Raw genomic sequence first — 56,624 nt, forward strand, 5'->3', positions numbered from 1 at the left:
GGGGACAACGCACATTTCCCCGATTACGCCATGCCCCTCATTCCTTGCTGCCATCCCGATTTCGCGTTTTTGACAACTTCGGTGGCATAACCCAAATGTGCGTTGCCCCTTTGGGGTAACGCACCCTACGTTTACTGCACGCCTTCGCGAGGAGGCAAACATGCGGACGTTTCGCCCGGTTGTTCTTGCATACCCCCGTGAGGGGCAAGCGTGCTGGCGTTCGGGGTTTTTGCGGGCCTTCGTGAGGAGGTAAACATGCGCGGGTTCGGCCCGGCCGTTCTTGTTTGCTACTTTGGGTGGTGGGTCTTGACCCACCCTATGGGACCGCAGCGTAAATCAGACGAAAGCGATAAGCACACACAAACCCCATTCACTGTCACGGCCCAGCATCCACGCCCGCCCGATGTTGCGCAGCAACGAGGCCAGCGCGGCTAGCAAACCAACGCCATCTCTTGAGCGCGCGAAGGGAGGCGACCCGGAGGGGCTCCGACTGAGCGTCGCGTCCGCGGAGCGGCAGCTATGCAACCCAAAGGATTTGCTTGAGGCTTTTGACCTACCCCCGCATTGCGGCAGCTAAGGGCGGCCTCTTTGGTTACTTTCTCGGCTGTAGGAGAAAGTGACGTGCTCCCGGGCACCCCCCGGGTATCAAAACATGCGCCGCAGGCTCAAGCGGTTAAGGCTTGCCCCGCAGCAGTCGAACCCAGACCCCAGACAGACAGGCTGACAGCCATACGGGGATTCTGGACATCCCCGACATCCCCGACATCAAGCATTCGCCCCAAAAATCAACGCCGCGGCCGATGCGCACCGTGTCGTTCCAGTACTGGCGATCATCCAGTTCCGGCCGTCGCTGGGTGAACAGGCTGTAGATGCGAAGCGTAAATCCCGCGTACGCAAACGTCCGCCATTCCAAAAGCAACCCGCCCGCCCAGCCAGCCGCCAAAACGAAAAAACGGCAGCCGAAGCTGCCGTTTGTGTCTTGCAATCGGCTAAGACGATTACACTGCGCGGCGACGTGCGCGGGCTGCGACCAGAGCCACCAGACCCAGACCCATCAGGGCGTAGGTTTCGGGTTCCGGAACCGGTGCAGTCGGTGCGCCGACAGCGAAGATGCCCAGCGAGAAGTTGCCGAGGCCGTTCACGCCAGTGCCCGTGCCGGTCAGGGTGTAGGTGTAGGTGCTGAACGTATCCAGCGAAACACCCAGCCAGTGGCCAGCGGTGGTGGTGCCAACCAGCGTGCTGCCTTTGTACAGCGACAGGATGGAGTCAGAGAACGTGATGGCGCCAGGAACATCAGCCACCGAGTAGAACGCGGTCAGCGCGCCGCCCAGGCTGGTGGTGTCCAGCGTCCACGAACCGCTGTAAGCGCCGTTGACAGGGCCGGTAGCGGTGTAGATGGACAGGCCTTCGCTCACGGTACCCAGGTTGGTAGCGAAAGCGCCGGTGGAAGCTGCGGCCAGCGCGAGGCTGGCAATAACGGTACGAAGTTTCATTTGTAAATCTCCTTGGCAAGTCGGATGGTTTTGTGCCGTTGGTATTACCCTTTTGGGGTCCCCGTGACATAAGCTGTGCGTGGCCTTAGGGGGCCTGCGCCAGCAGCTCCCATTCCGGTTCGTGGCCCGGCGGGACTGCTTGATGCTGCATAGGCATCGAGACTTCTTGTGCAGGCTGAAATCGCAAAATGCGTGGCCTTTCTCACCGCGCGGTTTGCACCTGATTTCAGTGATTGCATGCTATCAAGTAAGTTGAATTCTTTCAATAACTTTTTGATTCCTGGTGAAAATCGAAGGGAATTTGTAAGAAATACAGCAAATCCTGATAAAGGTAGCGCAAAAACGGTGCTTTTTGCGTGCTTTTGCCGCACCGTGCTGGCGCGTGTCAGAATTCGGCTTATGCCCGCAACGCCCCAGCTGCAAAGGATTGCAGGCTTTATTAAAGTAAAACGTCAGATTTTGTAAGTGGATTTTTTCGACTACAGTGCGCGCAATTAAAACGGTTGCGCCACTGTGGTGCGGGGTCAGCAATCAACAGGACAGGTGTCAGTGGCTGATAAACGGTGGGTAATCTGGTGTCGCGTGGTCGACAATTTTGGTGATATCGGCGTTTGTTGGCGTCTTGCGAGTCAACTACATCACAACTACAACGCCCAAGTGACGCTGTGGGTAGATGATCTGGCGACCTTTGCGCAGTTATTGCCAGCCGTCGCAAACGTGGCCGAGCAGGTACTGGAGGGCGTCACCATCAGACACTGGTCCGCCACGCCCGCGTTGGACGATGCGCCAGCCGATGTGGTGATTGAGGCCTTCGCCTGCGAACTGCCGCCCCTTGCGATCGCTGCGATGCGCGCGCAGCAACCGTTGCCGTTGTGGCTGAATCTGGAATATCTGTCGGCTGAGCCTTGGGTGGTGGACTGTCATGGTTTGCCGTCGCCACAGGGTGGAGGCCTGAACAAATATTTCTTCTTTCCGGGCTTTAGCGCGGGCACCGGCGGCGTATTGGGCGAGGCTGATTTGCCAGCGCGCCGCGCGGCATGGGGGCCGAGCCAGCGCGACGCCTGGTTGCATGCTCAGGGGGTGACGGCGCCGGCGCACTTTACCGTAAGCCTGTTTGCCTATGAGAACGCCGCGCTGCCTGCTTTATTAGAACAGTGGGCAGCGAGCCCCACGCCGATCAATATCCTGATGCCGCAAGGGCGCATCTGGACCTCGCTGCAAGCGGTGGTCGGGCCGCTGCAATTGGGACAACCGTTGCAACACGGCGCAGCCACAATCTATCCGCTGCCAATGCGGCCGCAAGCTGAATACGACGCCTTGTTGTGGAGTTGCGACCTGAACTTTGTGCGCGGCGAAGACAGCTTTGTGCGTGCGCAATGGGCGGGGCTGCCCTTGGTCTGGCACATCTATCCGCAGGAAGACGCAGTGCATCTGATCAAGCTGGATGCGTTTATTGAGCTTTATCTGAAAGACGCGCCCGCGGACGCTGCCGCCGCGTTACGCGCGCTGACCTATGGCTGGAACCACGGCGACCTGACCCACGGCGGCGTCACCCACGCGTGGCAAAGTGTGGTTGCGCATTGGCCCGCCTTGCGCATGCATGCACAGCGCTGGGCCGCCCATCTGGACGCCTTGGGTAATTTGGCAGCCAATCTGGCCAGATTCGCAAATGCCAGGCTAAAATAGCCGGTTTTTAAAATCCCGTTTAGCGACCGGCTGCAGCGATGCCGGTTATGAACAGCAACGTTTCAGCTTATTGCAACAGGAAGATTTTGAGATGAAGACCGCACAGGAAGTCCGTTCGGGTAACGTAATCATGGTCGACGGCGCGCCGCTGGTTGTGCAAAAGACCGAATACAACAAGTCGGGTCGTAACTCGGCGGTTGTAAAAATGAAGATGAAGAACCTGCTGACCGACGCACCGTCCGAAGCCATCTACAAGGCGGATGACAAGTTTGACGTCGTGGTTCTGGACAAGAAAGACTGCACCTACTCGTACTTTGCTGACCCGATGTACGTGTTTATGGACGCTGAATTCAACCAGTACGAAGTCGAAGCCGAAAACGTCGGCGACGCCGTTGGCTTTATCGTTGATGGCATGGAAGACCAGTGCGAAGTGACGTTCTACGACGGCAAGGCGATCTCGGTTGAACTGCCGACCACCATCGTGCGCGAAGTGGAATACACCGAACCGGCCGTCCGTGGCGACACGTCGGGCAAGGTGATGAAGCCGGCCCGTCTGAAAGGCACTACCACCGAGATCCAGGTGGCTGCGTTTATCGAAATCGGTGATCGCATCGAAATCGATACCCGCACCTTCGAATTCAAAAAGCGCGCCTGATTGATCGGCCTTGCTGTTTGAATCAAAAAAACCCGCTTACGAGCGGGTTTTTTTTACGCCTGTAGATCATCCGGGATAGCCCAACCGAGCCCGTGCACTACCTCGCCAAAGTCGGCCGCCAGCGGGCAGGTGAGGGCGAGGGTCTCGCCCGTCACCGGATGTGGAAAACGCATGGCGCTGCAGGCCAGCAACAAACGCGCATGGCCAAATACTTCGGCAAATTTGCGATTGTGCTGGCCCTTGCCGTAGGTGGCGTCGCCGATGATGGGATGGCTGATGTGTTTAAGGTGGCGGCGCAGCTGGTGGCGCCGCCCGGTGATCGGGTTCAGTTCGACCAGCGCGTAGCGGCTTTCAGGATATTTATCGATTTGCCACGGCTGGGTGGTGGTGGCCAGCGTCTTGTATTCGGTTACCGCATCCTGGATCGGGCCTTGCGGCGCGCCCGCGCGGATTTCTGATTCATCAAGCTGCTTGGCCAGCGCATGGTCGATGACGCCCGCGTCGCTGGGCCAGCCGCGCACAATCGCGTGATAGCGTTTGTGCACGTGCTGATGCTCAAACGCCAACGACAAGGCGCGGCCCGCTTCCGGGTTCAGACCAAACAGCAACAAGCCAGATGTGCCCTTATCCAGCCGATGCGCTGGATACACGCGGCGGCCCAACTGGTCGCGCAGCAATTGCACGGCAAAGCGCGTTTCGTGGCGATCCAGCATCGAGCGATGCACCAACAAGCCCGAAGGCTTGTGGATGGCGACGATTTGCTCGTCCATAAACACAATCGGTAATGCCAAGGCTGTTTATTCCGCGCCAAACGCACGCATGCGCAAGATTCTGAGTTGATCGCGCATTTGGGCGGCCTTCTCGAATTCCAGATTCTTGGCGGCGGCCAGCATTTCTTTTTCCAGCCGCTTGAGTTCGCGCGCCAGATCTTTCTGGTCCATTTCTTCCACCAGGCGCTGGCTCTTGGCCTCCAATCGATCGGCCGCGGCCTCTTCGGCGTTATACACGCCGTCGATAATGTCCTTGATGCGCTTGGTAATCGACTTGGGCACGATGCCGTTATCAAGGTTGAACTGCACTTGCTTGGCGCGCCGGCGCTGGGTTTCGTCGATGGCTTTGCGCATCGAGTCGGTAACCCGGTCGGCATACAGAATGGCGCGGCCGTTCAGGTTACGCGCGGCGCGGCCGATGGTCTGGATCAAGCTGCGCTCGCTGCGCAAGAAGCCTTCCTTGTCGGCATCGAGAATGGCCACCAAAGACACTTCGGGGATATCCAGACCCTCGCGCAACAAGTTGATGCCGATCAGCACATCGAACACGCCCAGCCGCAGATCGCGAATAATCTCAACCCGCTCCACCGTATCGATGTCCGAGTGCAGATAGCGCACTTTAACGCCGTGCTCGCCCAGGTATTCGGTCAGCTGTTCGGCCATGCGCTTGGTCAGCGTGGTTACCAGCACACGCTCGCCAATGGCGGCGCGTTTATTGATTTCGGACAGCACATCGTCCACCTGCGTGCCCACCGGGCGCACTTCGATTTCCGGGTCGACCAGACCGGTAGGGCGCACCAGTTGTTCCACCACCTGGCCCTGATGCTTTTCTTCGTAATCCGCCGGGGTGGCGGACACAAAGATGGTTTGCGGCATCATGCCTTCAAATTCTTCAAACTTGAGCGGACGGTTATCCATGGCGCTGGGCATACGGAAACCGTAATCAACCAGGTTTTCTTTACGCGCGCGGTCACCGCGATACATGCCGCCAATCTGGCCTATCATCACGTGCGACTCATCCAGAAACATCAACGAGTTGCGCGGCAGATAGTCGATCAGCGTGGGGGGCGGCTCGCCGGCCTTTTTGCCGGAAAAGTGGCGTGAGTAGTTTTCGATGCCTTTGCAAAAGCCCATTTCATTGAGCATTTCCAGATCAAACCGCGTGCGCTGTTCCAGCCGCTGCGCTTCCACCAGTTTGTTTTCTTTGTAATAGAAGTCGAGCCGGCTTTTGAGCTCGGTTTTGATAGTCTCCACCGCGCGCAGCACGGTATCGCGCGGCGTCACGTAATGGCTGGACGGAAAAACGGTAAACCGGCCCATGCGTTGTTTGATATGGCCGGTGAGCGGATCAAACAGGTTGATGGTTTCGATTTCGTCGTCAAACAGGCTGATGCGTACGGCCAGCTCGGCGTTCTCGGCGGGGAAGACGTCAATGACGTCGCCACGCACGCGGAAGGTGCCGCGCGAGAACGCCATTTCATTGCGCTCGTACTGCATCACCGTCAGGCGTTTGATGATGTCGCGCTGCGGATGGGTTTCGCCCTCTTTGAGGTGCAAAATCATCTTGTGATAATCGCTCGGGTCGCCAATACCGTAGATGGCCGAGACGGTGGCCACGATGATTACATCGGGGCGTTCCAGCATCGCTTTGGTGGCGGACAGCCGCATTTGCTCAATGTGCTCGTTGATCGAAGAGTCTTTCTCGATAAACAAATCCTTGGACGGCACATACGCTTCGGGCTGGTAGTAGTCGTAATACGAGACGAAGTATTCGACGGCATTTTCCGGAAAGAACTCACGGAATTCGGAATAAAGCTGCGCCGCCAGCGTCTTGTTGGGCGCCATCACAATCGCCGGGCGGCCCGTGCGCGCGATGACATTGGCCATCGTGTAGGTCTTGCCCGAGCCGGTTACGCCCAGCAGCGTCTGAAACTGCAAGCCATCCTCCAGACCTTCTACCAACTGGTCGATGGCCACTGGCTGGTCCCCCGACGGCGGAAAAGGCTGGAACAGCTTGTACGGCGAATTCGGGAATTCTACAAACACGGGGCTATCCTCAAGGCGTTTGCGCAATCGATGGATTCTACGCGCAAAAAACGGTTCATGAAACGAACGTTCTATGAGAAGTGGCGCTGGCCCGGAAAGATTTCAATATCGCCGCTGTCGCGACGAAACGGCAGCGCTTTCCTACGTGCCCCGCGCTAAGCCAGCTCCCCATCTTCGGCTTAGCCCTTGGTTTTAGCTTTAGCCCTGGCCCTGGCCCCGCGACAGCGAAGCGCCTCGCAGCATCAACAAAGCCGCGTCGGGGGCGGTGCAGTGCGGTCAGTTCGCATACCGCCGGAACGGAAGAACCGGAGTGGCCAGGTAGGCCATGAGGATTCTGAGTACCGCCGGGATGCGAAATGGCCGTGCTGCACCGCCCCCTCAATAAAAAAACCCCGCGGGTCTAACCGCGGGGTAATGCTGTGCTGCCATGGGGTTAGAGTGCACTAACCCGCAGTTGTTCCAGGATCGCCGGATTCTCCAGCGTCGAAACGTCCTGCGTAATCTCTTCACCCTTCGCAATCACGCGTAACAACCGGCGCATGATCTTGCCCGAGCGCGTCTTCGGCAGGTTCTCGCCAAAGCGGATTTCATCGGGTTGGGCGATCTTGCCGATCTCGTGCGCCACCCATTCGCGTAGCTCGCGCGCGATGCGCTTGGCGTCCTCGCCTTCGGGGCGGTTTTGCTTCAGCACCACAAACGCCACCACGGCTTCGCCTTTGATTTCGTGCGGCCGGCCCACCACGGCAGCCTCGGCCACCAGCGGGTTGGCGACCAGCGCCGATTCAATTTCCATCGTGCCCAAACGGTGGCCGGATACATTCAACACGTCATCAATGCGGCCCATGATCCAGATGTAGCCGTTTTCGTCGGTGTGCGCCGAATCGCCCGCCAAGTACAACTGGCCGTTGAATTCTTCGGGGAAATACGTCTTCTTGAAGCGATCCGGGTCGCCCCAGATGGTGCGCACCATCGACGGCCACGGCTTTTTGATGACCAGCGCGCCGCCTTTACCTGGTTCGACCGGCGCGCCGGATTCATCGACGATATCGGCCAGAATACCCGGCAGCGGCAGTGTGCAAGAACCCGGTTTGGTCGCAACGGCACCCGGCAGCGGGGCAATCATGTGGGCGCCGGTTTCGGTTTGCCACCACGTATCGACAATCGGGCAACGACCGCCGCCCACCACTTCGTGATACCAGATCCACGCTTCAGGGTTGATCGGCTCGCCCACCGTGCCCAGCAAACGCAGGCTGCTCAGATCATGCTGTCCGGGCAGATCGGCGCCCAGTTTGATCAGCGAGCGGATCGCGGTGGGCGCGGTGTAGAACGTGGTGACCTTATGCCTGGCGATCATCGACCAGAAGCGGTTGGCATCCGGATAGGTGGGGATGCCCTCAAACACCACTTGCGTGGCGCCGATGGCCAGCGGGCCATAACACACATACGAATGGCCGGTAATCCAGCCCACGTCGGCCGTGCACCAGAACACATCGTCCGGCTTGTAATCGAATACCCATTTCATCGTGACCAGCGTGCCGAGCAGATAACCGCCGCTGGAATGCTGGATGCCTTTGGGTTTGCCGGTGGAGCCGCTGGTATACAGAATAAATAGTGGATCTTCGGCGTTCATCCATTCCGGTTCGCACTCGGTTGGTTGCTGCGCCGTCAGTTCGTGCCACCACACATTGCGCGCGTCCCACTGGGCGGGCGCGGTTTGCGTGCGCTGGAACACCACAATGTGCTGGATTGATTCGCAACCGCCCAGCGCCAGCGCGTCGTCCACCACGGCTTGCAACGGCACCGATTTACCGCCGCGCAGGCCCTCGTTGGCGGTAATCACCAGCGACGCGCGCGCGTCGCCAATGCGTTCTTGCAGCGATTTGGCCGAGAAGCCGCCAAATACCACCGAGTGGATCGCGCCTATGCGGGCGCACGCTTGCATGGCCACCACGGCTTCGACGCCCATCGGCATATACACCACCACGCGGTCGCCTTTCTTGACGCCCAGGCTGCGCAGGCCATTGGCAAACTGGCACACGCGTTGATGCAGTTCGCGATAGGTAACCGGCGTGGAGGTACCATCATCGGCTTCGAAGATGATGGCGGGTTTGTCGCCGCTGCCCGCCAGATGACGGTCGAGGCAGTTGTACGACACGTTCAGCGTGCCGTCTTCAAACCATTTGTAGAATGGCGCCTCGGTGCTGTTCAGCACCTTGGTAAACGGTTGCTTCCATGACACCAGCTCGCGGCCCAGATCGGCCCAGAAGCCTTCGTAATCGTTGTTGGCTTGCTCGCACAGGGCGTTGTATCCCTCCATGCCCGATACATTCGCTTTAACGCGAAAGTCCTCTGAGGGCGGAAACAGGCGGTTTTCTTTTAATACCGAGTCGATCGTGCTCATGCGTGCTCCACTGCGGAGTAAGGAATAGTGTGTATGGACTCTAAAGCTGACGATGCCTGCAATCCAATCGTGTTTTTTGATGCGGCGAATCAGTAACGCTGATATTGCGCCGCAACATCGTGGCCACATTTCTGATCGCGTAATGCATGTTAGTTGCTGATTTATTGTGTTTTTTTGTGCAAGCCAAGCGCGACATTCACATAGTATTGGCCCGCCGCGCTTGCTAGATTGCCTGCCTTTTGCCTGGCAAGGGAACGCAACTATCATGTTCGCAAAACATTATCTGGCCGAGTTTTTCGGCACGTTGATTCTGGTGTTATTTGGCTGTGGCGCCGCGGTGTTCGCGGGGCCGGAGATTGGCCACACGGGTATCGCTTTCGCATTTGGGCTGGCCATCGTGACGGTCGCTTATGGTTTTGGGCATTGGTCGGGCGCACACGTTAACCCGGCCGTCACGCTGGGCGTGCTGATCGCGGGCCGCATGCGGCCGCAACGGGCGCTGGGTTATATCGTGGCCCAATGCCTGGGCGCGATGGCGGGTGCGGCGATCATTTATCTGATCGCGACCGGCCAGGGCGGCACGGCCACCCAGTTTGGCCAGAACCAGTACGCCGATGGCGCGCTGCAAGCGGCGCTGGTGTTTGAGTTCGTTGCCACACTGATTTTTGTGTCGATGATTCTGGGCGTCACGTCGCGCGCGGAAAACGCCTTGATCGCTGGCGTGGCCATCGGCCTGACGCTGACCGCGATCCACCTGGTGGGCATTCCGCTGACCGGCACTTCGGTGAATCCGGCGCGTAGCCTGGGCCCGGCCTTGTTTGCCGGTGGCATTGCGCTGTCGCAACTGTGGTTGTTCTTGCTGGCACCCGCTGCCGCCGGCGTGATTGCCGGCATGGGTCAACGCCTGCTGGAGCGCCCATAAGCCATAGCAAGGGTACGTACTAACGAAAACGCCCCGCAGCAAGCGGGGCGTTTTCACGAGGTGGTCCCCGTTTTTTTTGTGATGCAGTGTCATACCTTCTTTTTTTGCTTCGTCTCCGATCCTGCTATGCCTTAATGGCTGGCGGCCCCTTCGGCGCCCACGCCGGTCATCGAGCGCACAAACTGCGCATCGAAAGCGGCTTTTTCTTGAGCGGCAGCAGCGCTGGTATCCATTTTTGACACCGCCCAGATCACGATAAAGGCCAGCGGCATCGAGAAGATCGACGGGTTGTCATACGGGAAGATGGGCGCGGCATTGCCGAGAATCTTCACCCACACGGTGGGGCCAGTGACGATCATGGCCACCGCGCAGAGCAGGCCCAGCGAACCGCCCGCGACCGCGCCCCGCGTGGTCAGGCCACGCCAGAACATGGCCAGGAACAACACCGGAAAGTTAGCCGAAGCCGCCACCGAGAAGGCCAGGCCCACCATAAAGGCGACGTTGGTTTTCTGGAACGCGATACCCAGCAGGATGGCCACTACGCCCAAGCCCAGCGTGGCGTATTTCGATACGCGGATTTCGTGCGCTTCGTTAGTACGGCCACGAGCAAACACGTTGGCGTACAAGTCATGCGAGATCGCCGATGCGCCGCTGAGCGTCAGCCCCGACACCACGGCCAGGATGGTGGCAAATGCCACGGCCGAGATGAAGCCCTGGAACATATCGCCGCCCACCGCATAAGCCAGGTGAATGGCGGGCATGTTGGCGCCCCCAATCAACTGCGTGACCTGCTTGCCTTTTTCCATCACCGTGGTGGTGTACTCGGGCTTGCCCATCACCAGCATGATTGCGCCAAAGCCGATGATGAAGGTCAGGATGTAGAAGTAGCCGATAAAGCCGGTGGCATAAAACACCGATTTGCGTGCCTCTTTAGCGTCTTTAACCGTAAAGAAGCGCATCAGGATGTGCGGCAGGCCCGCGGTACCAAACATCAACCCGATGCCCAGCGAGATGGTTTCGATGGGCGAGGTATTGCCCGGCGCCATGATGGCCAGATGCTTGGGGTGCACTGACACGGCGGTCTGGAACAGCGTTTCAAAGCTGAAGCCCGCCGCCTGCATCACCATAAACGCCATAAACGTGGCGCCACACAACAACATCACCGCCTTGATGATCTGCACCCAGGTGGTGGCCAGCATGCCGCCAAAGGTGACATACAGCACCATCAGCACGCCGACGATAATGACGGCGGTGGCGTAGGGCAGGCCAAACAGCAACTGGATCAGCTGACCCGCGCCCACCATCTGCGCGATCAGATACAGCGTCACCACAATCAGCGTGCCGGTGGCGGCAAAGCTGCGGATCGGGGTTTGTTTAAGGCGATACGAGGCGACATCGGCAAAGGTAAATTTGCCCAGGTTACGCAGGCGTTCGGCCACCAGAAACGTGATGATCGGCCAGCCCACCAGAAAGCCCAGCGAGTAGATCAGCCCGTCATAGCCCTTGGTAAATACCAGCGCCGAGATACCGAGAAACGACGCGGCCGACATAAAGTCACCGGCAATGGCCAGGCCATTCTGCAAACCGGTAATGCCGCCGCCTGCCGCGTAAAAATCTTTGGCTGAGCGGGTGCGACGCGCTGCCCAGTAAGTGATGCCCAAGGTAAATGCGACAAAAATCAGAAAGATGATAATGGCGTGCCAGTTGGTCTCGCGTTGCTTGACCGGGCCTTCCAGCGCACCGGCCGCCCACGTCGGCAAACTGGACATCAAGGCGATACTGGCCAGCGTAAGGCGATCAGTTGCGCGCATTGCGAGCCTCCGCGATCACTTGTTGATTGAGCGTATCGAATTCGCCATTGGCGCGACGCACATAAATGCCAGTCAGCACAAACGCCAGCACAATCAACAACATGCCCAGTGGAATGCCGATGGTGGTGACACCGCCGGCAAACAGCGGGGTGCCCAGCACGGACGGGGCCAGCGCAATCATCAAAATCAGACCGACGTAGGCCACCAGGATGATGATGGCCAGGGTCCAGCTGAGGCTGCTTTTTTTGTGCACCAGTTCATGAAACCTGGGATTGTTCTGGATACGCTGGATTACGGGGTCATCCATGTTCTCTCTCCTGAAAATCAATGCGGTGAGACCGACGCACGCGCGCAGCTTCTTGTGGATGAAGCCTTTATCTGCAGAGTCGTACATGCCGTGTGTTCGGGTCGTGCCTCACTGTATGGAGCGCCAGGAGCGGAAGCTAATTGCAATTTTTGATGCGCGAAATCAAAAACGCTTATGCTGCATTGCAAGAAACTGACGCAGAGCGGCGTAGTCATTGGCTTGCAGACTACACATCAGGTACGCAACGCAACACGCTCAACACGTTTCGGGCAATAATCATTTCCTATGGAAATCTACCAATTACGCACTTTTGTTGCCGTCGCCCAACAGGGCCACCTGACCCAGGCCGCTGAATTGCTTCATTTATCCCAGCCCGCCGTCACCGCGCAGATCAAGGCGCTGGAGGAAGAACTGGGGATGGCGCTGTTTGAGCGCTTTCCGGGTGGTGTGCAATTAACTGAAGGCGGCAAAGCATTCCTACCGGATGCCGAGCATATTCTGGCGGTTTCACGCGATATGCTTTACCGCGCCAAGGCAATGGTGGCCGAGCCGAAAGGAAAGGTGCGCATTGGCACCGTGGGCGTGGCCGCGCGTTTGCGGATCGGGCCGTGGCTGGCGTTGCTGCGACAGAAATGCCCGCTGATTACGGTGCAGACCACGCAGGGGATTTCGGGGGCGGTCTTGAACGACGTACGCAAAAAGACGCTGGATGGTGGCTTTTATTTTGGCCGCAATCCGTTTCAGAACGTCAATTCCTTGCCCTTGTCGGAACTCGGTTTTTGCGTGGCGCTACCGCTGAACCTGGCGGAGCAACTGCAGCAAGCTGACTGGAAAACGCTGGGCAAAGCGCCGTGGCTGGGTTTGTCGCAGTTTATGAGTCTGAGCGGGATTACCGCCGAGCTTTGGCGCACGCACAATATCGCGCCCAAGCGGGTGGGGGAGTTTGATGACGAAGCCACGCTGGCTGAACTGGTCAAAGCGGGGCTGGGCGTGTCTTTGCTGGCGGAACGCACGGCACGCCGGTTTGAAGCGGAAGGCTCGATTGCCTTGTGGCGCGGTGGGGAGGTGGCGATTACTGCGCCGCTGCAGTTTATTTATTCGGCGGACCGGCAGAGTGATCCGATGTTGGCGTTATTGCTGGATTCGTTGCGCGAGATCTGGCCGCAGGCCGAAGCGTGAGGTTTGGCGTGCCTTAGCACCAGTTGGACCGGCCGGACACGGGTGTGATCGGATTTGCGGGCACGCAAAAACAAAAAACCCACGCATTGGTGGGTTTTTTGTTTTCCGTCCGGCACAGGACCAGGGAATCCGTTTGCCGTTGAACATGCCAACGACGCGCTGAATTACTTCAGCTTGGTTTCCTTGTACATCACGTGCTTGCGGGCAACCGGATCGAACTTTTTGATTTCCATCTTTTCCGGCATGGTGCGCTTGTTCTTGGTGGTCGTGTAGAAGTGACCGGTACCAGCGCTGGATTCGAGCTTGATCTTTTCACGCATGATCTTTACCTATTACAGTTCGCCGCGTGCGCGGAGGTCGGCCAGAACGGTTTCGATGCCGTTCTTGTCGATGGTGCGCAGGGCAGCGTTGGATACGCGCAGGCGCACCCAGCGGTTTTCGCTCTCAACCCAGAAACGACGGGATTGGAGGTTCGGGAGAAAACGACGTTTCGTTTTGTTGTTGGCGTGGGAAACGTTGTTCCCGGTTACCGGACGCTTGCCGGTAACGATGCATACACGTGCCATGGTTAGGATTCCCTGACTTCTGGAAAAACCGTGTTTATATCACGATTCAAGTTATCCGTTCAAGCCAAAATGCCATCGGCCGACGGGGGTGTTGCAGAATAGCGGAGCCGGGCGCTTAGATCAACAAGCTTTTATCGCTATGTTGATGATTCGCCTGGGAGTTTCTTACGCCCCATAGGGTGGGTCTGGACCCACCATGCAATGCCGCCGAGAAGGAATGTGATGCGTGCTTCTCGCGCGACATTGATGGGTGGGTCTGGCCCCACCATGCAATGCCGCCGAGAAGGAATGTGATGCGTGCTTCTCGCGCGCCATTGATGGGTGGGTCATGACCCACCCTATGGGTTCCCAGGCGGTGTTGTCACTCCGCCGAAGCCGCGGGCGCCAGCACCACGCGGTTGCCGTTGGTTTCCATCGGACTGACCAGCCCGGCGGTCTCCATTTGCTCGATCAAGCGTGCCGCGCGGTTGTAACCAATGCGCAGCTGGCGCTGGACTGAGGAAATCGAAGCGCGGCGGCTTTTCAGCACAAACTGCACGGCATCGTCATATAGCGGGTCGGAATCCTCGCCCGCGCCGCCACTCGCGCCGCCTGCATCCGCCCATGGCGCGCCGCCACTGGCTGCGCCTTCCGCCTCAAACCCGCCGTTGAGAATGCCGTCGATGTAATCGGGCTCGCCGGTCGATTTGAGAAACGCCACCACCTTGTGCACTTCTTCATCGGCCACAAACGCACCATGCACGCGTTGCGGATAGCCGGTGCCCGGCGGCAGGAACAACATATCACCCTGGCCCAGCAGCGCTTCCGCGCCCATCTGGTCCAGAATCGTGCGGCTATCAATCTTGGATGAAACCTGGAACGCCATGCGCGTTGGAATATTGGCTTTGATCAGGCCGGTAATCACATCAACGCTGGGGCGCTGTGTCGCCAGGATCAAATGGATGCCCGCGGCACGCGCCTTCTGCGCCAGTCGGGCAATCAATTCTTCAATCTTCTTGCCCGCCACCATCATCAAGTCAGCGAATTCATCGACCACCACCACCACAAACGGCAGATGCTCTAGCTGTTCGGGCTCGTCCGGGTTAATTGAGAACGGATTGGTCAGCGGTTTGCCGGCTTTCTCGGCGTCTTTCACTTTCTGGTTAAAGCCCGCCAGATTGCGCACACCCATCGCGCTCATCAGGCGATAGCGTTTTTCCATTTCGGCCACACACCAGTTCAGCGCGTTGGCGGCCAGTTTCATATCGGTGACCACGGGCGCCAGCAGATGCGGAATGCCGTCGTAGATCGACAATTCCAGCATTTTGGGGTCGACCATGATAAAGCGCACTTCGTCGGGCGTAGCCTTGTACAGCAGCGACAAAATCATCGCGTTAACGCCCACTGATTTACCCGAGCCCGTGGTGCCCGCCACCAACATATGCGGCGCGCGGCCGAGGTCGGTGACGATGGGTTTGCCGGTAATATCCTTGCCCAGCGCCATGGTCAGGCGCGAGCCCATCGCGTGGAAGGGCTCGGACGACAGGATTTCGCTCAGGCGAATCATTTGCCGCGTCGGGTTGGGCAATTCCAGACCCATACAGGTTTTGCCGGGGATGGTTTCCACTACGCGGATCGACACCAGGCCCAGCGCGCGCGACAAATCCTTCATCAGATTGACGATCTGCGAGCCTTTAACCCCCACGGCTGGTTCGATTTCGTAACGCGTAATCACCGGGCCGGGATAGGCTGCGATGACTTTGACTTCAACGTTGAAATCGCCCAGCTTGCGTTCGATCAAACGGCTGGTGAATTCCAGCGTTTCGTGGCTGATGGTTTCCTGCGCCACCGGGGCAGGGGCCAGCAGATTCAGCGGCGGCAGCGCGTTGGGCTCACCGGGCTGACGCGGCAGGTCTTCAAATTCAAACAGCGTAGGCTGCACCGCTTTTTTCTGCTCTTGCTCGGCTTTTTTCTCGGCGGCTTTGACTACGGCCTTGGCCACCGGCACTTCCATCACCGGCTCTTCGATAATCAGCGGCGCTTTATCAACCTGCTTTTTCTTTTCGACACTGACGCGTTCTTCGCGCTGCACCGCAGCCACGCGGCCGATGCGGCGATCCTGCGCGGCGTGCCATGCGGCCACCAGTTTCAGCGCAATCCATTCCAGCGCGCCGCCCAGCTTTTCCATCAGGTCCAGCCACGACAAACCTGTAAATAAAGACATCCCGATGGCCCATGCCATCGCCAGGGCCAGGGTGGCGCCGGCAAACCCCAGCACGTGATACAGCCAGCCACCCAGCGCCAGGCCCAGCACGCCACCGGGCGACAAAGGCAGTGGCATATGCAGGCTGTGCAGGCGCAGCGCTTCCATGCTGCAACTGGCCACGATCATCAACATAAAGCCGATGCAGGCCAGCAGCACGACGGGGCGCGAAGATTCATTGATGCGATCGATACGGCGATAGCCCCACCAGATGGCGGCAAACAAAAACGTCACCCACCACCAGGCCGAGAAGCCGAACACAGACAGGAAAATATCGGATAACCATGCGCCGACCACGCCAGCGCGGTTGTGCACATCGGCATGCGTGGCGCTATGCGACCAGCCCGGATCATCCGGTGCCCAGGTCACCAGTGCCAGCACCAGATACAACACGGCCGCCACCAACAACAGCCACCATGATTCTCGCAACAGATTGGCCAGTTGCGGCGGTAGCGCCGCCTTGACCGAGGCATTGGCGACGTTTTTCTTGCGGAATAAAGCCATGTTCTTTTGAGTGGATGCTTGCGGACGGTTCATCGACGGCCCTGGCCCGGGCTGCCGGGCGCGTCAAGTCGCTGATTAAAAGTGAGAGATTGCCACAGCGGCGCGTGCACCGCACGGACGGACGTCGGCGCGTTCACACAGCGCGGCGCGGGGGCATGGGCGGATGTGTCAGCGCGAGTCTGACAGGGCGGTGTTGCGCCAGCGCCCTTCAGACCCGAAGCGCCAGCCCGGCGCGCGCATCCACCAACTCGCGCGTTCAGGTCAGAAACCCCGCCAGCTTGTTTTCCATGATGCGTGGGTTCTCGCCATTGGCGATGGTGACGATGCCTTCCATCATCATTTCGCGCCGACGCACTTCGGTGTCGATGTGCTGGCGCAGCTTGCTGTAGATCGGCAGAAAAATCAGGTTGGCCGAGCCCACGCCATAAATGGTGGCCACAAACGCCACTGCAATGCCCGCGCCCAGCTTGCCCGGGTCGGTCAGGTTTTCCATCACGTGGATCAGGCCCAGCACCGCGCCCAGAATGCCGATGGTGGGGGCATAGCCGCCCGCCGATTCCCAGATGCGCGCGGCCGCTTTGGCGCGCAGTTCCCAAGCATCGATATCCAGTTCCAGCGCTTTGCGGATCATGTCGGGTTCCGCGCCATCCACCAGCAATTGAATACCGCGTTTTACATAGGCGTCTTTCTCGGCCTGCGCGTATTGCTCCAGACCCAGCAAACCGCCACGGCGCGCTTGCTGGCTCCAGCCCATCAGTGTGGTAAGAATGCGACGAAAATCGTGCTGCGGCGGCAGGAACACCCACTTCAGCATGCGTACGCCCGCCATAAAGTCGGGCAGGCGGCTTTGCAACATCACCGCGCCGATGGTGCCGCCAATCACGATCAGGAATGCGGTGAACTGCAACAACGACGCGATATGGCCACCCTCGAGCCATTGGCCCAGCACGATGGCCGAAATACCCAGCACTAATCCGATTACGCTTGTTTTGTCCATTGAGTCAGCGGGTTGATGTTGTTCTTGAGAGCCAGATCGCGGCCCGGGCTGGCTTTAGCGATGCAGCCAGTCTTGCACGCGACTGCGTAAACGCGCTACGGCCTGGCTATGCAATTGCGAAACACGAGACTCGGTAACGCCCAGTACGGCGCCGATTTCTTTCAGGTTCAGCTCTTCATCGTAGTACAAGGCCATCACCAGTTGTTCGCGCTCGGGCAACAGCGCAATGCCTTCAATCAACAGTTTTTTAAAGCCGCTGTCTTCCAGTTGCGCCAACGGATTGGCGTGATGGTCGGCGGTAAACTGGTCCAGCTGATCGTTTTCGTCTTCGTCTTCAAAATCTTCGTAATACACCAGCTGATGCCCGCGCGCGTCGGCCAGCATGGCCTGGTATTCGTCCAGCGGCATGCTCATCGACGTGGCCACTTCGGCTTCATGCGGCGCGCGGCCCAGTTTTTGTTCGAGCGCGTGGATGGCTTTTTCGATATCGCGCATGTTCTTGCGCGTCTGGCGCGGCGCCCAGTCGGCGCTGCGCAGTTCATCCAGCATGGCACCGCGGATGCGTTGCGTGGCAAAGGTCTCGAATTGCACCCCGGCATTGGGATCGAAATTGCGTGCGGCTTCCATCAGGCCAATCAGGCCCACCTGGATCAGATCTTCCACTTCAACACTGGCAGGCAGCCGCGACACCAGGTGGTAAGCGATGCGCTTGACCAGCGGGGCGTGCCGGGCGACGCGGTCGTCGTCGCTCGAAGCCTGGGTCTGACGATAAAGGTGCAATGCGCGTTGTGCGGGCATACCAGGATTACGGGTCTCTGTGCGATCAATCAAGGGCGGCAGTGTCATGGCGCCAACCTGCCCCTCACGCCGCGCGCCGAGCCGCTACGCGCTGCGTGTTCAAGACCAGAATAGTACAGCGGCATGCAATGGTCCGTCGCCTCTTAATAAGTATCCATCTGGGCCAGTTCGTCCTGCAGTCGATGCAGCAACTGCAGGCGCGACGCGGGCACCGTGCCGGCTTCCACCGCGGCCTTCAGCGCGCACGACGGTTCTTGCCGATGGCGGCAGTTATGAAAGCGGCACTGCCCTTGCAGCGGCCGGAAATCCGGCATCAGCCCCGGCAGTTGTTCTTCTTTAACGTGCGCCAGGCCAAACGACTGCAAACCCGGCGAATCGATCAGCGCCGCACCCTCTACCTGATCATCCAGATGGTAGAAGGTGGCGTGCGTGGTGGTGTGCTTGCCCGAATCCAGCGCCTCCGAGATATCGTTGACGCGCGCATTCGCCTCGGGCACCAGTGCATTGAGCAGCGTGGATTTACCCATGCCCGACTGACCCACCAGCACCGAGATATGCCCTTGCAGCCGTTCGCGCAGCGGCGCGACATCGGCCTTGGCCGACAAGGCCAGCAGCGGATAGCCCAGTTCTTCGTAATAGCGCAGCGCCTCACGCGCGGCCGCCGCCTGGGGCAGATCGCATTTATTCAGCACAATCAGCGGCTCGATGTCTTCGGCTTCGGCGGCGATCAGCGCGCGGCCGATCAGCTCGTCCAGATAGCTGGGCACCGGCGCCACCACAATCGCAATCTGCGTGACATTGGCGGCAATGATTTTGGAGCGCCACTGGTCCGAGCGGTACAGCAGCGTTTTGCGCGGCAAGGCTTTTTCGATGACGGCCTGTTCGGCATTCAGCGGCTTGATCTGCACCAGATCGCCGCAGGCAAAGTCCGACTTTTTGCCGCGCGCGCTGCAATTAAGCCGGCTGCGATCGGGTAGCTCCACCATGTAACTGCGGCCATGGCTGGCCACGATGCGGGCGATGTGGGTCAGCGGCGCGGTCATCGGCTCGGGCCCGCGCGGTGGGCAAGGTACGGCAAGGGGGAGGTCATCTTAATCAAACAGGGCATCAACTCGGGCTGCGCAAATAAAATCGTTACGGGTAAGGCCGCCAGCCGAATGCGTCGTCCAGACCAGGGCGCAATGGTTGTAGCTGACGCTCATGTCGGGGTGATGATCTTCGGTATCGGCAATAAAGGCGACGGCGTTTACAAACGCCATCGTCTGATAAAAATTCTTGAAATCCCACGCTTTGTGCAGGGTGGCATCCACCCGCTTCCAGCCCGGCAACTGCGCCAGCAGGGCTTCCGCCGCGGTCGTGTCCAGTTTCAAGGCATCGTTCTGGCAGTGCTCTTTACTGATGGAAAGGTGTGCGGACATCGGCGGCTCCTGGCAAGGCGGGGATCAGGCCTGCTGTTTGAGCGCGGCGACGCGCAAGCTGGCAGGTGGGTGGCTGTCGTAATACACGCTGTGCAACGGATCGGGCGTCAGCGTTGAGGCGTTGTCGCGGTACAGCTTGACCAGCGCGCGGATCAGATCGGTGGCCGAAGCTTGTTGCGCGGCAAAGGCATCGGCTTCGTATTCGTGCTTGCGCGACATATACGAGCCCAGCGGCGCAAACAAAAAGGTAAATACCGGCAGCACCATAAAGAATAGCGTCAATGCGGTGGCAGTATTGGCCGTTTGCACGCCGAGGCCTTGATAGAACCACGCGGCGGGCAGCAACTGGCCCAGCACAAACAGCAGCACGGCCATCAAACCAAACGACCAGATGCGCGATTTAACAATGTGGTTGCGCTTGAAATGGCCCAGCTCGTGCGCCAGCACCGCTTCAATTTCATCACCGTCCAGGCGTTGGATTAGCGTATCGAAAAACACGATGCGCTTGTTGTTGCCCATGCCGGTGAAATACGCATTGCCATGGCTGGAGCGCTTGGAGCCATCCATGGTGAAAATCCCGTTGGAAACAAAGCCGCAGCGATTCAGCAGCGCTTCGATGCGTTGGCGCAGGCTTTCATCGGCCAGCGGTTCAAACTTGTTGAACAGCGGGGCAATCCAGGTGGGAAACACCCACATGATAAAGAACATGAAGGCAACGGTAGCCACCCACACATAAGCCCACCAGTACGTGCCCATGCGGCCCATCAGCCATAGCACCAGCGCGACAAACGGCAGGCCGATGACCGCCATTAACAGGCTCTGGCGCACCGCGTCGCTGATAAACAGTTTTTTCGACATCTGGTTAAAGCCAAAGCGTTCTTCGATGCTGAAGGTGCTATGCCACGAAAACGGCAGGCCGATGACCAACTGGATCAGGCCCAGCAAAGCAATCATCGCCACGCCCGCCAGTATGCCCGGGCCAAACCAGCCTTCAGTCAGTCGCATCAAGGCATCGATACCGCCGCCCAGCGTAAACGCCAGCAGCACCATCGCCTCAAACACGGTGTTGATCATGCCAAAGCGGCTTTTCACCACCGTGTAATCGGCAGCGCGCTGGTGCGACGCCAGCGAGATATTGGCGGCAAACGCCTCGGGCACGGCATTGCGATGGCGGCGCACATGATTGATCTGGCGCAGCGCCAGCCACAGTTGCAGCAGCACGCTGGCCACCAACGCAAACACAAACAGGGCGGAAAACTGATGGGAAGTCATACGGGATATTCTGCAGCGGTCATTGCGAAGAAGTGCAGAGTATAGGGTAAAGCACCTCGCCCGGCGTCAGCGCAAAGCGGGCCGGGCGGGTTGCTGTACTGCGCAGGCGGCTTAATCGTGCTTGCCGCGCGTGGCCAGCGCCACCACGGCAATGCCGGCCGCCACGATCAGCAAATCTTCGATCAGGCCGCTTTTAGTCTGGCCGATTTCCGCCATGGCCTTCTTGCGACCATCCAGCGTGGCATACGCCAATGGCACGGCGGTGGCGACCGCAATGGCGGCGCCTTCTTTTTCCTGGCCCTTGGGCGCGAGCGCAGCGCCCGCAATACCGGCACTGGCCACACGCGCCAGCAACCCCAGAAACACGGTGCGATCGGGCGCGGATTTCATTTTGTCGCCCGCCAGTTCGCCTGCGCCCATCGCCAGCGCGCCATATTTAAAAACGGGATGATCCAGCAGTTCCAGCTTGCCTGGCGTTTTGCGGCCCAACAGGCGCGCGGCGGCCAGCGCGGCCATCGGCGTCATCGAGCGGGCGCTGGCCACGGCGCCGATCAGGGCGGAGGCGATCAGGCTACGAATTTTCATCTTTATAAGCTCCGGTTTGGCGACGTGGCGGGTGGGTCACGCCGGGTGGGCAGGTTTGCATGAGGGTGTGCTTCGATGCTACGACCCGCCTCGGCGCGCTGATACCGGACGCCCGCCGTAGCCCGTGTCGGATTTAGCGTAAATGGCCCGAGCCCGATTCTGGCGTGCGCCGACACCGTTGCACCGCCATCGCGCCGTAGCCCGCGTGACATATAATGCGGAGCTGACGAACTTAATGCTTGCCGAGCAGGAGCCCCATCAATGGCGCAAGACCAGAATCACCTTATCTGGCTGGACATGGAAATGACCGGCCTCGACCCGCAAAATGACCGCATCATCGAACTGGCGCTGGTCATCACCGACGGGCATCTCAACGTGGTGGCCGAAAGCCCGGCCTGGGCCGTGCATCAGGATGACGCCGTGCTCGATGCCATGGACGACTGGAACAAAGGCACGCATGGCCGCTCCGGCCTGATCGACCGCGTTAAAGCCTCCACCCAGAGCGTGGACGATGTGCAGAAAGCCGCCATGGAATTTCTGGCCGAGTGGGTGCCGCAACGCGCTTCGCCCATGTGTGGCAACAGCATCTGTCAGGACCGCCGCTTTATGGCGCGCTGGATGCCCGAGCTTGAAACCTGGTTCCACTACCGCAATCTGGATGTCTCGACGCTGAAAGAACTGTGCAAACGCTGGCAGCCCGAGATTCATCGCCAGTTTAAAAAGCAGGGCAAACATACTGCGCTGGCCGATATTCATGAATCGATCGACGAGCTCAAGTTCTATCGCGAACACTTTTTGCGCGTGCCCTCGGCGCCGCTGGAAGTGGATTGAGGCAACCCGTTACAAGCAGTCCGGCCGGCAACGGCCGGTTTTTACATTAGAGAGCCATGTCTATCCCGACCACCGCCCTGGCAGATGCCGATACGTTGACTTTGACGCTGGCGACGCAAGTGGGCCAGTTGCTGGCCGCGCGTGGCCATCAGGTCACCACCGCTGAATCGTGCACGGGCGGGTTGATCGCCGGTGCGATTACCGAGGTGGCGGGCTCCAGCGCGTGGTTCGAGCGCGGTTTTGTCACTTACGCCAATCAGGCCAAGGTGGACATGCTGGCGGTGCCGCCCGGATTTCTGCAAACGCTGGGCGCGGTCAGCGAGCCCGTGGTGGCGGCGATGGCGCAAGGCGCGGCCGAAGCGGCGCAGGCGCAATGGGCCGTGGCGGTCTCCGGCATTGCTGGCCCCGGTGGGGGCAGCGCTGACAAACCGGTGGGCACCGTCTGGCTGGCCTGGGCTTGCCCGCACGGCATCTTTACCGAGCGCCAGTGGTTTGGCGGTGATCGCAGCGCTATCCGTACCCAGACCGTGCAGCGCGCGCTGCAACGGCTGATTGAATTGATCAAGGAAACTGCATGACCACGGTGGTGGTAGTTCGCAAAAAAAACGAGATCGCCATCGCGGCCGACAGTCAGTCGACCTTCGGCGACACCCGCCTGAGCGCCAGCATGGATGCGCGCTGGGACAAGATTTTTGAATCGCATGGCGGCTATTTTTCGATTTCGGGCAGCGCAGCGCATGATCTGGTGTTGCAGGCCGCGCTGAAGAAAAACCCCAAACTGAGCTTTGCCAGCCGTCCGGCCATCTTTGAGAGCTTTCGCAAACTGCATCCCAAGCTCAAAGAAGAATTCTTCATGAAGCCGGACGAAGAAGAAGACGATCCGTACGAATCGAGCCAGATCACCGCGTTGCTGGCCAATCCAAACGGGATTTTTGGCGTCTACAGCCTGCGCGAAGTCTATGAATACGAACGTTTCTGGGCCATCGGCAGTGGCGCCGATTATGCCCTCGGCGCGATGCAGGCCGTGTATGACAATCCGAAACTGAGCGCGGCAGATATCGCCCGCGCCGGCGTGGAAGCCGGTTGCGTGTTTGACGTCAATTCGTCGCTGCCCATGACGCTTTACACCACCAGCGCCGCCCGGCGCTGACGCTACGCAGGATCAAACCCATGCAAGATATTCTTGAACGCTTTGTTTTTGACGATGCCCCCGTGCGTGGCGAACTGGTGCAATTGCACGACACGCTGCACGAGGTGCTGGACCGCCACGCCTATCCGCCGGTGCTGCAAAAGATTATTGGCGAGCTGATGGCCGCCGCGTCGCTGCTGTCGGCCACGCTCAAGTTTGAAGGCACCCTGATCATGCAGTTGCATGGCAGCGGGCCGGTCAAACTGATTGTGGTGGAATGCACCAGCGACATGACCATGCGCGCCACCGCGCGCTGGGATGGCGAAGTGCCGGAAGGCACGCTGTCCGATCTGCTGGGCGAAGGCAAGTTCGTGATGACGCTGGACCCGGATGAAGGCGAGCCGTATCAGGGCATCGTGGCGTACCAGCCGGGCCAGTCGGTGGCCGAGATCATCGAGCATTACATGCGCAGCTCCGAGCAGCTGGAAACGCGCATCTGGCTGGCCAGCCAGAACAGCGGCGCGGCGGGTTTGCTGGTGCAGAAGATGCCGGCGGGCAAAGGCGATGCCGACGCGTGGGATCGTATCCAGAAATTGTCCGAGACCATTACGCGGGAAGAGTTGTTGGGCCTGGCGCCGCGTGATGTGCTGTATCGCTTGTTTAACCAGGAACTGGTGCGCGTGTTTGACCCGCAGACGCCGCGCTTTGCCTGCACGTGTTCGCGGGAACGCGTGGGTGGCATGTTGAAAATGGTCGGTCATGAAGAGGTTGAGGGCGTGATCGAGGAGCGCGGCAAGGTGGAAGTGACTTGCGAGTTCTGCGGTAAGGAATACGGGTTTGATGCGGTGGATGTGGCGCAGTTGTTTGCGGGTGGGTCGACGACGATTGCGCCGGGGAATCAGGTGCATTAAGCGGCCTGCGGCGCATGTTGGGACGTCCCGCTTTGGCGGGACAAACCTTTAACCGCTTAGCCTGCGGCGCATGTTTGATACCCGGGGGTGCCCGGGAGCACGTCACTTTTCTTTGCTTCGCCAAAGAAAAGTAAGCAAAAGAAAGGCGACCCCACTCGCGAATCCTTCGCTCGCAAGGGGGCCCGCAGGTCAAAAGCCGAAACTAACCGTCTGCATAACCGGATTTTGTGGCTGCCGCTCCGCGGACGCGACGCTCAGTCGGAGCCCGATAGGGCTGGTCTCCTACCTTCGCGCGCTCAGGAGATGGCGCTGGTTTGCCGGGCTGGCTGCCTCGTTGCTACGCAACATCGGGTGGGCGTGGATGCTGAGCCGTGACAGTGAACCTCGTCCGCGCCCGCTTATCGCACCGCGCCTGGCGTAAAACCACTGTATAGGGTGGGTCATGACCCACCACCCAAAGCCATCAAACAAAGCGCCACCGCAAACCGATCGGCCGCGCTGCCGACGCAAAAATCCACCATCGCTACCCACCTCCGCAACATCCCTGCTGCATACCGATTTTCGGCGCAAACGCGGGCGGCATGCCCGAATACCCGGATCGGATGAACCCTGTCGGGGCAGCTGGCTTTGCTAGCCTTCGCGCCGCATAACCCACCCGTGCACACCGCATGACCCCACTTTTCGCGCTGACCCGCAACACTTCCATGCCATCCCGGCATTGTCTTTTTCTTCCCGGCTTCTAAGGTAATTACATCCGCACTTGAGAAGCCAGAAATGAAAACACCGTTCCGCTGTCTCTGCCTCGCCCTGGCGCTGGTCGCCGCGCATGCCTGTGCCGACGATGACACCATCCGTCTCGGCAATCTCAAATTCGCGCATTACGGTGCGATTTCTTATCTGAAAGAGCTGGCGCCCAAGTGTGGCATCAAGGTGGAGGAGCGCATGTTCGCCAAGGGCCTCGATATCATGCCGGCCATTACCGCGGGTGAGATCGATGTGGCCGCCAGCGCGGCCGATGCGGCGATTGCCGGGCGCGCCAGTGGGGTGCCGATTTACGCGGTGGCGGGGTTTGCCAAGGGTGGGGCGCGGATTGTGGCGGCGCAGGGTAGCAATATCAAAAAGATGGCCGACTTCAAGGGCAAGAAGGTGGGCGTGGCGCGCGGTGGGGCGCAGGAATTGTTGCTGTTGGCCGAACTGGCCAAGGTCAATCTGACGTGGTCGGACAAGCCGGGCAAGGATGTGCTGATCGTGTATTTGCCGTTTGCCGATCTCAACCAGGCCTTGATGCAAAAGCAGATCGATGCAATGGCGCAATCCGAGCCGCAAGCATCGCAAGCGCTCAATAAAGGCTTCGGCACGGAAGTCCTCAAACCGTATGACACACCGATGGGCGAGCCGGTGCGCACGCTGGTGATGACCGAAAAGCTCTACAACAATCACGCGCTGGCGCAAAAGCTGATGCGCTGTTTTGTGCAATCGACCAAATTGTTTATCGACGACCCCAAGCTGGCCGAAAACTATGTGCGCACCAGCATGTTCAAGGGCCAGATCACCTCGGATGACTATCAGGACGCGATCGGCAATTCGCCGTATTCGTATGACCTGACCATTGAGCACATCCAGACCACCACCGATTTGATGGTCAAGTATGGCGTTGGCCGTATGGCCAAACCGCCCGTGGCCAAGGATTGGGTCAAGCTGGATTTGCTCAACGACGCGCGCAAAGCCGCAGGCGTGCAATAACCGTGGCGGCGCGGCGGTGGTCCACGCGCACGCTGCTGCGCGGTTTATGGTTGCCGGTGACGTTGCTGGTGGCGTGGCAAGGTGCGGCCGTGCTGGGCTGGCTTAATCCGCAAGTATTGCCGTCGCCATGGCAGGTGCTGCAACGCTGGTGGGTGTATGCGTTGCCAGCCGATCCGTACGACCCCAGCCAGTCGCGGCTGACTTGGTTGCTGTCGGGCGAGTTGGTGCACGATGCCTGGGGCAGCCTGGGCCGCGTGCTGGCGGGCTTTGCCATCGGCGCCGTGCTTGCTTTGCCGCTGGGTTTGCTGATGGGCGCCAGCCAGCGCGTCTACGAGTGGTTTAATCCGCTGCTGCAGGTGCTGCGGCCGATTCCGCCGATTGCCTGGATTCCGCTGTCCATCCTCTGGTTTGGCCTCGGCAATCCGCCCGCCATTTTCCTGATCGCATTGGGCGCGTTTTTTCCGGTGTTGATGAATACGATTGCGGGTGTGCGCAATGTCGACAGCATTTATATCCGCGCAGCGCTCAACCTGGGCGCCAATCAACGCGTGCTGTTTACCCGAGTGATGTTGCCCGCTGCGATGCCGTATATCCTGGCGGGCGCGCGCATCGGTATGGGCACGGCGTTTATTGTGGTGATCGTGTCCGAGATGATCGCGGTGAATAACGGCCTGGGTTTTCGCATTCTGGAAGCGCGCGAGTATTTCTGGTCCGACAAAATCATCGCCGGCATGCTCAGCATCGGTTTGCTCGGCCTGGCCATCGATATGGTGATGGCCGCGCTCAACCATCATCTGCTGCGTTGGCATCGTGGCCAGGAGAACGACGCATGAGCGCCGCCCAGATCCACATCGCCGGTGTGCACAAGGTGTTTGGCCAGGGCGCGCAGCAAGTGGTGGCGCTGCAAGGTATAGATCTCAGCATCGCGCCGGGCCAGTTTGTCTGTCTGCTGGGGCCGTCGGGCTGCGGCAAGTCAACGCTGCTTAATGCCGTGGCCGGGTTTGCGCCGCCTACGTCCGGCCGCATCAGCGTGGCGGGCCAGCCGGTGCAAGGCGCCGGGCCGGATCGCGGCATGGTGTTTCAGGAATACGCTTTGTTTCCGTGGATGACGGTGGAGGACAACATCGGCTTTGGCCTCAAGATTCGCCATACGCCCGTCGCCGAGCGCAACGTCACGGTCGACCGCTTGCTGCAGATGCTGGGCCTGAGCGAATTCCGCCTGCGCTATCCCAAGGATCTGTCCGGCGGCATGCGCCAGCGCGTGGCCATTGCGCGCATTCTGGCGCTGGATTCACCCATCCTGTTGATGGACGAACCGTTTGGCGCGCTGGATGCGTTAACGCGGCGCAGCCTGCAAGACGAGTTGCTGCAAATCCAGGCGCAATGGCAAAAGACGGTGCTGTTTGTCACGCACAGTATCGATGAGGCGATTTATCTGGCTGATCGCGTGGTGGTGCTGACTTATCGCCCCGGCACCATCAAGCTGGATCTGCCCATTGCTTTGCCACGCCCGCGCGATAGCAGCTCGGCCGGTTTTAACGAACTGAAACGCGAGCTGGGCGCGGTGGTGATGCAGGAACAGCAGCGCCATCAGCAGGCCGAGCAACGCGGTCTGGCCATCGATTGAAGGTGGCGGCGCGCTAATAACCGCGTGGGTTTGCGGCCAGATACGCCAGTTCTTCTGGCGTGCTGCTGCGGCCGAAGAGCGTGTTGCGATGCGGAAAGCGGCCAAAGCGCGTGACGACATCGCAATGCGTAACGGCCGAGGTATAGAAGTTTTCCAGCCCGGCCACATCGCGATAGGGCGTAAACAATTCCACCGCCTGGCGTTGCAGGGCGACGTCTTCGGCATGTTCCAACGGCAGATATAGAAACGCGCGTTGCAACAGCGGCAATTGCTGATCCCATCCTTGGGCAATGGCATGCAGCGCCCACTGCAAGGCGTTGGCGTCATGCGCATAGGTGGCGGCGCTGCGGCGCTGCAGATTGCGGCTGAACTGGTCCAATACCAATATCAACGCCAGCGTGCCGCGCGCATCGACGGCCCAGCCATCCAGCTTGCCTTTGCCCGCTGCCTGCCAGGTGGCCAGAAAATGACGGCGCACCGCGGCGTCGAAGGCGTCATCGGCGGTCCACCAGCGTGCCTTGTTCTGGCCGTAATCGGGGTCGTCGGGGCAGCCGAACCAGAAGGTCAGCACCGCCTCGGGCGTGGCGTAGGGACTCTTTGCTTGCGGGCGCCCGGATTTGACATTGCCTTCGGGGCTAAGACGGCGGATCAGAGGAGCGTCGGCCATGGTGATTTCTCCATCAAACAGGCCCGGATTGTAGCTCACGCGGCACGGCCTGACCGGGCGGCTTGACCGGCTGACGGCCCGCCGCCAAACTACCTGGCCCCGCCGGGCGGCCAATATTTTTATCCGAGATCTCCCATGAGCACGCAAGCCGTTACATCGCAAGACATTATCCTGACCGGTGACCGCACCACCGGCCCGCTGCACCTTGGCCACTACGTCGGTTCTTTGCAAAACCGCATCAAGCTGCAAGACGTGTGCCGCCAGTATCTGCTGCTGGCCGACGCGCAAGCGCTGACCGACAACATGGGCAATTACGTCAAAGTGCGCGATAACGTGCTGCAAGTGGCGCTCGATTATCTGGCGGCGGGCATTGATCCGGCCAAATCCACCATCTTTATCCAGAGCCTGGTGCCGGAACTGCCCGAGCTGTTTTCGTACTACCTGAACCTGGTGACCGTGTCGCGCCTGGAGCGCAACCCCACCATCAAGGACGAAATCAAACTGCGCGGCTTTGAGCGCGATATTCCGTCCGGCTTTATGACGTATCCGGTGGCGCAAGCGGCCGACATCAGCGCCTTCAAGGCCACTGTGGTGCCGGTGGGCGCCGATCAGATTCCGATGATCGAGCAAACCAACGAAGTGGTGCGCAAGTTCAACGCCAGCGTTAACCAGGACATTCTGGTGGAATGCCGCGCGCTGGTGCCGGAAAACGGCGCGCGTCTGCCCGGCATCGACGGCAAGGCCAAGATGTCGAAATCGCTGGGCAACTCGCTGACGCTGGGGGCTTCGGCCGAGGACATCACCAAGGCTGTCAAGATGATGTACACCGATCCCAACCACCTGCGCGTGGCCGACCCGGGCCAGGTGGAAGGCAATGTGGTGTTTACCTATCTGGATATCTTTGACACCGATACCGCCGCCGTTGAAGAACTGAAAGCGCATTACCGTCGCGGTGGCCTCGGCGATATGGTGATCAAACGCCGCCTGGAAGAAATCCTGCAAACGCTGCTGGCCCCGATCCGCGCGCGCCGCGAACAATTGGCGGCTGATCCGGAGCATGTGATGGGCATCCTGCGCGCCGGTACGGACAAGGCGCGCGAGCAAACCGCCGCAACATTGGACGCAGTAAAACGCGCCATGGGCATCGTCTACTTTTAAGCAGCCCGATGCCTGCTGCGCGTGGGCGCGCCGAACCCCGGCGGTGCTCGACCTGCCCGCGCTCGCGCCGCGCACGGCATTGCAAAACCGCAAAAGCCACTGACCTGTACAATCCCGCTGGTAAAAGCGAGGACAACGATGTCAGTGAAGCAAGTCGATGTAGTGGTGGTGGGCGCCGGGGCGGCCGGGATGATGGCGGCGGCAACGGCGGGCCAGCGCGGCCGCAGCGTGCTGCTGCTGGACCATGCGGCCAAACTGGCGGAAAAAATCCGCATCTCGGGCGGCGGCCGCTGCAACTTCACCAATCTGGATGCGCGGCCGGAATGTTATTTGTCCGAGAACCCGCACTATGTGAAATCGGCGCTGGCGCGCTATACGCAGCACGACTTTATCAAGCTGGTGGAACGCTACGGCCTGGGTTATCACGAGAAAACCCTGGGCCAGCTGTTTTGCGATGACGGTTCGCAAGCCATCATCGATATGCTCAAAGCCGAGGTGGACGCCGGTGGCGCCATCTGGCGCATGGAAACCGCGATCGAAGCGGTGACGGCGGTGGAGGGCGGTGGCTTTGTGGTGCAGACCGGCAAAGAAACCTGGCAATGCCAATCGCTGATCGTTGCCAGCGGCGGCTTGTCTATTCCACAAATCGGGGCCACGGCTTGGGGTTACGAGCTGGCCAGACAATTTGGCTTGGGCATCGTGCCGACCACTGCCGCGCTGGTGCCGCTGACGTTTCAGCCGCAGGATTTGTGGACCGAACTAGCGGGCGTCGCCATCGATCCGGCCGAAGTACGTAGCGGCAAAGGCAAATTCCGCGAAGCCATTCTGTTTACGCATCGCGGCGTATCCGGCCCGGCCATCCTGCAAATCTCGTCGTACTGGCAAGCGGGCCAGCCGATCAGCATCAATCTGCTGCCTGACGTCGATCTGCAAGAACACTTCGCCAACGCCAGCCGCGAAGCGCATCTGGTGACCGTGCTGGCCGAAGTACTGCCGCGCAGCTTTGCCACCGTGCTGGTCAACAGCCTTGGCCCGAATGCGCCGCTGAAGCAATACACCCCCAAACAACTGAGCGTACTGATCGAACGCATCCAGCACTGGCAAATCATTCCGTCCGGCACCGTGGGGTACAAAAAAGCCGAAGTGACGCGCGGCGGCGTGGATACACGCCAGCTCGATTCCAAAACCATGATGGCGAAAGCGGTGCCGGGGCTGTTTTTTATCGGCGAAGTGGTCGATGTGACCGGCTGGCTGGGCGGCTATAACTTTCAGTGGGCATGGTCGTCGGGCTATGCGGCGGGGAGTTTTGCTTGAGGCGCTGGCGGGATTCACCCAAATAGAAAAACGGTGGCATCGAGCCACCGTTTTTTTATCCAGCGCCGCCGAGCGCTCACTTCAGGCCCAGCACATCCTGCATATCGAACAAGCCGCTGCTTTGCTGCATCAAAAACCGCGCCGCACGCAGTGAGCCACTGGCGTAGATCATGCGGCTGGAGGCCTTGTGCGTAACTTCCACGCGTTCGCCCATGCCGGCAAACACCACAGTATGGTCGCCCACCACGTCGCCGCCGCGCAGCGTGGCAAAGCCAATGCTGGACGGGTCCCGCTCGCCAGTGATGCCTTCGCGGTCGTATACGGCCACGTCTTTCAGATCGCGGCCCAGCGCGCCCGCCACCACTTCGCCCATGCGCAAGGCCGTGCCCGATGGCGCGTCCACTTTCATCCGATGGTGCATTTCGACGATTTCAATGTCATAGCCGGTGGCCAGTACTTTGGCCGCCACATCCAGCAACTTGAACACCAGGTTAACGCCGACGCTCATGTTCTGCGCGTAGACGATGCCGATGTCTTTGGCGGCGTCGGCGATGGCGGCTTTGCCCGCGTCGTCAAAGCCGGTGGCGCCGACGATGACGCGCGTGCCGCTGGCGCGGCAAACTCCCAGATGCTTGAGCACGCCATCGGGCTTGGTAAAGTCGATCAGCACATCGGCGTTAGCTAGCTGGTTGATGTCATCGCTGATCAACACGCCCGAGCTTTTGCCGAGAAAGGCAGCGGCATCCTGGCCGATGGCCGGATTGCCGGGCCGGGCCAGCGCCACGGTCAGCACGCTATCGGCGCTTTGCGTGACGGCTTCGATCAACATGCGACCCATGCGCCCGGTGGCGCCGGTAATGGCTATCTTCACAGACATGAGCAGTTTCCGTTAAAACGCCACGGACTCAGCCGTGGCGTGGGGTGTTGCGGGGGCCGGACCGGCCCGGATTATTTCTTGGCGGCGGCGCTGTCGGAGGCCACTTGCGCAATCGGCGTACTCGACGTCGCGACATTGGCGGCGGCCGGATCATCCAGCGCGACCGGTGCGCTGGCCATATCGCCCAGCTTGATCAGGCGCGAGGCGGGCAGGGTATCGCCTTGCCAGCTCTTCAGCTTGTCGCCTTCAAATTCGAGCGTGAACTTGCGTTCCAGATGCATGGTACCGCCCTTGGCTTCGCTATAGACATAGTCCCAGCGGTTGCCATGGAAAGCGTCGGTCAGCAGTGGCGTGCCCAGCACGTAGCGCACTTGCTGGCGGGTCATGCCTTGTTTGAGCTGGGCAACCTGATCAGCGGTGATCTCGTTGCCCTGGGGAATTTGCAGCTTGTACGGAGCCAGCACGTTGCCGACGCTACAACCCGCCAGCAGCGCAGCGGCGCAGATTGCAATAAAGGAATGTTTGATTTGCATGCGTCAGGTGTTTCACGTCGAGGAAAAAGTGAGGGCGGTATTGGCCGCCCGGAAAACGCTATATCATAACCCGATCTTGCCGCCCGGAGCAGATGCGGCAGCAAGTTGCGGAATGTATCATCCGCCCGCACTTGATATCTCCGGATCGTAATTTGATCTTCTTTGACCAACAGACGGGATTAGCCATGAGTTCTGCCGCTGAACTGAAGGGCATGGGGCTGAAAGCCACCGGCCCCCGCCTGCGCATACTTAATCTTTTTGAGACCAGCGCCCAACGCCACCTGACGGCGGAGGACGTGTATCGCATTTTATTAACCGAAAATATCGACATCGGCCTGGCCACCGTTTATCGCGTGCTGACGCAGTTTGAACAGGCCGGCATTCTGGTGCGCCATCATTTTGAAAGCGGCAAAGCCGTGTTCGAAATGAACCAGGGCGGCCACCACGACCATCTGGTGTGCATGAAGTGTGGCAAGGTCGAAGAGTTTTTTGACCCCGAAATCGAGCAACGCCAGGACGCCATTGCCGAACGCCACGGCTTTGAAATCCAGGACCACGAGATGTACTTGTACGGCCTGTGCGCCGATTGCAAAGTCATCAAACCCAAAAAGCCCTGATCCCGTTCGCTGCATGATCGCCTGGCTCGATCACACCCCGCGTTTTCCGCCCGTCAGCCATGCCACGCGTGACCCCAACGGTCTGCTGGCGGCTGGCGGCGATTTGTCACGCGAGCGCTTGCTGGCGGCGTATCAACTGGGCATTTTTCCGTGGACCATGCCCGGCGAACCGCTGCTGTGGTGGAGCCCCGATCCGCGCATGGTGCTGCGCCCGGCCGATCTGCACGTGCCCACCTCGCTGGGCAAAGTCATTCGCAACCGGCCATATCGGGTGGCGTTTGATACCGATTTTGCCGGGGTGATGCGCGGTTGCGCGGCGCCGCGGCGCGATACTGATCAGACCTGGATCAGCGATGACATGATCGCGGCGTATACCGATCTGCATGCCATCGGCTACGCCCACAGCGCTGAGTGCTATATCGATGGTCAGCTGGCGGGCGGCCTGTATGGCGTGGCCATCGGGAATATGTTCTATGGTGAATCCATGTTCGCCATTCGACCGGATGCCTCCAAAATCGCCTTTGTGCATCTGGTCCGCTATTTGCAGCAACAGGGATTCGGCCTGATCGACTGCCAGATGCACACCGAGCATCTGGCCCGCTTTGGCGCAGCAGAAGTGCCCAGAGCCACGTTTACGGCCGATTTGAGCCAGCTGGTCAGGCATACCCGCATACCGGGCCGCTGGCACTATAACGATGAGAACCCGGGAGCCCCATGAATCCCCGCGGACACACGCTCCAGTTACAGTTTTATGCCACCACGTCGTACCCGTGCAGCTATCTGCCTGAGCGCATGGCGCGCTCGCAAGTGGCGGTGCCCTCCGAGCTGATCGATGCGCGCACCTATAGCCAGCTGGTGTTGCATGGCTTTCGCCGCAGCGGCCAGTTTGTGTATCGCCCGCATTGTGATCACTGTCAGGCCTGCGTGCCGGTGCGCATTCCGGTGGCCGAATTCGAGCCCAATCGCACGCAACGGCGCACGCAAAAGCATCATGGCAATCTCAAAACCCGCTTGCTGGGGCTGGAGTATTCCGAGGCCCATTTCCAGCTGTACCAGCGCTATCAACTGGTGCGCCATGCGGGCGGCGGCATGGACCAGGATAATCGCGAGCAGTACGAGAACTTCATTCTTAAAAGCAATGTGGCCAGCTTTCTGGCGGAATTCCGCGAAGAGGGCCAGGTGCGCATGGTCAGCCTGATTGATCAGCTCGATGACGGCTTGTCATCGGTCTACACCTTTTATGACCCCGATATCGTCGGGGCCAGCTTTGGCGTGTTTAACATCCTGTGGCAGATCGGGCTGGCCAAGCAGTTGGGCTTGCCCTATCTGTATCTGGGCTACTGGATCGAGGAATGCCGCAAGATGGCGTACAAAACGCGCTATCACCCGATTGAAGGCTTGATCAACGGCGAATGGCAGCCGCTCAAGTTGCAACCCGAATAACCGGGCCGCGACCGCGATCCAGTGTAAAAAAAGGGCGCTATCCAGCGCCCTTTTTGCGTCTGCAAGCCGGCGTAAAGCGTTTACGGCAGCACCACGGTCAGGCTGGTCCCGGCTGGCACGGCGACGCTTTCGGTCCACGTTGCGCCCAGATTGCGTCGCAGCGTAGGGAACATACCGTGGCTGACCAGATAAGACGGCTGGCTACCCGGCAATGCGCTGTCGCGCTCCGCGGTGTAATCGCTGCCAGCTAGCGCGGGCAGGGTAAAGGTGGTGCCGTTAACGGCCTCCACATACTGCGGATAGCCATACGTAGCGGGCGGCGTCGCCGAGAACAACGCCACCGACGCCTGCCAGTGCCGCAATGCGCTCGCCAATGTGGCGGGCGTACCCGGTTTGCTGGCGGCGGCTGCGCGGATGGTGTTATCCAGCAGCGTCAGGCTATCGGTGCTGGTGAAATTGGTGAGCAGTTGCTGGTAGAAATTGGCCACGCCGTATTGCCGCGTCAGATAGCCGATGAAAGCACCGCCGGTGCTGTAACTAAAGCAGGTGGCCGTCGTATCGTTATTGAACAGATCGAAGCCGCAGTTATAGCCGCCCGCGCCCAGCCAGTCGCTAAAGCGCAGATCGCGCACCGCGTTGTAGGCCGGATTGATTTGCGTATCCACGATGTCTTCCATGCCCATCGCGGTCATTTCTTCCAGCCAGTTGGCGTTGTCATACACGCTGCCGCGCAGCACGGTGCGCTGGTAGAAATTGATCATGTGGGTAAATTCGTGCGCCAGCGTGCTTAGCTCGTAATCCATGCCGGTGGTGTTGTGGCGAGACGGGGTCCGGGCGTAATAAATCGTTTCCGAGTCGAGAAAGAACGACAGTGATTCATTGCTGGACGCCACATAGCTTGCACGATAGTTGTTGCGCTCAAAAAAGTAACCAACAGTGCCGAATGGCGCCTGGTCTCTTTTGATATTGATGATCACGATATCTATGGGTTGACTGGCATCGATTAACTGGCTGGCTTTGCTCGCCGGAATCGCGCCCCAAGGCTGGCCAGCAAGGTTGGTGACCATCGAATAAATAGAGGTTGCAGGATCTGCCGGGTTACTGGTGCCGCTGGCAAAAGCGTTGCCCAACGCGGTGACATCGGCTGCCGTAACGCTAACGGCCTGATTCGTGCCAAATTCGAGGTCTTCCACCCAGATATTGACCACACGGCCATCGGCCGTGGTCCAGCTCTGGCGCAGCGTGGTGGCATGGGAGCCATTGTCCGCGTCGATCCAGTTACGCGGCGAGCCTACCGTATACGCCACGCGTTGAGAGGGCTTGAGCGCCAGCTTGCTCTGGCTGGCAACCTGCGCGGCGGTGGGGCGTACAAAGTCGCGCACGCTGGCCGGAATCTGGTTAATCGGCGGCGTTTTCAGCTTGCCCGCGCGCATCTGGCTGGCGCTGACGGCCGCCTGGGTCGAGGTCTGGATCGGGATGTTGTACATCGTCACCGGATAGCTGCTGGTGTTGCTGACGACCAGCGCGCCGGTGCGGCCCAGCGTGTTGGCGATATTGATATCCACCAGCACGGTGGCGGAGGTCGTGTTGTCATAGCTCCACGTGCCGCTGACACCGGCCGCGCCCGCGGTGTTGGCATCCAGCGCGCCACAATCAGCGCCATTGCAATCCGCGGTCAGACTGGCGTGCGCCGAAGGCGGCGCAGTAGGTAGCGGCGTGGGGACGGGCGTGGGCGTTGGTGTGGGGGCGCCGGGTGTGGGCGTCGGCGTTGGCGCCGGGATTTCGTTACCACCACCACCGCCGCCACAGGCGCTTAACGCCACCAGCGCGCTAACGGCCAACCAGGACCGAACCACTGCTTTACCCACTGCCATTGCTGATACCCCAACACCCAGAGTCAAAAAACGCCCGTCTCTTTACGCGGGCGGGTCGATCTGAATCGTATATCAGAAATGTCTCAATCGTCCGGCGCGGTTACCTTTTGTCGAAAGTTCGACACAAGCGCCGTGATGCACGCTACATCACGCGGAAAAAAAACGGGCAAGCCGTAGCTCGCCCGTTTCCGCTTGCGGCAGGGATTAGCCCTGCAGTCCGTTGTGACGCAGCAGCGCGTCGTTGCTTGGTGCGCGACCACGGAAGGCAATAAACGATTCCAGCGCCGGACGGCTGCCGCCGCGCGCCAGGATCTCCTTGCGGAAACGCGCACCGGTTTCTGCACTCAGCACACCGGTTTCTTCAAACGCGGCATAAGCATCGGCGGACAGCACTTCTGCCCACTTGTAGCTGTAATAGCCAGCCGAATAACCCCCGGCAAAGATATGGCTAAAGCTATTGGGAAAGCGGTGATATTCCGGCACGCGTGGCGCATCAAATTCTTCCAGCAACTGGAAGTAGCGTTGCAGCGCCTGCGGGCCGGTGGTGTCGACGTGCAGTTCCATATCAAAAATCGAGAACACCACCTGACGGATCATTTGCGAACCCGACATGAAGTTTTTAGCCGCCAGCATCTTGTCGAACAATTCGCGCGGCAACGGTTCGCCTGTGTCAACGTGGCGTGTCAGCTGCGGCAGCAACTGCCATTCCCAGCAGAAGTTCTCCATAAACTGGCTGGGCAACTCGACCGCATCCCACTCCACGCCATTGATGCCGGAGACATCGCGCTCATCCACTTCGGTGAGCAAATGATGCAGCGCGTGGCCGGTTTCGTGGAACAGCGTGATCACGTCATCGTGCGGCAGCAGCGCGGGCTTGCCGTCCACGCCTTCGGCAAAGTTACACACGATCAACGCCACCGGCGTCTGGATGCCGCCATCGGCCAGCGCATGGCGGCTGCGCACTTCATTCATCCACGCGCCGCCTTGTTTGCCTTCGCGCGCGTACATATCCATATACAGGCCACCGACCAGGCTGCCGTCTTTGTTACGCAACTCGTAATAGCGCACGTCTTTGTGCCACACCGGCGCTTCGGCCGGCACAAACTGCAGGCCGTACAGCGTTTCCACCAGGTGGAACAAGCCGGAAATCACCGTCGGCTCGGTAAAGTACTGTTTTACTTCTTGCTCCGAGAACGCATAGCGTTGTTCGCGCAGTTTTTCCGCGGCAAAGGCCTGGTCCCACGGCTGCATATCGTCGATGCCGAGCGTGTCTTTGGCGAATGCCGACAATTCGGCGCGATCCGCCTGCATATACGGCCGCGCGCGCTGGCCCAGGTCACGCAAGAACGCCAGTACTTCGGCGGGCGAGGTGGCCATCTTGGTTTCCAGCGATTCGGCGGCGTAGCTCTCAAAGCCCAACAGCGCGGCGGCTTGCTGGCGCAGATTGTGGATCTCGTCGATCAGCGGGGTGTTGTTCCACTCGCTTTTGCCAAACTCGGCGGCGCGGGTGGCGTAAGCGTGATAAATCTTTTCGCGCAGGGCCCGGTTGTTGGCGTATTGCATTACCGGAAAATAGCTCGGCATTTTCAGCGTCAGCTTGTAGCCCGGCTTGCCATCGGCTTCGGCGGCGGCGCGCGCGGCGGCCAGGTTATCGGCAGGCACGCCGTCCAGCTCGGCCGCGTCATCGATATACAGCGCAAATTCGTCGGTCGCGTCGAGCACGTTCTGTGAAAAGCGCGTGGTCAGATCGGATAATTTTTCAGCGATTTCTTTGTATTGTGCTTTCTGCGCCGGGGCCAGTTCGGCACCAGACAAGCGGAAGCCGCGAATCGCGTGCGACAACACCATCTTGCGTTCGTCGCTGTAACCGGCAAATTCGGCGCTCTCGGCCAGTGCCTTGTAATGCGCATACAAGGCTTCGTTCTGGCCCAGATCGGTAAAGAAGTTGGACATGCGCGGGATATTGCTGTTGTACGCTTCGCGCAGTTCCGGCGTGTTGACCACGCTTTCCAGATGCGCCACGGTGCCCCAGGCGCGGCCCAGTTGTTCCAGCGCTTCTTCGGCCGGCAACACAAAGGTATCCCAGGTCGGGTTGGTCAGCGTTTCGGCGGCCTTGATCGCGGCATCGGCGCGGGCCAGCAACTCGTCCAGCGCGGGCGTTACATGTTCGGGGCGGATTTCGGCATAGCGCGGCAGGCCCGAGAAATCGAGCAACGGGTTGGCTTGGGTCATAGGTGCTCTCGGTTAGAATTGGGCGTGCAGCCCGGTCGGGCTGGATCATCGGTTTAAATACATGACCGCGCAAGCGGCGATTTTCAAGCGAGCACAACATGGCGATCGAAGCATTTGAATCTATCTGGCCGCAACTGGCGCAAGGCGCGTGGGTGCATGCCAGCGCGCAGGTGATCGGCGAGGTTACGCTGGGCGCCAACAGCTCGGTGTGGCCGGGCGCGGTCATTCGCGGCGATGTCAATTTCATCCGCATAGGCGCGGACAGCAATATTCAGGATTGCAGCGTGCTGCATACCACGCATCGGCGGCCCGACGATCCGGACGGCGCGCCGTTGGTGATTGGCGATCGGGTGACGGTAGGGCATGGGGTGATGTTGCATGGCTGCACGATCGGCAATGAGTGTCTGATTGGCATGGGCAGTATTGTGCTGGATCGGGTGGTGATCGAAGACCGCGTGATGTTGGGGGCGGGGTCGTTGGTGCCGCCGGGCAAGGTGTTGCGGTCGGGGTATTTGTATATGGGGCGGCCGGCGAAGGAAGTGCGGCCGTTAACGGAGGGGGAGTTGGCGCATTTTGCTTATTCGGCGGGGCATTATGTGCGGTTGATGGGGAAGTATGTGGCGGGCTAAGGGGGTGGTGGGGGGCGAGGGGGTTCAATGGCCTAGCCTGCGGCGCATGTCTGGATGTTCGGCTTTGTCTGACCTGGAACCCTTAACCGCTTGAGCCTGCGGCGCATTTTTGATACCCGGGGGTGCCCGGGAGCACGTTACTTTTCTTTGTCTCGCCAAAGAAAAGTAAGCAAAAGAAAGGCGACCCTCCGCGCGGTAAAGCTGCGCAGAAGGGATAAGGTCAAAAGCCGAAACTAACCGTCTGCATAACCGGGTTTTGTAGCTGCCGCTCCGCGGACGCGAGGCTCAGTCGGAGCCGCTGCGCTGTCTCCTACCTTCGCCCGCTCAGGAAATGGTTGGGGTTTTGCACGCGGGGTCGCCTCGTTGCTGCGCAACATCGGGTGGGCGTGGATACTGAGCCGTGACGGTGAACGGCTGTAGCGCGAGCTGATCGCGTCACTTTTGCGCAAACCACTCCCTCATACGGTGGGTCTAGACCCACCATCCAAAGCCATTCCCAAGAATGATTCGCTGGACGTTTTACTCGCGAGCCGATCGCGTCACCTCTGCGCAAACTACCGCCTCATACGGTGGGTCTAGACCCACCACCCAAAGCCATTCCCAAGAATGATTCGCTGGATGTTTTTTACTTTCCCACTTTGAGCGCCCCTGCGCCCGTGCGGGCACCTGCGCCGGCAACACTTGGCGTATCGCTCTCGTATCGCATCGCATGCATTCGTATATCGATGCTTTCTAATAAATAACATAAACCTGACTTCGTCATAAAACGGTCACTGTCCACCCGGCAGAATCGCGTCGTTTTACGCACGCCCTTCGCCCCGAACCCTCCGCCTGGACTCTGCCATGAAGCTCAAAACCATCGCTTTTACCTTGTTGGCCGCTACGGCTGCCGTTGTTGTTGTTCCCGCGCACGCCAGTATCGAGTTGTTGGCCACCGCCAGCATTGCGGGCAACAGCACCGACCTTTCCGGTTTGACCAATACGTTGGAAAACGGCGCACCCAATAACCTGCTGGGTGGTTTTGGTTCGGGGATTGCCTATGCCGGCAATGGCACGTTTGTGGCGATGCCGGATCGGGGGCCGAATGCGGTTTCTTATAATTCGGCGCTGGATGACACCACCAGTTATATCGACCGTTTCCAGACCTTCAAGCTCACACTCAGTGCCAGCAGCGGCGGCAATCTGCCGTTTACGCTAACGCCCACGCTCACCAAAACCACGCTGTTGAGCAGCAGCACGCCGCTGGTTTATGGCAGCGGCGCGGGTCTGGGTGTGGGGAGCGGGGCACCGTCGCAAAACACGGCCAGCACCAATTACTTTACCGGTCGCTCGGATGGCTTCGATCCGACCAAACTGTCGGGCAGCCCGAACAATGCGCGGCTGGACCCGGAAAGCATTCGCGTGTCCAACGACGGCAAGTCGGTGTTTATTTCGGATGAATATGGCCCGTACGTTTATCAATTTGATAAAGCCACCGGCCAGCGCATCAAAACCTATTCGCTGCCCGCGTATTACGACGTGGCCCATCTCAGCCCGGTGGGCAATACCGAAATCAGCGGCAACAGCACCGGCCGCGTGGCCAACAAAGGCATGGAAGGCCTGGCCATTACGCCCGATGGCAAGACGCTGGTGGGTGTGATGCAAAGCCCGTTGATTCAGGACGGCGGCACCAAAGGCCTGCAGACCCGCATCATCACCATCGACGTGGCCACCGGCGAGACGCATGAATATGTCTACACGCTGGCCAACAAGAAAAACACCGTCAGCGACATTATCGCCATCAACGACCATGAGTTTCTGGTGGATGAGCGCGATGGCAACGGCGGCACCGATGCGGCCACCAAAAAGCTGGTGCGCGTGGATATCACCGGCGCCACCGATGTCAGCGGCGATGTAACCCTGCCAACCAGCCTGACGCCGGTCAGCCAGTCGCTGTTCCTCGATCTGCTGGACCCCAAATACGGCCTGGCGGGCAGCAGCTTTCCGGCCAAGATTGAAGGCCTGGCCTTTGGCGATGACGTCACCCTCAACGGCCAGACGCTGCACACGTTGGTAGTGACCAACGACAACGATTTTCTGACTGACGCCAGCAGCAATTTCTATGTATTCGGCTTTACCAACGCCGATTTGCCGGGCTACGTGGCGCAGCAACTGGCGGCCGTGCCAGAACCGGAAACCTATGCATTGATGGGGCTGGGGCTGGTCGGTCTGGTGGCGGCGCGCAAACGTAAAACGCGCGCTGCGGCACACGCATAAACGCATCGCCATTCAGGCCATGATTGACGGCGCGGGCCGGGTCCGCGCCGTTTTTCTCTACGATGCGCCCCGGTACCTGCAACCAGAGAACGGAAGGCAGCAGGCTCAGGCCAGGCCCACTAGCAGCGCCGAATCATTCCACAGCGCCAGCGCGCGCCCTTCGTCGTAGGACACCTTCGAGGAGCGTGCCTCGATCAGCCGGCCGTCGTTGGACTGAAAATAACGGCCGGACGCAGCGGCATATTCCGCATCCACCGCCACCCGCGCCAGACATTGCCCCGAGAATTCGGGGCTGCCGATCGTCACGCCCAGGCGCCGCATGATCCACGGCATCAGCGGGGATTGAGCCAGCCATTGCACCGGCTTGGGCATGGATCGCAGAAAGCCGGTGCCCGGCGCGGAACCCGGATCAAACGCCAGCGCGGCCACCGTGCTATCGGCCCGCCGTAACCGGCGATGCAGCTGATACGCATACAAGAAATTGCATAGCTTCGAAGTCGAATATCTGACCCCGGATGAATGCGGTTTCTTGCCGTCCTTGCCGTCATTGGCCAGTGCAATGGCATCCGGTTCGGCTGCCGCGCCCACCATCTTTCCATCCATCGTATCGGGGTCATGCGTGCCACTGGCGGTATACACCACGCGGCCGTGCGCATGAATCTGATCCAGCAGCAGTTCCACCAGCAAAAAATGTCCCAGGCAGTTGGTCGCAAACGTTTCTTCATAACCGTCGACGGAATACGTGGGCGCGCCACTCAAACGAACGCCTGCGTTACACAAAATGGCCTGCAGCGTATCGATCGTCCCGGCGGCCAATAGCGCGCGGCACTGCGCCGCCGCGCTGCGCACCGACGCCAGCGACGACGTATCCAGTTCCAGCGGGTAAACGTGGACGCCATGCCGTCGGGCCAGTTCAAGCGCAACGGGCTGGATGCGTGCCAGATTGCGCCCGGCCAGCACCAGGTTCATCCGGTAGTGCGACGCCAGATACTTGCTGCATTCCAGCCCCAGGCCGCCGTGGCCGCCGGTAATAAGAACGGTTGGCATGGTTATTCCTTTTGCGCGCTTGAATCCGCCGCCGCGATGGTGCGGGCAAAGCCCAGAAACTCCAGCGCCAGGTGCAGCTTGTGCCCCTCAACCATCTCGTCAGGTGCTGCCGCAGGAAAACAGCAGCCCGCTTTAACCTTGAGCCCATTGTCGATCGGCTTGAACTGCATGAAGGCCGGCGCGTTGGATACGGTGCCATCGGGCAAGGTCGCGACCGCGCCAAACGCAAACGGATAGCTCTCGTCGCGCGGGATCGGCAGCGAGATATCCTGCACCGGGGTCAGGCACATTTCTGACGGGCCGCCGTACATGCCAAATGTCTCGACGCCTTGCAGCTTGCCGTTGTCTTTGGCAATGAAAAAATGGTCGGGATGCAAGCTCGGGTAATCCTGCAAGAACGGCGTTTGCGCCTGCATATTGCGGGCAAATTCATCAAACGAAATGCCCGTGATCGTGATGTCGGCCACGCAAGCGCGCAGCGGCTGCCCGACCGATGAGGCGTTCATGTCGCGCCATCGTTGCTGCGAATCCGCCAACTGGGTTTTGAACATCGTGCGGATCTGGTCCGGACTGCACGATTTGCGCACCGCCACCGAAATCGCCAACGCTTGGCTCGCGTCCAGCAGATTGATGTCGTCGTGCGACAACACTGCGCCCGCCGTTTCGATCACCGCCCCGGCGCGCTTCATTTCATGCAGGACATGCAGATCGCGGTGATATCGGATCAACGCCAGCAGACCCAGCGAATAGTCTTGCCCGTCGATGTTGCACTCGAAAGTAAATTCACGCATGCATGGCCTCCGCCAAAAAGTCTGTTGAAATCAGCCTGCCTCGGCCATCCAGGCCACCGCATCGGCGCCCGCTGCGATGCGAAAGGGGGACGTGGCGTCAGTTGCGGCGCGCCAGATGGCCTCGGTGACGTCGGACGTTTGCGTGGTCGGTTCTGTGCTGTCGCGCATCTGCGCTACAACGCGGGCAATCATCGGCGCGTAGTCGGGATGCTCGCTGCCGCGCAGATGCGGGAAGGCGTTGTTGCCGAATTGCGTTTCGGGCGCGCGCCCGGGGATGACCAGATGCACCCGCACGCCAAAGGGCCGGGTTTCTTCCGCCAGCGATTCGGTCAAGGCGTTCACCGCCGCCTTGCTGGCGCGGTACAGGCCCACCAGCGGCAGCGGCTTGAGCGTGGTGGAAGAGCTGACGTTGACAATGACGCCAGCGCGGCGCTGGCGCAACGCGGGCAACACCGCCTGGATGACCGCCAGTGTGCCCAGCGTATTGGTCTCAAACAGCGCCCGCGCCATATCGGGTTCAGTCAGTTCTATCGGTGAGGGAACGCCGAAACCGGCGTTGTTAACCAATACGTCAATGGGCCCCGCGGCCTCGACCGCGCGCGCAATGCTGGCGGCGTCGGTGACATCCAGTTGCAGCATGCGCAGCCGCTCGGAAGGCGGCAGCAGCGTCGGGTCGGGCTTGCGCAGCGTGGCGACGACGTCCCACCCGCGATCCAGAAACAAGCGGGCGGTTGCCAGACCAAAGCCAGAAGAACAACCGGTAATCAGGATGCGTGGCATAAAAATCTCCAAGGGTTGATGCCACAAAAGCGTAGCCCTGCGGACCGGTACTTGATATGGTCTTTGGTCTCAGTTTCTTTGGAGATAGTCTTGATATGGCTACCGATCCGCTCGCCGATGTCGTGATGCTGCTGCAACCGGCAGTCCGGTTTTCCAAGCTGGTTGAATGTGCGGGTCTCTGGAAAATCCAGCGCGCGGGCACGGGCGACCCGTTTTACTGCGCGATTCTGGATGGCCATTGCCGCGTGACGGTGGATGGGCTGCCGCCCGTTGTACTGAGCGCGGGTGATTTTTTGCTGGTGCCAGCCATGTATGGCCTGGTGCACGAAAGCCTGGAGCCGGCAGCACAAGAAACCACGGTAGAGCCGGTGGAAATCAGCGAGGGTTGCTTTCGCGTGGGCAGCCTGGAAGGCCCGGCGGATCTGCGTATGCAGATGGGACACTGCCGCTTTGGCGCGCCCGATGCCGAGTTGTTGGTGCCCTTGCTGCCGCAAGTGATTCTGGCGCGCGGCGAGCCGCGGTTTGCCACGCTGATGCAGTTGGTCGCCGCGGAAACGCGCGCACGCCGACCGGCGCGCGAACTGGTGCTGGAACGATTGTTAGAGCTGTTGCTGATCGAAGCCATGCGCAGCGGCGGCGAAACCACGTCCGCGCCGGGCCTGGCCCGCGGCCTGGCCGACCATCGCCTGGCGATCGCCCTGCGCGCATTGCATGCCAGCCCCGAGCGCCCGTGGACCATCGCGGAGCTGGCCGCGCAAGCCGCGTTGTCGCGTTCGGTTTTCTTTGCCCGCTTTAGCCGCACCGTGGGTTTAAAGCCGATGGAATATTTGCTGGCATGGCGTATGGCCTTGGCGCGGCGGCTTTTAAGCGAGCGCAAGCTGGGCATGGAGGAGATTGCGGGCCGGGTCGGCTACAGCTCCGCCAGCACGTTCAGCACCGCGTTTGCCCGGCACACGGGGATGCCGCCCGCCCGTTACGGCCGCCTGGCCGGGTCTGGATCAGCGCAGGCTTTCGCAGAAAACCCACGCTGACGCGGTGGCCGCGCCCAGCCCCGCCAGCGGGTCAAAACCGCACCACCTGGCGCCGATGCACCCAGCCATCCGCGCCGACGACAGCATCAGGCTCGTGCAGATAGCTCATGGTGTCGCGCCAGAAGCGGCGGCCGCGCGTGGGCGGGGTCGAGGTCCGCTGTGCCGCAGGCAGTGCGGGCGTCAGCGCGCGGGCCTGGGCTGGGGTAAACAGCGCAAACGTGTGTAAAGGCAGGCCGATCATGCGCGTGCCTCCTGTTGCTGACGCTGCGCCAGCGTGCGCACCGGCATGCTGCTGAGCAAGAGATTGATGGCCGGTGCGCTGGTGGCGGCGTGCAGCGCTTGGCGAAAATACCGGTCGTGCAGGGCGGACACCAGATCGGCCAGCACTTGCAGATGCAGCTGCACGGTTTTGGCCGGCATCAGCAGCACAAAAAAGTCCTGCACCGCTTTGCCATCGGGCGCATCGCAGTCGATGGCTTGCAGGGTGCGTACAAACAGCAAATACGGCGCGGCCAGGCCAGCGATGCGCGCATGCGGAATCGCCACGCCGCGGCCCAGGCTGGTGGGGCCGATGCGTTCGCGGTCCTGCAATTGCTGCAGCAAGACGCTGGCGCGCACGCCAGTGGCCGGGGCGGCCAGGTTGGCGCAATACGTCAGCAGCGCATTGCGGTCAGTGAGCGGGGCGTCCAGCACAATCTGCTGCACCGGACAAAGATCAGCCAGGGTGGCCATATGCGTTTCTCCTTGCGTAACAAGATGCGACCAGCCTGGACAAGCCGGCATAAAAAAGCCGTAAAAACTGCGGGCTGCGGCGATTTTTATATTTTGTTTACAGCGCCCACCCCAGCCTTTATCTGGCGTTTACGCGGCCGCGCCTAGAGTCCAGCGTGTTCTCCGACCCGGCATCTCGACCGGGCGGAGGGTTCTGGAGAATAAGTACATGGACGCTGTATATCTGGGGTTGATCGCCGTGTTCTGCGCGGCGGTCTGGGGGGTGATGGCGCTGTGCCATTACCTGGAGGCGCGCCAATGAACTGGCTCTATTTGCTGGCCGCGGCCTTGTTCGTCTTGCTGTTGGCGTATCTGGTGTACGCGCTGTTTAACGCGGAGGACGTGGCATGAACTCGTCCATCGTGTTTCAGACTGGTCTGTACTTATTGATATTGGCGGCGCTGGCGTGGCCGTTAAGCCGCTATCTGGCCAGCTTGCTGGATGGCAGCCTGGCCGCGCGCCATGGCTGGATTGGCCAGGTAGATCGCGCCGTGTGCCGCCTGCTGGGCACCGATGCGGAAGAAGACATGAGCTGGTGGCGCTACGCCATGGCGCTGTTGTTGTTCCATGTGGCGGGCACGGTGTTTGTGTATGCGCTGCAACGGCTGCAAGGCGTGCTGCCGCTTAACCCGCAGCAACTGGGCGCGATCTCGCCCGATTCCTCGTTCAACACCGCGATCTCGTTTCTGACCAATACCAACTGGCAGGGCTACGCCGGTGAATCCACGATGAGCAATCTGACGCAGATGCTGGCGTTGGCGGTGCAGAACTTTGTTTCGGCCGCGACCGGTATCGCCGTGGTGTGCGCGCTGATTCGCGGCTTTGTGCGGCGTAAAGCCAGTGGTGTGGGCAATGCCTGGCTGGATCTGCATCGCGCCACCACGTGGTTGCTGCTGCCGCTTTCGATTGTGCTGGCGCTGGCGCTGGTCAGCCAGGGCGTAATCCAGAACTTCAAGCCCAACCAGACCGCGCAATTGACCGAGGCCGTGGTTTATCAGCAGCCCAAAACCGGCGCGGATGGCCAGCCGTTGAAGGACGCCAAAGGCAACCCGGTGCTGGAAACCGTTAAAGCCAGCACACAAACCTTGCCGATGGGCCCGGTGGCCTCGCAAGAAGCCATCAAGATGCTGGGCACCAATGGCGGCGGCTTCTTTAACGCCAACTCGGCGCACCCGTATGAGAACCCGACGCCGCTGGCCAATTTTCTGCAAATGCTGGCGATTTTTCTGATTCCGGCCGCGCTGGTGTTCATGTTTGGACGCTGGGTGGGCGACTGGCGTCAGGGCGCGACCATTATTGCGGCGATGACCTTGTTGTTTGTCGCCATGGTGGGCGTCGAATACTGGGCCGAAAGCCACGCCAACCCGCTGCTGGTGCAGCTGGGCATGGATGGCCACGCCGGCAATCTGGAAGGCAAGGAAACGCGCTTTGGTCTGGCTGCCTCCGCGCTGTTTACCGTGATTACCACGGCGGCCTCGTGCGGCGCGGTCAACACCATGCATGACTCGCTGATGCCGCTGGGTGGGCTGGTGCCGATGTGGCTGATGAAGCTGGGCGAAGTGGTGTTTGGCGGCGTGGGCGCGGGCCTGTACGGCATGCTGATCTACGCAATTCTGGCGGTGTTTCTGTCGGGCCTGATGATCGGCCGCACGCCGGAATACCTCGGCAAAAAAATCGACGCCTTCGAAATGAAAATGGTGGCCTTCGCCATCCTGGCCACGCCGATGCTGGTGCTGGGCGGCACGGCGTTAAGCGTGATGCTGGACGTGGGCAAAGCCGGCATGGCCAACCCGGGCGCGCATGGTTTTTCGGAGGTGCTGTACGCGTTTACCTCGGCCGCCAATAACAACGGCTCCGCGTTTGCCGGTCTGAGCGCCAACACGCCGTATTACAACCTGATGCTGGCGATTGCGATGTGGGTGGGGCGCTTTACCGTCATCGTGCCGGTGCTGGCGATTGCCGGCCGCCTGGCCAGCAAACCGCGTCTGGCCGTCACCGCGGGCACCTTGCCCACGCACGGTCCGCTGTTTACTGCCTTGCTGATTGGCACCGTGGTGATTGTGGGCGCGCTGACGTATATCCCGGCGCTGGCGCTGGGTCCGATTGTTGAACACTTGCAGTTGTTTGGGGAGGTGGCGCGATGAGTCACTCTAAAAATCTGGCGTTATTTGATCGCACGCTGGCCGTGCCCGCCTTGGTGGAGGCATTACGCAAACTGTCGCCCACCGCGCAGTGGCGTAATCCGGTGATGTTTGTGGTGTGGGTAGGCAGTGTGCTGACCACGGTGCTGGGTGTGCAGGCCAGCCTGGGCCATGGCGAAGCGCCAGCCGGGCTGATCTGGAGTATCAGCGCATGGCTGTGGTTTACCGTGTTGTTTGCCAACTTTGCCGAGGCGCTGGCCGAAGGGCGCGGCAAGGCGCAAGCCGCCGCATTGCGCGCCACGCGCAAGAATGTGGTGGCCAAAAAACTGGCCAGCCCCAGCCGGACCGCCAAAGTGCAGGTGCTGGATTCGGCCTCGCTGCGCAAGGACGATCTGGTGCTGGTGGAAGCGGGCGATATCGTGCCCGCCGATGGCGAAGTACTGGATGGTGTGGCCTCGGTGGATGAATCGGCCATTACCGGCGAATCGGCCCCCGTAATCCGCGAATCGGGTGGTGATTTCTCGGCGCTGACTGGCGGCACGCGCGTGCTGTCGGACTGGCTGGTGGTGCGCGTGACGGCCAATCCGGGCGAAGCGTTTCTCGACCGCATGATTGCGATGGTGGAAAACGCCAAGCGCAAAAAAACGCCGAACGAAGTGGCGCTGACCATTTTGCTGGTGGCGCTGACGCTGACGTTTTTGGTGGTGTGCGCGTCGCTGTTGCCGTTCTCGATTTACAGCGTGGCCGCCGCTGGGGCCGGTGCGCCGGTCAGCATCACCGTATTGGTGGCGCTGCTGGTGTGTCTGATTCCGACCACGATCGGCGGCTTGTTGTCGGCGATTGGCGTGGCGGGCATGAGCCGCATGATGCAGGCCAATGTGATCGCCACTTCGGGCCGCGCGGTGGAAGCCGCCGGCGACGTCGATGTGCTGCTGCTGGACAAGACCGGCACCATCACGCTGGGCAATCGCCAAGCCGCCGCGTTTATCCCGGCCCCCGGCATCAGCGAGCAGCAACTGGCTGATGCCGCGCAACTGGCGTCGCTGGCCGACGAAACGCCGGAAGGCCGTTCGATTGTGGTGCTGGCCAAGCAGTTGTTTGACCTGCGCAGCCGGCCCTTGCACGACGCCGTGTTTATCCCGTTTACCGCGCAAACCCGCATGTCGGGCGTGGATATCGGCGGTGTGGCCGCAGCGATGGCGGAAGAGGGCGATGTGGCGGTGGATATCAAAGCCGCCACGCGCCAGATTCGCAAAGGCGCAGCCAGCGCCATCAAGCAATATGTGGTGGCGCAAGGCGGTGTGTTTTCGGATGCGGTTACGCAAAGCGTGGACGACGCCGCGCGCCGCGGCAGTACACCGCTGGTGGTGGCCGAAGGCGCACGCGTGCTGGGCGTGGTGGAGCTGAAAGACATCGTCAAAGGCGGCATCAAAACCCGCTTTGCCGAGCTGCGCCAGATGGGGATCAAAACCATCATGATCACCGGCGATAACCGCCTGACCGCGGCGGCGATTGCGGCCGAAGCCGGCGTGGATGACTTCCTGGCCGAAGCGCGGCCGGAAGACAAGCTGGCGCTGATCCGCGAGCACCAGCATGCGGGCCGGCTGGTGGCCATGACCGGTGACGGCACCAACGATGCGCCCGCGCTGGCGCAAGCCGATGTGGCGGTGGCGATGAACTCGGGCACGCAGGCGGCCAAAGAGGCCGGCAATATGGTCGATCTGGATAGCAATCCAACCAAGCTGATCGAGATTGTCGAAATCGGCAAACAGATGCTGATGACGCGCGGTGCGCTGACCACCTTTAGCGTGGCTAACGATGTGGCGAAGTACTTCGCCATTATCCCGGCTGCGTTTGCGGTGACGTATCCGCAACTGAAAGCGTTGGACGTGATGCATTTAACCAGCCCGGCCACGGCGATTCTGTCGGCGGTGATCTTTAATGCGCTGATCATCATGGCCTTGATTCCGCTGGCGCTGAAAGGCGTGCGTTATCGCGCGCTGGGCGCGGCCACGCTGCTGCGGCGCAATCTGCTGGTGTATGGCGTGGGCGGCATTCTGGTGCCGTTTGTGGGCATCAAACTGATCGATATGGCGCTGGGCGCCACCGGCTGGTTACAGGGGATTTGATGATGAGTACATTAAAGATGGTGCGTCCAGCCGTGACTTTGTTTGCGCTGCTGACGCTGGTGACCGGCGTGGTTTATCCGCTGGTGGTGGCGGGCGTGGCGCAAGCAGTGATGCCGGGCAAGGCCAATGGCAGCGTGCTGCAACACAATGGCCAGATCGTCGGCTCCAGCTTGATCGGCCAGCATTTTGAGGGGCCTGGTTATTTCTGGAGCCGGCCTTCCGCCACCGGCCCGATGCCCAATAACGGCCTGGCGTCGTCGGGCAGCAACCTGGGGCCGCTGAATCCGGCGCTGCAAGATGCGGTGAAGGGCCGGATTGCGGCGCTCAAAACCATCCAGCCGGGGCAGTATGGCGCGGTGCCCGCGGACCTGGTGACGGCGTCGGCCAGCGGGCTGGACCCGCATATTTCGCCTGCCGCGGCCTTGTATCAGGTCCATCGCGTGGCGCAGGCGCGCGGCCTGCCGGAGGAGGAGGTGATCGCGCGCGTTAGGCGGCATACTGACACCCCGTTGCTGTTTGGCGAGCCGGTGGTGAATGTGCTCGAACTGAACCTTGACCTGGCTGCATCCTGATCTGACAAGGAAACCGCGTGCAAGCATCACGCCCTGATCCCGACCAGTTGTTGGCGCAATTGCGCGCCGAAACGCCCGACCGGGGGCGGCTGAAGATTTTTTTTGGCGCCAACGCGGGCGTCGGCAAAACCTTTGCCATGCTGCAACAAGCGCAACGCCAGCGCGCCGATGGCGTCGATGTGCTGGTCGGGCTGGTGGAAACGCATGGCCGCGTCGAGACCGCTGCCTTGCTGGACGGGTTGGCGGTGTTGCCGCGCGCCACCTTGCAATGGCGCGGGCACGCGGTGACCGAGTTCGATCTGGATACCGCGCTGGCGCGCGCGCCGCAATTGATATTGGTGGACGAGCTGGCGCACAGCAATGTGCCCGGCAGCCGCCATGCGCGCCGTTGGCAGGATGTGGAAGAACTGCTGGCGGCGGGCATTGACGTCTACACCACTATCAACGTGCAGCATCTGGAAAGTCTGAACGATGTGGTAGGCAGCCTCACCGGCGTGCGTGTGCGCGAGACCGTGCCTGATCATGTGTTTGATGCCGCCACCGAAGTCGCGCTGGTGGATTTGCCGCCCGATGAACTGTTGCAACGTTTGCGTGAAGGCAAGGTGTATCTGGCCGACGCGGCCGAGCGCGCGCGCGAGCATTTTTTTCGCAAAGGCAATCTGATTGCGCTGCGCGAACTGGCCTTGCGCCGCACCGCCGACCGCGTCGACGCCGATTTGCGCCGCACGCCTGCGGTGGGCGTCGCGCCCGGCGAGACGCTGGCGGTGGCGGTACTACCTGGACCAGCGGGCGAATTGCTGGTGCGGCATGCCGCGCGGCTGGCGGCGCGGCTAAAGACGGACTGGTTTGCCGTCGTGGTCGAAACGCCCGCGCTGTTGCGCGACGCCACGCAGCACGCCAGCGCGCAGCAACATCTGCATCTGGCCAGCACGTTGGGCGCGGAAACCGCGTTGCTGAGCGGTATGGACAGCGCGCAAACGCTGGCGCTGTGGTGTGCCGATCGCGGCGTGGGCATTTTGCTGTTGGGCCAGCCGCCGCGGCGCGGATGGCAACGCTCGCTGGCCAGCCGCATCGCGCAGCACGCACCGCAACTGGCGGTGCAAACCATCGCCATTGATCCCCCCGCGGCCACGCCGTGGCAATTGCAACGCCAGCTACGGCGACGCTGGACCGGCGTGGCCTGGGCCTTGGGCGCGGCCGTGGTCAGCACCTTGCTGGCGCAGCAACTGAGCCGGGTGTTCGATCTGGCCAATGTCATCATGTTGTATCTGCTGGCGGTACTGCTGGTGTCGGTGCGCTTTGGCCGGCTGGCCGGGGGATTGGCGTCGCTGCTATCGGTGGCCGCGTTTGATTACTTTTTTGTGCCACCGACGCTGTCGTTTACGGTGGCCGATACGCAATATCTGCTGACCTTTGCGGTGATGCTGACCGTGGCGCTGACGCTAAGCCAGTTGTCGGCGCGGCTGCGGTTTCAGGCTGATGCCGCCACGGGGCGCGAACGCCGCACGGCCGCGTTGTATGCGCTGGCGCGCGCTTTGGCCGGCGCGTTGATGCGCGAGCAGGTCACCGAGATCGCGCTGGCGCATCTGGCCCCGCGTTTTAATGGCCAGGTGGGATTGGCGTTGCCGACGCTGGATGAACAATTGCAGCAAGGCGGCGGCATGGCGCTGGATCTGGCGGTGGCGGACTGGGTGTATCGACATGGCGCGGAAGCTGGCCATGGCACCGATACCTTGCCGGCGGCGCAGGCGTTTTATCTGCCGCTGACGGCGCCGATGCGCGTGCGCGGTGTGCTGGCGTTACAACCACGTGGCGAGATCGACACCGAAGAACAGCGTTTTCTGCAAACCTGCGCCGCGCAAATCGGCTTGGCGCTGGAACGCGTGCATTTTGTGGAAGTGGCGCAGAACGCGCTGGTAAGCATGGAAGGCGAGCGCTTGCGCAACCATCTGCTGGCTGCCATTTCGCATGATCTACGTACGCCGATTACGGTGTTGCTGGGCCTGGCCAGCACGCTAACCGAAAGCCCTTACGCCGCGCCCCCCGCGCGCGCCATCGCGCAGCAACTAACCGGCGAAATCCGCCGCATGAGCGATCTGGTCAACAACCTGCTGGATATGGCGCGCTTGCAGGCGGGCGAGGTGCAATTGCGTATGGATTGGCAATCGGTGGAAGAACTGGTGGGGGCCAGTTTGCGCGCGCTGGAATTGCGGCTGGAACAGCATCCGGTGGCGCTAGAGATTCCGGCCGGTTTGCCGCTGGTGGAATGCGATGCGGTGCTGATGGAGCGCGTGCTGGTTAACCTGATCGACAACGCCATCAAATACACGCCGTTTGGCACGCCGATTACATTGCGGGCGCAGGCTTTGCCCGCGCAGATGTTGATTGAGGTGGCCGATACCGGGCCCGGTTTGCCCGCAGGCCAGGAAGACGCGTTGTTCCAGAAATTTGTACGCGGCCAGGTCGAATCGAACACCAGCGGCGTGGGGCTGGGCCTGGCGTTATGCCGCGCCATTGTGGAGGCGCACGGTGGTACGATCAGCGCGCGTTCCACCGCGGGCGCGGTGACGGGGGCCACCTTCCGCATCGTCTTGCCGCGCCGCGAGCTGCCGCCCCTCCCTGATCTGGAAAGTCCATTGCAATGACCGCTCCACACAACGCGCCGACCCTGGTGCTGATCGAAGATGAACCGCAAATCGCCCGCTTTGTGGCCATGACGGCCGAAGCGGCGGGGTTGCAATGCTGGCACGCCGCCACGGCGCGCCAGGGGCTGGTGGAAGCGGGCACGCGCCAGCCGGATCTGATCATCATGGATCTGGGTCTGCCCGATGGCGATGGCGTGGCGTTGATCGGCGAGATTCGTGGTTTTAGCGCGGTGCCGATTCTGGTGCTGTCGGCGCGCAGCCAGGAGGCCGACAAGGTGAATGCGCTGGATGCGGGCGCTGATGATTATCTGACCAAACCGTTCGGCACCAATGAACTGATGGCGCGTGTGCGCGTGTTGCTGCGCCGCCATGCGCGCGATAGCCAGGGTGGCATTGCGGCGTTGGCGCTGGGCGACGTCAGCGTGGATCTGGTGGCGCGTAGCGTCACCCGCGCGGGCCAGCCGGTGCATCTAACCCCGACGGAATACCGGCTACTGGCTACGCTGATCCGTCACGCCGGCAAGGTGCTGACGCATCGCCAGTTATTACTGGAGGTGTGGGGCCCGGCCTATGTGGAACACAGCCACTATCTGCGCATTTATATGGGCCACCTGCGGCAAAAGCTGGAAGCCGATCCGGCCCGGCCGGCCCATTTGCTGACCGAATCGGGCGTCGGCTATCGACTGGTGATCTAGCCGGGGGAGGGCAACGCGCGTGCTAGCGTTGCGCCACGGTCTGGCTGTCGGGCGCGGCACACCAGTTGCGCGCGGCCACAATGCCGCCATTGGGCGAGTGATAACCGAGGCAGCCCAGCACCGAATCAAACAAGGTGTCATGCGCTTGCACCGTCCCGGCCTTGCGTCGTAATTGCGCAAAGGCGGCAGCGCTGTGGGGTTGCTGCAAAAACGAATCCGAGGCCCACACCAGCATTGGCACGCGGCGTTGTTCGGGCGGCGCAATCTTGCGCGGCGTGGCATGCAGATGCGCGTTATCGCTAATCGATTCGCCATGGTCCGCCGCGTAGAACACCAGCGCGCGCTTGTCGCGTACCTGGTCGATGACGCCATGAATAATGTGGTCGGTGTACAGCACGCTGTTATCAAACGCGTTAATCAGACTGGCTTTGTTGCAGTGCGCATCAATAGCCATGCATTCGGGGCCAAAGCGGGCGAATTCGCGTGGGTAGCGTTGCGAATATTGATAATGCGAGCCCTTGGTATGCAACACGATCAGATGCTTGCCGGCCGGGTGGCGCGCCAGCGAATCGGCCACTTCGGGCAACAGCGAAGCGTCGTCGATGGGTTTGTCTTTATTGCGCGCTTCGGCGGCGATCATTTCGCGATAGAGATAATGGTCGGGCTCGGCCTGGTTGTAGAACCACACCTCGCTTTGCATGGCAAACAAGTCCGAACTGAAACCCAACTGATGCAGCACCGAGAACACGTTCTTTTCGCGCAGCGTGCGCTGGTCGTTGTCGGCGGTGCCATTGGGACGCACAAACATGCAGCGCAACGACAATTTGGTGGCGGTATCGCAAGACACGCCACGTAAGGCCACCAGATTGGGCTCCGCCGCCAGCAACGGCGTGGTGGCGCGGTCGTAGCCGAACAACTGCATATGATCCCAGCGTGTGGTTTCGCCGATGATAAAGATCACATAGGTCTGGTCGATGCCTGCGGGTGCCACATACGTGTATTGGGCCGCCGGGTTGAGCAAGGGGCGGCCGCTGTATCGTTCGGCCGTCGTCATATAGCCGAATAAGGCGGTGGCGCTGAGCCAGTTAACCGGCAGATAGCTATAGGCCAGCGTGCCGGTGTAATCGGGCATGTCGGCGTTGGCCAGCTTGCCGGCATGCTTGTGCCAGATATTGAGCGCTTTAAGCGGTACGGCCATTGTTACGAGCGCCAGCAGCAGCACCCCCCAGGCGGGTGCGGCGGTAACACGATGGCGCGATTGTTGCAGCAGCGTGGCGTTGGCGCGGTTGCCCCAGATCAGCAGCAAGGGCAGCACGCTGGCCGCGACCAGCCACAAAACAAAACCCGCGCTGACCACTTCAACCGACAAATCGATATCGGTAGTCAGCACCGAGGCAATCACGCCGTAGCCGATAATCAGATTGAATTGCGCGATATACCACGCGGCGGCAGCCGAGATGACGACGAGCAGCGACGCCAACAACTGAAAGGCGCGTCTACCCAATAGCGACAGCAATCGCAACAGCACAAAGGTGAACACGGCGATGATGCTCAGTTCCAGCACAATCAGGCCGGTGTGCAACACCGGATGTCTGGCGACGGCCAGATCGCCCAGCCGTTGTCGCGCTGCAGGCGCATTGAGCAATACGCCGATATAAAACGCCAACAGCAGACAAATGCTGCTGTTGGTCCATGTGCGAAACACGTTCATGCCACCGCCTTGTATTGAAAAGTGCGGCGACTATTACATTAGTGCTACGCACGTCGTATAAAAATTTTGCTATTGGTAATGCGCCATGCCTTATTGGCGCGCCTGACGCAATGCAAACGAGGTCATCATTTTGTGACGTTGGCCTGCGTCATCGATGTAATTCGAATGGATCACGCCGCCAAATTCATTGGCGCTGGGGCCATAAAACAAACCTTCCGCCGACAGATAACCGGGCTGATTCTGATTGACGCCGTAGTTGCCGTCTTTGGCCTGCATCAGGATCTCCGCGTTGATGACCAGGCGCGCGCTGTCCACGGTTAGCGCGCCGGGGCTGGCGTTGGCCAGGCGCGGGTTGGCGCCCACGGCCACGGTCATGGTGCCCTTGGCGTAATCGAACACCGCCGTGGCGTTGCTGATGTAAATCACACGCCGATCGCCGCCATGCGGATTCGTCGAGTTGCTGGCGTTGTTATCGATGATGGTCTGATATGCCTCGCCCTTGAATGCGGCGGTACCGGTCTTGCCCGCCGCCGCAGTGCGCCAGTTGGCGGGGACATAACCTGCGGTGGACTGGCCGATCTGGTTGCTGCCATCCTGGTATTCCCATAACACATGCTGCAACGACTGGTAGCCGGTGGGATTAAGCAGTCGGTATGCCATCCGCTCCGAGCTCATGGTCAGCACCACTTCCTGTCCGGATAGCGTGACGCCCGCGCCCAGTGTCACTGGCGAAGTCCATACCAGCGGGCCGAGGCCATTGGTGCGGCGCAATTCGGTATGCAGTTTTTGGGTCGCGGTGAGTGTGGTGGTTGAATCGG

At 60.5% G+C, this 56,624-nt stretch carries 52 protein-coding genes and 1 pseudogene (1 of these 53 running past the window's edge); 26 read left to right on the top strand and 27 right to left on the bottom strand.

What is annotated here, in order from left to right; translation table 11 throughout:
• Positions 1-998: 998 nt before the first annotated feature.
• A pseudogene (locus WG78_RS23365) lies at positions 999-1,103 on the bottom strand (PEP-CTERM sorting domain-containing protein); the annotation flags it as partial.
• A gap of 558 nt (positions 1,104-1,661) precedes the next feature.
• Between WG78_RS23365 and WG78_RS22380 the strand changes: the two are divergent.
• From WG78_RS22380 to efp, 3 genes are all read left to right on the top strand, one after another.
• Positions 1,662-1,958 carry a hypothetical protein gene (locus tag WG78_RS22380; RefSeq protein ID WP_152969122.1) on the top strand — a complete coding sequence of 99 codons (297 nt, stop codon included), beginning with the start codon at positions 1,662-1,664 and terminating at the stop codon, positions 1,956-1,958.
• A gap of 84 nt (positions 1,959-2,042) precedes the next feature.
• Positions 2,043-3,179: an elongation factor P maturation arginine rhamnosyltransferase EarP gene (earP, locus tag WG78_RS08025; RefSeq protein WP_269082657.1), complete on the top strand. Its 1,137-nt coding sequence runs from the start codon at positions 2,043-2,045 to the stop codon at positions 3,177-3,179.
• A gap of 91 nt (positions 3,180-3,270) precedes the next feature.
• Complete coding sequence (efp, locus tag WG78_RS08030) at positions 3,271-3,834, top strand: elongation factor P (protein ID WP_053937294.1); 564 nt, start codon at positions 3,271-3,273, stop codon at positions 3,832-3,834.
• Positions 3,835-3,887: 53 nt separating this feature from the next.
• Here efp and WG78_RS08035 read toward each other — a convergent pair whose 3' ends face one another.
• The 3 genes from WG78_RS08035 to acs all read right to left on the bottom strand — a co-directional run bounded on the left by WG78_RS08035 (position 3,888) and on the right by acs (position 9,051).
• Positions 3,888-4,625, bottom strand: a complete 738-nt coding sequence (locus tag WG78_RS08035; RefSeq protein WP_236692001.1) for a pseudouridine synthase — start codon at positions 4,623-4,625, stop codon at positions 3,888-3,890.
• A 6-nt stretch (positions 4,626-4,631) separates the two neighbouring features.
• Positions 4,632-6,650, bottom strand: coding sequence for an excinuclease ABC subunit UvrB (uvrB, locus tag WG78_RS08040; RefSeq protein ID WP_053937397.1), 2,019 nt, complete (start codon positions 6,648-6,650; stop codon positions 4,632-4,634).
• A gap of 433 nt (positions 6,651-7,083) precedes the next feature.
• The gene (gene acs / locus WG78_RS08045) at positions 7,084-9,051 is read right to left on the bottom strand and encodes an acetate--CoA ligase (RefSeq protein WP_053937296.1); all 1,968 of its coding nucleotides are present in this window, start codon (positions 9,049-9,051) and stop codon (positions 7,084-7,086) included.
• A gap of 265 nt (positions 9,052-9,316) precedes the next feature.
• On the opposite strand from acs, the gene WG78_RS08050 reads away from it, so the two are divergent.
• Positions 9,317-9,973 carry an aquaporin gene (locus tag WG78_RS08050; protein WP_053937297.1) on the top strand — a complete coding sequence of 219 codons (657 nt, stop codon included), beginning with the start codon at positions 9,317-9,319 and terminating at the stop codon, positions 9,971-9,973.
• Positions 9,974-10,104: 131 nt separating this feature from the next.
• Here WG78_RS08050 and WG78_RS08055 read toward each other — a convergent pair whose 3' ends face one another.
• Both WG78_RS08055 and WG78_RS08060 read right to left on the bottom strand, forming a co-directional pair.
• Positions 10,105-11,784 carry a cation acetate symporter gene (locus tag WG78_RS08055; RefSeq protein WP_053937298.1) on the bottom strand — a complete coding sequence of 560 codons (1,680 nt, stop codon included), beginning with the start codon at positions 11,782-11,784 and terminating at the stop codon, positions 10,105-10,107.
• A complete protein-coding gene (locus WG78_RS08060) occupies positions 11,771-12,091 on the bottom strand; it encodes a DUF485 domain-containing protein (protein WP_053937299.1) in 321 nt (106 codons plus the stop codon). Before WG78_RS08060 ends, WG78_RS08055 begins: the two co-directional genes overlap by 14 nt.
• Positions 12,092-12,376: 285 nt before the next feature.
• On the opposite strand from WG78_RS08060, the gene WG78_RS08065 reads away from it, so the two are divergent.
• Positions 12,377-13,270: a LysR family transcriptional regulator gene (locus tag WG78_RS08065; RefSeq protein WP_053937300.1), complete on the top strand. Its 894-nt coding sequence runs from the start codon at positions 12,377-12,379 to the stop codon at positions 13,268-13,270.
• A 164-nt stretch (positions 13,271-13,434) separates the two neighbouring features.
• Here the strand turns inward: WG78_RS08065 and rpmG are convergent, their stop codons facing one another.
• From rpmG to WG78_RS08110, 9 genes are all read right to left on the bottom strand, one after another.
• Positions 13,435-13,590 (bottom strand): 50S ribosomal protein L33, encoded by a 156-nt coding sequence (rpmG, locus tag WG78_RS08070; protein ID WP_013441158.1) that lies wholly within the window; start codon positions 13,588-13,590, stop codon positions 13,435-13,437.
• 12 nt (positions 13,591-13,602) lie between these two features.
• Positions 13,603-13,836: a 50S ribosomal protein L28 gene (gene rpmB / locus WG78_RS08075; RefSeq protein ID WP_053937301.1), complete on the bottom strand. Its 234-nt coding sequence runs from the start codon at positions 13,834-13,836 to the stop codon at positions 13,603-13,605.
• Positions 13,837-14,197: 361 nt separating this feature from the next.
• The gene (locus WG78_RS08080; protein WP_236692002.1) at positions 14,198-16,615 is read right to left on the bottom strand and encodes a DNA translocase FtsK; all 2,418 of its coding nucleotides are present in this window, start codon (positions 16,613-16,615) and stop codon (positions 14,198-14,200) included.
• Between the two features lie 223 nt (positions 16,616-16,838).
• Positions 16,839-17,579 carry a flagellar motor protein gene (locus WG78_RS08085; RefSeq protein ID WP_053937303.1) on the bottom strand — a complete coding sequence of 247 codons (741 nt, stop codon included), beginning with the start codon at positions 17,577-17,579 and terminating at the stop codon, positions 16,839-16,841.
• A gap of 54 nt (positions 17,580-17,633) precedes the next feature.
• The gene (locus tag WG78_RS08090) at positions 17,634-18,425 is read right to left on the bottom strand and encodes an RNA polymerase sigma factor FliA (RefSeq protein ID WP_308417196.1); all 792 of its coding nucleotides are present in this window, start codon (positions 18,423-18,425) and stop codon (positions 17,634-17,636) included.
• A 95-nt stretch (positions 18,426-18,520) separates the two neighbouring features.
• On the bottom strand, positions 18,521-19,420 hold the full coding sequence (gene rsgA, locus WG78_RS08095) for a ribosome small subunit-dependent GTPase A (RefSeq protein ID WP_053937305.1): 900 nt from the start codon (positions 19,418-19,420) through the stop codon (positions 18,521-18,523).
• A 48-nt stretch (positions 19,421-19,468) separates the two neighbouring features.
• On the bottom strand, positions 19,469-19,795 hold the full coding sequence (locus tag WG78_RS08100; protein WP_053937306.1) for a 4a-hydroxytetrahydrobiopterin dehydratase: 327 nt from the start codon (positions 19,793-19,795) through the stop codon (positions 19,469-19,471).
• A 24-nt stretch (positions 19,796-19,819) separates the two neighbouring features.
• The gene (locus tag WG78_RS08105) at positions 19,820-21,067 is read right to left on the bottom strand and encodes a M48 family metallopeptidase (protein ID WP_053937307.1); all 1,248 of its coding nucleotides are present in this window, start codon (positions 21,065-21,067) and stop codon (positions 19,820-19,822) included.
• Between the two features lie 111 nt (positions 21,068-21,178).
• Positions 21,179-21,652, bottom strand: a complete 474-nt coding sequence (locus tag WG78_RS08110; protein WP_053937308.1) for a hypothetical protein — start codon at positions 21,650-21,652, stop codon at positions 21,179-21,181.
• Positions 21,653-21,913: 261 nt separating this feature from the next.
• On the opposite strand from WG78_RS08110, the gene orn reads away from it, so the two are divergent.
• From orn to WG78_RS08145, 7 genes are all read left to right on the top strand, one after another.
• A complete protein-coding gene (gene orn / locus WG78_RS08115) occupies positions 21,914-22,483 on the top strand; it encodes an oligoribonuclease (protein WP_053937309.1) in 570 nt (189 codons plus the stop codon).
• Positions 22,484-22,539: 56 nt separating this feature from the next.
• On the top strand, positions 22,540-23,061 hold the full coding sequence (locus tag WG78_RS08120) for a CinA family protein (RefSeq protein WP_053937310.1): 522 nt from the start codon (positions 22,540-22,542) through the stop codon (positions 23,059-23,061).
• The gene (locus tag WG78_RS08125; RefSeq protein WP_053937311.1) at positions 23,058-23,633 is read left to right on the top strand and encodes an MFS transporter; all 576 of its coding nucleotides are present in this window, start codon (positions 23,058-23,060) and stop codon (positions 23,631-23,633) included. Before WG78_RS08120 ends, WG78_RS08125 begins: the two co-directional genes overlap by 4 nt.
• A gap of 20 nt (positions 23,634-23,653) precedes the next feature.
• Positions 23,654-24,523, top strand: a complete 870-nt coding sequence (gene hslO / locus WG78_RS08130; protein ID WP_053937312.1) for an Hsp33 family molecular chaperone HslO — start codon at positions 23,654-23,656, stop codon at positions 24,521-24,523.
• A 774-nt stretch (positions 24,524-25,297) separates the two neighbouring features.
• Positions 25,298-26,266 carry an ABC transporter substrate-binding protein gene (locus tag WG78_RS08135; protein ID WP_053937313.1) on the top strand — a complete coding sequence of 323 codons (969 nt, stop codon included), beginning with the start codon at positions 25,298-25,300 and terminating at the stop codon, positions 26,264-26,266.
• A gap of 2 nt (positions 26,267-26,268) precedes the next feature.
• Positions 26,269-27,099 (top strand): ABC transporter permease, encoded by an 831-nt coding sequence (locus WG78_RS08140; protein ID WP_053937314.1) that lies wholly within the window; start codon positions 26,269-26,271, stop codon positions 27,097-27,099.
• Positions 27,096-27,893, top strand: a complete 798-nt coding sequence (locus WG78_RS08145) for an ABC transporter ATP-binding protein (RefSeq protein WP_053937315.1) — start codon at positions 27,096-27,098, stop codon at positions 27,891-27,893. Before WG78_RS08140 ends, WG78_RS08145 begins: the two co-directional genes overlap by 4 nt.
• Positions 27,894-27,906: 13 nt before the next feature.
• Here WG78_RS08145 and WG78_RS08150 read toward each other — a convergent pair whose 3' ends face one another.
• Positions 27,907-28,560 (bottom strand): DUF924 family protein, encoded by a 654-nt coding sequence (locus tag WG78_RS08150; RefSeq protein WP_083458875.1) that lies wholly within the window; start codon positions 28,558-28,560, stop codon positions 27,907-27,909.
• Between the two features lie 135 nt (positions 28,561-28,695).
• Between WG78_RS08150 and trpS the strand changes: the two genes are divergently transcribed.
• A complete protein-coding gene (gene trpS, locus WG78_RS08155; RefSeq protein WP_053937316.1) occupies positions 28,696-29,718 on the top strand; it encodes a tryptophan--tRNA ligase in 1,023 nt (340 codons plus the stop codon).
• A gap of 138 nt (positions 29,719-29,856) precedes the next feature.
• Positions 29,857-31,032, top strand: coding sequence for a BaiN/RdsA family NAD(P)/FAD-dependent oxidoreductase (locus tag WG78_RS08160; RefSeq protein ID WP_053937317.1), 1,176 nt, complete (start codon positions 29,857-29,859; stop codon positions 31,030-31,032).
• A gap of 76 nt (positions 31,033-31,108) precedes the next feature.
• Here the strand turns inward: WG78_RS08160 and dapB are convergent, their stop codons facing one another.
• On the bottom strand, positions 31,109-31,909 hold the full coding sequence (gene dapB / locus WG78_RS08165) for a 4-hydroxy-tetrahydrodipicolinate reductase (RefSeq protein WP_201782398.1): 801 nt from the start codon (positions 31,907-31,909) through the stop codon (positions 31,109-31,111).
• A 71-nt stretch (positions 31,910-31,980) separates the two neighbouring features.
• Positions 31,981-32,442, bottom strand: a complete 462-nt coding sequence (locus WG78_RS08170) for an outer membrane protein assembly factor BamE (protein WP_083458867.1) — start codon at positions 32,440-32,442, stop codon at positions 31,981-31,983.
• Between the two features lie 185 nt (positions 32,443-32,627).
• Here WG78_RS08170 and fur point away from each other — a divergent pair, with 185 nt between their 5' ends.
• From fur to WG78_RS08185, 3 genes are read left to right on the top strand one after another with little or no spacing between them, the layout of a single operon-like run.
• Entirely contained in the window at positions 32,628-33,059 is a 432-nt protein-coding gene (gene fur, locus WG78_RS08175) for a ferric iron uptake transcriptional regulator (protein WP_053937318.1), read from the top strand.
• Positions 33,060-33,072: 13 nt separating this feature from the next.
• Positions 33,073-33,777 carry a leucyl/phenylalanyl-tRNA--protein transferase gene (gene aat, locus WG78_RS08180; protein WP_053937319.1) on the top strand — a complete coding sequence of 235 codons (705 nt, stop codon included), beginning with the start codon at positions 33,073-33,075 and terminating at the stop codon, positions 33,775-33,777.
• The gene (locus WG78_RS08185) at positions 33,774-34,502 is read left to right on the top strand and encodes an arginyltransferase (RefSeq protein ID WP_053937320.1); all 729 of its coding nucleotides are present in this window, start codon (positions 33,774-33,776) and stop codon (positions 34,500-34,502) included. Before aat ends, WG78_RS08185 begins: the two co-directional genes overlap by 4 nt.
• A gap of 80 nt (positions 34,503-34,582) precedes the next feature.
• On the opposite strand, the gene WG78_RS08190 is transcribed toward WG78_RS08185, so the two are convergent.
• Positions 34,583-36,376 carry a M30 family zinc metallopeptidase gene (locus tag WG78_RS08190; RefSeq protein WP_053937321.1) on the bottom strand — a complete coding sequence of 598 codons (1,794 nt, stop codon included), beginning with the start codon at positions 36,374-36,376 and terminating at the stop codon, positions 34,583-34,585.
• A gap of 204 nt (positions 36,377-36,580) precedes the next feature.
• Positions 36,581-38,608, bottom strand: a complete 2,028-nt coding sequence (locus tag WG78_RS08195; RefSeq protein ID WP_053937322.1) for a M3 family metallopeptidase — start codon at positions 38,606-38,608, stop codon at positions 36,581-36,583.
• A 98-nt stretch (positions 38,609-38,706) separates the two neighbouring features.
• Between WG78_RS08195 and WG78_RS08200 the strand changes: the two genes are divergently transcribed.
• Together WG78_RS08200 and WG78_RS08205 are read left to right on the top strand one after the other, a co-directional pair.
• Positions 38,707-39,237, top strand: coding sequence for a gamma carbonic anhydrase family protein (locus WG78_RS08200; RefSeq protein WP_053937323.1), 531 nt, complete (start codon positions 38,707-38,709; stop codon positions 39,235-39,237).
• 843 nt (positions 39,238-40,080) lie between these two features.
• Positions 40,081-41,493 carry an esterase-like activity of phytase family protein gene (locus WG78_RS08205; RefSeq protein WP_053937324.1) on the top strand — a complete coding sequence of 471 codons (1,413 nt, stop codon included), beginning with the start codon at positions 40,081-40,083 and terminating at the stop codon, positions 41,491-41,493.
• Between the two features lie 105 nt (positions 41,494-41,598).
• On the opposite strand, the gene WG78_RS08210 is transcribed toward WG78_RS08205, so the two are convergent.
• Genes WG78_RS08210 through WG78_RS08220 form a run of 3 tightly spaced genes read right to left on the bottom strand, consistent with a single transcriptional unit; the run spans position 41,599 to position 44,111 of the window.
• Positions 41,599-42,540, bottom strand: coding sequence for an SDR family NAD(P)-dependent oxidoreductase (locus tag WG78_RS08210; RefSeq protein ID WP_053937325.1), 942 nt, complete (start codon positions 42,538-42,540; stop codon positions 41,599-41,601).
• A gap of 2 nt (positions 42,541-42,542) precedes the next feature.
• Positions 42,543-43,331 (bottom strand): hypothetical protein, encoded by a 789-nt coding sequence (locus tag WG78_RS08215; protein WP_053937326.1) that lies wholly within the window; start codon positions 43,329-43,331, stop codon positions 42,543-42,545.
• Positions 43,332-43,361: 30 nt separating this feature from the next.
• Positions 43,362-44,111 (bottom strand): SDR family oxidoreductase, encoded by a 750-nt coding sequence (locus WG78_RS08220; RefSeq protein ID WP_053937400.1) that lies wholly within the window; start codon positions 44,109-44,111, stop codon positions 43,362-43,364.
• 95 nt (positions 44,112-44,206) lie between these two features.
• Between WG78_RS08220 and WG78_RS08225 the strand changes: the two genes are divergently transcribed.
• The gene (locus WG78_RS08225; protein WP_053937327.1) at positions 44,207-45,142 is read left to right on the top strand and encodes an AraC family transcriptional regulator; all 936 of its coding nucleotides are present in this window, start codon (positions 44,207-44,209) and stop codon (positions 45,140-45,142) included.
• Positions 45,143-45,173: 31 nt separating this feature from the next.
• Here WG78_RS08225 and WG78_RS08230 read toward each other — a convergent pair whose 3' ends face one another.
• Together WG78_RS08230 and WG78_RS08235 are read right to left on the bottom strand one after the other, a co-directional pair.
• Complete coding sequence (locus WG78_RS08230) at positions 45,174-45,383, bottom strand: hypothetical protein (protein WP_053937328.1); 210 nt, start codon at positions 45,381-45,383, stop codon at positions 45,174-45,176.
• A complete protein-coding gene (locus WG78_RS08235; RefSeq protein WP_053937329.1) occupies positions 45,380-45,874 on the bottom strand; it encodes a PTS sugar transporter subunit IIA in 495 nt (164 codons plus the stop codon). The genes WG78_RS08230 and WG78_RS08235 overlap by 4 nt, the downstream gene beginning before the upstream one ends.
• Before the next feature lie 297 nt (positions 45,875-46,171).
• On the opposite strand from WG78_RS08235, the gene WG78_RS22055 reads away from it, so the two are divergent.
• The 6 genes from WG78_RS22055 to kdpE are packed head-to-tail and all read left to right on the top strand — an operon-like array spanning position 46,172 to position 54,095.
• Entirely contained in the window at positions 46,172-46,264 is a 93-nt protein-coding gene (locus tag WG78_RS22055) for a potassium-transporting ATPase subunit F (RefSeq protein WP_083458869.1), read from the top strand.
• Positions 46,261-48,057 carry a potassium-transporting ATPase subunit KdpA gene (kdpA, locus tag WG78_RS08240; protein ID WP_053937330.1) on the top strand — a complete coding sequence of 599 codons (1,797 nt, stop codon included), beginning with the start codon at positions 46,261-46,263 and terminating at the stop codon, positions 48,055-48,057. The genes WG78_RS22055 and kdpA overlap by 4 nt, the downstream gene beginning before the upstream one ends.
• Complete coding sequence (gene kdpB / locus WG78_RS08245; RefSeq protein ID WP_053937331.1) at positions 48,054-50,183, top strand: potassium-transporting ATPase subunit KdpB; 2,130 nt, start codon at positions 48,054-48,056, stop codon at positions 50,181-50,183. Before kdpA ends, kdpB begins: the two co-directional genes overlap by 4 nt.
• Positions 50,183-50,755 (top strand): potassium-transporting ATPase subunit KdpC, encoded by a 573-nt coding sequence (gene kdpC / locus WG78_RS08250; protein WP_236692003.1) that lies wholly within the window; start codon positions 50,183-50,185, stop codon positions 50,753-50,755. The genes kdpB and kdpC overlap by 1 nt, the downstream gene beginning before the upstream one ends.
• 17 nt (positions 50,756-50,772) lie before the next feature.
• Positions 50,773-53,400 carry a DUF4118 domain-containing protein gene (locus tag WG78_RS08255; RefSeq protein ID WP_053937333.1) on the top strand — a complete coding sequence of 876 codons (2,628 nt, stop codon included), beginning with the start codon at positions 50,773-50,775 and terminating at the stop codon, positions 53,398-53,400.
• Positions 53,397-54,095 (top strand): two-component system response regulator KdpE, encoded by a 699-nt coding sequence (gene kdpE, locus WG78_RS08260; RefSeq protein ID WP_053937334.1) that lies wholly within the window; start codon positions 53,397-53,399, stop codon positions 54,093-54,095. Before WG78_RS08255 ends, kdpE begins: the two co-directional genes overlap by 4 nt.
• A 22-nt stretch (positions 54,096-54,117) precedes the next feature.
• Here the strand turns inward: kdpE and eptB are convergent, their stop codons facing one another.
• Together eptB and WG78_RS08270 are read right to left on the bottom strand one after the other, a co-directional pair.
• Positions 54,118-55,806: a kdo(2)-lipid A phosphoethanolamine 7''-transferase gene (gene eptB / locus WG78_RS08265; protein WP_053937335.1), complete on the bottom strand. Its 1,689-nt coding sequence runs from the start codon at positions 55,804-55,806 to the stop codon at positions 54,118-54,120.
• 90 nt (positions 55,807-55,896) lie between these two features.
• Positions 55,897-56,624: the 3' portion of a transferrin-binding protein-like solute binding protein gene (locus WG78_RS08270; protein WP_152969125.1), read on the bottom strand. 229 nt of this gene lie beyond the right edge of the window; the window shows 728 of its 957 coding nt (coding positions 230-957); the start codon falls outside the window, past its right edge — the gene reads right to left on this strand; its stop codon occupies positions 55,897-55,899.

Origin of the sequence: Amantichitinum ursilacus (genome assembly GCF_001294205.1) — a bacterium.
GTDB classification, from domain to species: domain Bacteria; phylum Pseudomonadota; class Gammaproteobacteria; order Burkholderiales; family Chitinibacteraceae; genus Amantichitinum; species Amantichitinum ursilacus.

What these genes read in the sequence shown, in the direction of transcription:
- efp (WP_053937294.1), top strand. Translation starts at nt 3,271, where the DNA reads ATGAAGACCGCACAGGAAGTCCGTTCGGGTAACGTAATCATGGTCGAC.
- acs (WP_053937296.1), bottom strand. Translation starts at nt 9,051, where the DNA reads ATGAGCACGATCGACTCGGTATTAAAAGAAAACCGCCTGTTTCCGCCC.
- WG78_RS08050 (WP_053937297.1), top strand. Translation starts at nt 9,317, where the DNA reads ATGTTCGCAAAACATTATCTGGCCGAGTTTTTCGGCACGTTGATTCTG.
- WG78_RS08055 (WP_053937298.1), bottom strand. Translation starts at nt 11,784, where the DNA reads ATGCGCGCAACTGATCGCCTTACGCTGGCCAGTATCGCCTTGATGTCC.
- WG78_RS08060 (WP_053937299.1), bottom strand. Translation starts at nt 12,091, where the DNA reads ATGGATGACCCCGTAATCCAGCGTATCCAGAACAATCCCAGGTTTCAT.
- WG78_RS08065 (WP_053937300.1), top strand. Translation starts at nt 12,377, where the DNA reads ATGGAAATCTACCAATTACGCACTTTTGTTGCCGTCGCCCAACAGGGC.
- rpmG (WP_013441158.1), bottom strand. Translation starts at nt 13,590, where the DNA reads ATGCGTGAAAAGATCAAGCTCGAATCCAGCGCTGGTACCGGTCACTTC.
- rpmB (WP_053937301.1), bottom strand. Translation starts at nt 13,836, where the DNA reads ATGGCACGTGTATGCATCGTTACCGGCAAGCGTCCGGTAACCGGGAAC.
- WG78_RS08080 (WP_236692002.1), bottom strand. Translation starts at nt 16,615, where the DNA reads ATGAACCGTCCGCAAGCATCCACTCAAAAGAACATGGCTTTATTCCGC.
- WG78_RS08085 (WP_053937303.1), bottom strand. Translation starts at nt 17,579, where the DNA reads ATGGACAAAACAAGCGTAATCGGATTAGTGCTGGGTATTTCGGCCATC.
- WG78_RS08090 (WP_308417196.1), bottom strand. Translation starts at nt 18,425, where the DNA reads ATGACACTGCCGCCCTTGATTGATCGCACAGAGACCCGTAATCCTGGT.
- rsgA (WP_053937305.1), bottom strand. Translation starts at nt 19,420, where the DNA reads ATGACCGCGCCGCTGACCCACATCGCCCGCATCGTGGCCAGCCATGGC.
- WG78_RS08100 (WP_053937306.1), bottom strand. Translation starts at nt 19,795, where the DNA reads ATGTCCGCACACCTTTCCATCAGTAAAGAGCACTGCCAGAACGATGCC.
- WG78_RS08105 (WP_053937307.1), bottom strand. Translation starts at nt 21,067, where the DNA reads ATGACTTCCCATCAGTTTTCCGCCCTGTTTGTGTTTGCGTTGGTGGCC.
- WG78_RS08110 (WP_053937308.1), bottom strand. Translation starts at nt 21,652, where the DNA reads ATGAAAATTCGTAGCCTGATCGCCTCCGCCCTGATCGGCGCCGTGGCC.
- orn (WP_053937309.1), top strand. Translation starts at nt 21,914, where the DNA reads ATGGCGCAAGACCAGAATCACCTTATCTGGCTGGACATGGAAATGACC.
- WG78_RS08120 (WP_053937310.1), top strand. Translation starts at nt 22,540, where the DNA reads ATGTCTATCCCGACCACCGCCCTGGCAGATGCCGATACGTTGACTTTG.
- WG78_RS08125 (WP_053937311.1), top strand. Translation starts at nt 23,058, where the DNA reads ATGACCACGGTGGTGGTAGTTCGCAAAAAAAACGAGATCGCCATCGCG.
- hslO (WP_053937312.1), top strand. Translation starts at nt 23,654, where the DNA reads ATGCAAGATATTCTTGAACGCTTTGTTTTTGACGATGCCCCCGTGCGT.
- WG78_RS08135 (WP_053937313.1), top strand. Translation starts at nt 25,298, where the DNA reads ATGAAAACACCGTTCCGCTGTCTCTGCCTCGCCCTGGCGCTGGTCGCC.
- WG78_RS08145 (WP_053937315.1), top strand. Translation starts at nt 27,096, where the DNA reads ATGAGCGCCGCCCAGATCCACATCGCCGGTGTGCACAAGGTGTTTGGC.
- WG78_RS08150 (WP_083458875.1), bottom strand. Translation starts at nt 28,560, where the DNA reads ATGGCCGACGCTCCTCTGATCCGCCGTCTTAGCCCCGAAGGCAATGTC.
- trpS (WP_053937316.1), top strand. Translation starts at nt 28,696, where the DNA reads ATGAGCACGCAAGCCGTTACATCGCAAGACATTATCCTGACCGGTGAC.
- WG78_RS08160 (WP_053937317.1), top strand. Translation starts at nt 29,857, where the DNA reads ATGTCAGTGAAGCAAGTCGATGTAGTGGTGGTGGGCGCCGGGGCGGCC.
- dapB (WP_201782398.1), bottom strand. Translation starts at nt 31,909, where the DNA reads ATGTCTGTGAAGATAGCCATTACCGGCGCCACCGGGCGCATGGGTCGC.
- WG78_RS08170 (WP_083458867.1), bottom strand. Translation starts at nt 32,442, where the DNA reads ATGCAAATCAAACATTCCTTTATTGCAATCTGCGCCGCTGCGCTGCTG.
- fur (WP_053937318.1), top strand. Translation starts at nt 32,628, where the DNA reads ATGAGTTCTGCCGCTGAACTGAAGGGCATGGGGCTGAAAGCCACCGGC.
- aat (WP_053937319.1), top strand. Translation starts at nt 33,073, where the DNA reads ATGATCGCCTGGCTCGATCACACCCCGCGTTTTCCGCCCGTCAGCCAT.
- WG78_RS08185 (WP_053937320.1), top strand. Translation starts at nt 33,774, where the DNA reads ATGAATCCCCGCGGACACACGCTCCAGTTACAGTTTTATGCCACCACG.
- WG78_RS08190 (WP_053937321.1), bottom strand. Translation starts at nt 36,376, where the DNA reads ATGGCAGTGGGTAAAGCAGTGGTTCGGTCCTGGTTGGCCGTTAGCGCG.
- WG78_RS08195 (WP_053937322.1), bottom strand. Translation starts at nt 38,608, where the DNA reads ATGACCCAAGCCAACCCGTTGCTCGATTTCTCGGGCCTGCCGCGCTAT.
- WG78_RS08200 (WP_053937323.1), top strand. Translation starts at nt 38,707, where the DNA reads ATGGCGATCGAAGCATTTGAATCTATCTGGCCGCAACTGGCGCAAGGC.
- WG78_RS08205 (WP_053937324.1), top strand. Translation starts at nt 40,081, where the DNA reads ATGAAGCTCAAAACCATCGCTTTTACCTTGTTGGCCGCTACGGCTGCC.
- WG78_RS08210 (WP_053937325.1), bottom strand. Translation starts at nt 42,540, where the DNA reads ATGCCAACCGTTCTTATTACCGGCGGCCACGGCGGCCTGGGGCTGGAA.
- WG78_RS08215 (WP_053937326.1), bottom strand. Translation starts at nt 43,331, where the DNA reads ATGCGTGAATTTACTTTCGAGTGCAACATCGACGGGCAAGACTATTCG.
- WG78_RS08220 (WP_053937400.1), bottom strand. Translation starts at nt 44,111, where the DNA reads ATGCCACGCATCCTGATTACCGGTTGTTCTTCTGGCTTTGGTCTGGCA.
- WG78_RS08225 (WP_053937327.1), top strand. Translation starts at nt 44,207, where the DNA reads ATGGCTACCGATCCGCTCGCCGATGTCGTGATGCTGCTGCAACCGGCA.
- WG78_RS08230 (WP_053937328.1), bottom strand. Translation starts at nt 45,383, where the DNA reads ATGATCGGCCTGCCTTTACACACGTTTGCGCTGTTTACCCCAGCCCAG.
- WG78_RS08235 (WP_053937329.1), bottom strand. Translation starts at nt 45,874, where the DNA reads ATGGCCACCCTGGCTGATCTTTGTCCGGTGCAGCAGATTGTGCTGGAC.
- WG78_RS22055 (WP_083458869.1), top strand. Translation starts at nt 46,172, where the DNA reads ATGAACTGGCTCTATTTGCTGGCCGCGGCCTTGTTCGTCTTGCTGTTG.
- kdpA (WP_053937330.1), top strand. Translation starts at nt 46,261, where the DNA reads ATGAACTCGTCCATCGTGTTTCAGACTGGTCTGTACTTATTGATATTG.
- kdpB (WP_053937331.1), top strand. Translation starts at nt 48,054, where the DNA reads ATGAGTCACTCTAAAAATCTGGCGTTATTTGATCGCACGCTGGCCGTG.
- kdpC (WP_236692003.1), top strand. Translation starts at nt 50,183, where the DNA reads ATGATGAGTACATTAAAGATGGTGCGTCCAGCCGTGACTTTGTTTGCG.
- kdpE (WP_053937334.1), top strand. Translation starts at nt 53,397, where the DNA reads ATGACCGCTCCACACAACGCGCCGACCCTGGTGCTGATCGAAGATGAA.
- eptB (WP_053937335.1), bottom strand. Translation starts at nt 55,806, where the DNA reads ATGAACGTGTTTCGCACATGGACCAACAGCAGCATTTGTCTGCTGTTG.